Here is a 57,671-nt window from a genome sequence, read left to right as displayed (position 1 = left end):
TCCGGCTGACCATCGTGGGCCAGGAGCCGCCTCCGGAGGTCACGGCCCTTGAAGGGGTGCAGGGCGTTGAGGTGACCGGACGCGTCCCCGACGTGCGGCCATACCTCGCGGCGGCCGCGGTCGCCGTTGTGCCGTTGCGGCTGGGATCAGGCACACGGCTCAAGATTTTGGAAGCTATGGCGATGGCTAAGGCGGTTGTTTCGACGTCGCTCGGCGCCGAGGGTCTCGATGTCACGCCCGGACACGACATCGAGATCGCGGATACGCCCGCTGCGTTCGCGGAGAGGCTGATCGCCCTCTGTCGAGATCCGGCCCGACGCGGCCGGCTGGGAGCACACGCCAGGCACACGATCTCCGAAAAGTACGCGTGGCCAACCATCTCGGCGCGTCTGGAGAGCGTGTATCAGGAACTCATTGAAGATCGCAGACCGTCCCTCGCCGAGCGCGCCCCGGGCGCATGATCATATGAAGCTGCTCCTGCTCACTGAGTATTTTGCTCCTCATGCGGGGGGAACCGCGGTCTATTACTACGAGATTTGCCGGCGCCTTCGGAGTCTTGACGTGACGGTGGTGACACGCATGTCCCGTGGCGCCGTCGCCTTCGACCGCGGACTACCTTTCACGGTCATTCGCACGCCGTTTCTGCCGGTGCGAAAGATTCGCGTGATTGTCGAATGGTGGGCGCAGTTCCTGGTCGGATTGTGGCTGGTGCTAAGTCGCCGTGCGGACGTTGTGCACGCGGGGCAGGTGTATCCGGTCGGACTTGCGGCGTACGGAATCCATGTGATTACGGGGGTCCCGTATGCGGTGTACATCTTCGGCGAGGATATTACAATCGCGAGCCGGCATAGACTGAGGCGCGCGGCCGTCGCGCTGGTTCTGCGCCACGCTGCCGCTGTGTTCGTCATCAGCCGATTCAGCAGGGCGCAGGTCATCGGCCTCGGCGTGGAACGAGGCCGTATCCACCTAGCCCGCCCAGGCGTGGATGCCCAGCGGTTTCGTCCGGCGGACGCGGCGTCGTTCCGTAGCAGGTTTGACGGCGACGGCCGGTACGTGCTGTTGACGACAGGCCGTCTGATCCCCCGCAAGGGCCAAGACACTGTGATCGAGGTGCTGCCGCAGATCGCGGCGGCAGTGCCGAACGTGACCTATTGGATCGCCGGTGGCGGTTCGGTACGCCAACGGCAGAAACTGGAACGGCTCGCGGCCGCGGCCGGCGTGGCAGACCGGGTGAGATTTCTCGGCGAGGTCCCGGCGGACGACCTGCCCACTCTGTATGCTGCTTGCGACGTATTCGTCATGCTGAACCGAACGACTCCCGACGGAGACACTGAGGGATACGGGATGGTCTTCGTCGAGGCGGGAGCGTGCGGACGATCGGTCGTGGGGGGGCGCGCGGGAGGAGCCGGAGAGGCCATCCGGCACGGACGAACAGGATTTCTTGTTCCCGAGGGCGATGATGCCACCGCGGTGGCAACGCTCATCCGGTTGCTGCGCGACCCCCAATTACGGACGCGCCTTGGAGAGGCCGGCCGGCGCAGGGCGGTCTCGCGCCTCTCGTGGGATGGAACGGCCCGCCGCGTCGAGAGAGTGACCAAGGCGCTCGAACGGTCCCGCGTTCGCCCGGCCGTGGCCGTCGAGGAGAGGGTCACATAGTGGCCGTGCGCGTCGACCCGCCGGGGGCGGCGACCACGGCGGAGGCGATCGTCGGTTGGCTTGCCTCTCACCAACAGCCGGACGGGAACCTCTACGATCCCATCGCCCGAGGGGCCCTGCCCGCCGACCATTACGGAACAATGCTGTTCGCGGCGGCGTGCACGCTCGCGCGGGACCCGGGCGCGGTGGGTGATCACGCGGAGCGCGCCGTCCGGTATTTCCTGAGTCTGCCGCGGGTCGCCCGCGGCGCGCATGAGTTGAACAATCTCGGGCTGCTATGTGTACTTCGCCGCTGGCGAGAGTCCGATATTCAGCCTGAGCTCCAGCGTACGATCAGCGCATATCTCCGTCGCATGCCGTTCGAGTCTGTCACGTCCACCGCGACGAACAACTGGGAGGCGATGCGGGCGGTATGCCTCGCGCAGCGCAGCCACCTGCTGGGCTCCGCGGCCGACCTCCGCGCATCGCGCGAGTGCCTGTACGCGCGCGTCCTGCCGTTGCAGGGCTCGGACGGGCTGTTTGCGGACTATCCCGCCGTCGACGGGCCGGGCGGCCGGGCGACACCTCTTACCTACCACGCGAAGATTTGTGCGATGCTGGCGATGCTCCTACGAAGTCTAGAAGACGATGCCGCCAGGACGGCGCTCGCGCGCGGCGTGAACGCGCTGGCCGGCCTATGCGCTCCAAACGGCGAGACGACATACTTCGGTCGTGGATGCAACTCGTTGTACGGTTATGCGGCCGCGGTCTACGCGCTGTCGCATGCGCTTGCACTCGGTGTCATCGCGGACGAGGTGCGCGGCCCAGTGGCGGAGGCGGCCACGAGGATGGCGCAATTTCTCGCCGGTCTGCGGCTGGCGGACGGCAGAATGCGACTCTACCCGACCGCCCTGGATGCCGAACAGCGGGCGTGGGACGATTATGTGCACCGCCTGGACTACAATGCGTTTTGCGCGTTCATGCTGCTTCAGGCGCACGAGCGCTACGAGGTGCCCGGCGCGCCGCGGAATCCGGCGAGGCGTTTCGATGCTCCGGATGCCGGCCTGATCGTTCGAGATCGCGAAGGGGTCTTCGCGGCGTTCAGCACCCGCGGCCAGTTCAACACGGGATCGTACCTGTTCATGGACGCCCGGTATTCTGGGATGCAGCCGCTTACGCTGCAATGCGACGGGCGCACGATCGTCCCGCCTCCCCCCCACGACGCACGCGCGCCCACCGATCCACGGTGGAGCGGCTTCATGCCGGTCATCTCCGTTGCCGGCGAGACCTACGCGGTCCGCGTGTATGACGAGGTACGCGTAATCGACGACGACGACTTCGTCGCCCTGGTGGGGAGGGGGACGCCGATCACCTTGCGGATGGGCCTTCGGAGACGCCTGACCAAGGCCACCAGGGAAAAAGCCGGATGGCAGGGCCGGGCACTCGCCCGGTGGATTGCGCCTTTTGTCGTACGGTTGCCGGTTCGGATTCCACCCGCCTACGCGGCGGTGCCGGCATCTGACACCCGGGTGCGTCGGGCGATCATCTTGCTCCCGGGCTGCCGGTGTCTTTGTGTGGTTGACCGCGTGGACGGACGTTTCGATGCCGCGTGGAGCACGCTCCGGCTCCCCGGACGGTGTCGCCCCGGTGCGCCGGACACGGTTCATGGGGAGCCCGAAGGCCATGTCTGGGCCAAATGTCCCCCCGGGGACCTTGAGACGCGTCCGGTCTTCACGAGCAACGGACCGGCATGCGTGATCCGCGCGCCGCTCGCGCCGGGCACCGCGCGCGCTTCAGCGGTGTGCTTCGACCCCGGGGTCATCGTCGCGGCCGACTCGCGTGGGACGAACACCGTCCTCCTGACCGTGCAATTGGGACGCGTCACGCGTCGTCTTCGTGTGGACCTCGACGCGTTGCAGGTGGCCAATGCCTGAGCCGACCGTGTCCGTCATCATCCCCTCGCTGAAGGGCGGGGAGAGGGGCCCGCTCGTACGCGATGTCCAGGGACAAACCGTCCAGGCTCAGGAGGTGCAACTGGTCGTCGGCGTGTCTCCGAGCGGGCGCGCCCGGAATGTCGGCGCCCGCCGCGCGTCCGGAGACGTGCTGATCTTCCTCGACGATGATGTCCGGCTCGGCCACGAACGCGTCCTGGAGGCCATGGTTGCGCTGCTGGACGATGACGGCGTCGGCATGGTTGGGGCGGCGCAACTGCTGCCGGCGGACTCCACCGCGTTTCAGCGCGCCGCCGGGCGTCAGATTGCTCGCAGCCGTTCACCGGTTGTGTCTGTCGTCACCGACAGCGACATGGTCACCACGGCGTGTTGCGCGGTCCGCCGGTCCACTTTCTGGGAGCTGGGGGGATTCAATGAACAGATCCCGCGGGGGGTCGATCCGGAGATGCGGGCCCGCGTCCGTCGACGCGGCCTGCGTATCGTCGTCGCGCCTCGCGCATGGTTCTATCATCCCATGCCCGACGGTCTCTTGACGCTGTGCGGCGTGTTCTTTCGAAACGGCTGGCAGTCGGCGGAGGCCGCGAAGCAGATGCCGTCGGCGGCCCTCGATACACCCGACGGTCACGCGGGCGCGCCGGCGGTTGCGCGGAGCCCGGTGTATCGGTGGCGGCGCCACGCGGTGCGCGCCGTGTGTGACCTCGCACGACTTCGTTGGGTCGCCCTCGCGTCGCAGTTGGCGTACGCTGCCGGTTTTGCAGGTTATCATGCACGGTTGCGGCTCACCGGGGGATGGTCCGCGGCGGGTCTTGGGAAGGCGCCAAAGCCATGAGGCGTTGCCGCGGTCGCGGGAGTTTATGACAACGAAGGCCCTCCTGATCACAAACGATTTTCCGCCGGTGGTCGGGGGCGTGGCGCGCTGGTATGAGCGCATTTGTGCTGCGGTGCCGGCCGGCGGCGTCGTGGTGCTGGCTCCGAGAACTGCCGGAGATCACGGTTTCGACGTGTGCCAGCCGTATAAGATCGTGCGGCAGCGAGGTCCGACGAGCCGGCGCCTCCCGGCTCGGGTGGTCCAGCTGGCGATCCTCTTGGTGCGTGGCATCGCGACCGCCCGCCGCGAGCGGGTCGATGCGGTTCACATCGGGCAGCTGCACCTGGCGCCCATCGGCATTGTCGCACGGCTGCTCCAAGGACTCCCCTACGTGCTGTATCTTCATGGAGGCGAGATGGCGCGGTACATGCGCTTCGGCATGGTGCGGGCCGTGGTCCGGCGGGTTGTGCGCGGTGCCGCGCTCGTTGTCGTGAACAGCGAGTACACGCGCCGGTACTTCGAGGACCTGGCGATCACCAATCCCCGGACTGAAGCCTTGACGATGAGTGTGGAGACGGACCGATTCCGGCCCACGCTTGATGATGGGGGAGTACGGGCGCGGTACGGGCTCGACGGGCAACGCGTGATCCTGACCGTAAGCCGCCTGGACGATTATAAGGGGCACGACATGGTGATTCGGGCGCTCAACAAGGTGAAGCGGTCGTCGGGGCCGATCCGATACGTCATCGCCGGTCGCGGTCCGGAGGAAGCGCGGCTTCGGGCGCTCGCGGTCGACCTGGGATGCGGGGACGATGTCGTGTTTGCGGGACACGTGTCCGAGCAGGATCTGGCGCCTCTGTATGCGTCCTGCGATCTCTTCGTCATGCCGAGCCGGCCCTTGCCGTGTGGAGATTTCGAAGGGTTCGGCATCGTCTTCCTGGAGGCCGGCGCATGCGGGAAGCCGGTCATCGGCGGGCGGAGCGGCGGCGTCCCCGAGGCCGTCCTCGACGGGGTTACGGGTGTCCTCGTGAATCCGACGGATGTCGATGAACTCTCGGCGGCCATCACAAAGCTCCTTTCGGATCGAGAAGAGGCAACGCGGCTCGGCATGCAGGGACGGCGGCGGACCGAGCAACTGGCTTCCGCCTGGACCGCGGCGGTCGCGCGAATCTGGAGCCTCTGATGCCGCCGGACGCGCGAATCCCCGTTCTGCACGTGATCACACGGCTTGTGGTGGGGGGGGCACAGGAGAACACCCTGCTCACGGTGGAGCGCCTCGCGCGCGACCGCTACGCCGTGACCCTGGCCAGCGGGCCCACCAGCGGCCCGGAGGGAACCCTCGAGCATGGTCTTCCCCCCGGTGTGCCGTTCATACGGATTCCCGAGTTGGTCCGCGATCTCCATCCCATTCTCGACGTGCGGGCCTTGTGTCGCCTGTATGCGCTGATGCGCCGTGGTCGTTACAAGATCGTGCACACCCACACGACGAAGGCCGGTTTGCTGGGGCGCGTTGCCGCCCGACTCGCACGCGTGCCCATCGTCGTCCACACGCCTCACGGCCATGCCTTTCATGACTACTTGAACGCCACAGGCTCGACCGCGCTGATACAGGTCGAGCGGTGGTTGACGGGCTTCACCGACCGGGTTCTCTGCCTGACGGAGGCGGAGCGGCAGGACCACCTCCGTCTCCGCATCGGCCCGGCGGAGAAATTCGACGTGGTTCACAGCGGGATCGACATTGAGCGCTTCCGGCAGGCAGGTACGCCCGTTCCTCGAGAGACGGCGCGGGCGGCCCTTGGGCTTCCGGCAGACGGTTTCGTGGTGGGTTGTGTGGCGCGCCTGGCGCCGGTCAAGGGCGTGCAGCACCTGCTCGAAGCCGTCCCCGCCGTCCTCGCGGCCGTACAGAAGGCCACGTTCATTATCGTTGGAGACGGCCCCCTGCGCGCGCAGCTGGAGCGGCGCGCCTGCGCTCTGGGCATCGACGGGGGGGTGAGGTTTCTCGGCCTGCGGCGGGACATCCCGGACCTCATGTCGCTCTGCGACGTCATGGTGCTCCCCTCGTTGAACGAGGGGATGGGGAGGGCCGCGGTAGAAGCGCTTGCGGCCGGCCGTCCCGTGATTGGTTCGCGCGTGAGCGGCATCCAGGACATCGTCGCCGATGAGGAGACGGGTTTGCTCGTGCCTCCCGCCGACCCTCGGGCCCTCGCCGATGCGATCGTCCGCTGTTGCGCCGACCGGGCGCTCCTGAGCGCCATGGGTCAGCGTGCCGGACGCGGGGTAGAGCGGTTCGGTATCGTCCCTATGATCGCCGACATCGACAGCCTCTACGTACGGTTGCTGAACGAACGCACCGGCGGCCGCGCCGTGAACGACGGGCACGCGGCGTCGCCGAAGGGCGGAGAGTGCGCATGATTGTCGCAATTCATCAGCCCCATTATCTTCCGTGGCTGCGCTACATCGACAAGATCGCGCGTAGCGACGTATTTGTGCTGCTGGACGACGCGGCATACACGAAGAACGGCTGGCAGAATCGCAACAAGATCAAATGCGCGCAGGGGTGGATGTACCTGACGGTCCCGGTTGTCGACGCGTTCGGCAAACGGATCTCCGACGTCTGCATCAACAATCAGGAGCGGTGGCGGGAGAAGCATTGGATGGCGATCCGCACGAACTACGCGCGGGCGCCCTTCTTGCATCTCTATCAGCCGGCGCTGGCGGACATCTACGCTGCGCAGTGGCCGCGACTGGTCGACCTGAGCGAGCATGTACTCGCGTGGCTCGTGTCGGTGCTGGGGATCCGGACCCGAATCGTTCGGAGTTCGGACCTCGGCATTTCCGGCCGGGGCACGCAGCGGATTGTCGACATCTGTGCCGCGCTCGGAGCCACGACGTACTTGACCGGAGACTATGCGGCGGACAATCATCTCGACGCGCCGCTGTTTGAAGGGCGGGGCATCGAGGTGGGACTCCAGGGGTGGGAGTGCCGGACGTACCGCCAGCAGCACATGCGCCTCGGATTCGTGCCGGATCTCTCGATCATCGACCTGCTGTTCAATGAGGGCGAGGCGGCCCTGTCCATTCTGGCACGGTGCCGGCGTGAGGCTTCCGAGGCGGTGGCTTCGGGAAACGTCTGATGGTGGAGCGCGGCGGTGTGCGGAATCTGCGGATTCGCTAACCTGGACGGAGAGCCGGTGGACGATGGCGCGGGCCGGCGGATGATGGAGCTGCTGCGGCACCGCGGACCCGACGGAGACGGGACCCTCGTACGGTCCGCGCCGGGGGCGACGCGCCGTCCCTCCGTGTTCCTCGGTCATCGTCGCCTCAAGATCATCGACTTGTCCGACGCCGCCCGGCAACCGATGCCGAACGAGACGAAGACCGTGTGGGTCACCTTCAACGGCGAAATTTACAATTTTCGGGAGCTTCGGGCAGAGCTGCGTCAGTGCGGACATGAATTTCGGTCCGCGTCCGATACCGAGACCATCGTCCACGCGTATGAGCAGTTCGGAGACGACTTCATTCGCCACCTGGATGGGATGTTTGCGTTTGCGCTGTGGGACGAGCCGCGGGCAAGACTGGTACTGGCGCGCGACCGGTCCGGCAAGAAGCCGCTGTACTACATTGCGGACGGGGCACGGTTCACGTTCGCGCAGGAGATCAAGGCCTTGCTCGCCTGTCCCTGGGTTGAGCCGCATGTGGCGGCCGACCACATTCCAGAGTACCTGGTCTTCGGGTACGTACCGGGCCCTCGGACGATGTACCGTGGAGTCTATCAAGTTCCGCCCGGATCATACATGATCGTGGACGCGGCGGGCGTCAGCGGCCCGCGCCGCTATTGGGAACTCAAATTCTCAGACCGGGCCCCTGCGGGTATCCGCTCCGCGGCGGAGGCAGCGAGACGCGTCCGCGAGCTCCTGACGCAAGCGGTCGCCCGCCGAATGATCAGCGATGTCCCGCTGGGCGCGCTGTTGAGCGGCGGTTTGGATTCCTCGATTGTGGTAGGGATCATGTCGCAATTGACCCAGGAACCGGTTCGCACGTTTACCGCCGGTTTTCCAGGCGACCTTTCTTATGATGAGCAACCCTACGCCGAGGCGGCCGCGAAGAAGTTTCGCACCCGCCATACGGTGCTCGTGCTTCGTGGAGAGGTGGGTTCCCTCGTCGAGACGCTCCTCTGGCATCATGACCAGCCGTATGGCGATTACTCGGCCGTTCCCACGTATCTCGTCGCCCAGCTGGCACGACAGCACGTCACGGTCGCACTAAACGGAGACGGCGGGGACGAGGTGTTTGCGGGGTACGAGCGTTTCTTGGCCGCGATGCTCGCCGCGAAGATCCCTTCGGCGGTGGCCCCCCTGGGGCGGACGATCTCGCGCTGGCTCCCGAATGGCGATGGTTACTATAGCCCGCGTCGCCGGCTGGAGCGTTTCTTCTTCCAGGCGCACACCTCCGTTGAGGAGCGGTTCGCCGGGTGGATGTCTCTCTTTGATGCCCCGACGGTCGCGACGTTGATGGGTCCCGGCCCAGAGGCGGATCTGGCCGCGGAGCACTTATTCGGCAGCCTCCGTCAGCCGGACCAGCGACTCGCGACGCTTCCGTTGCTGCAACGGCTCCTTCATCTCAATTTCACGACGTATCTCCCGGACGATCTCCACGTGAAGATGGATCGGATGAGTATGGCGCACGGGCTGGAGACGCGGTCCCCGATGCTTGACACAGCCCTGGTCGAGTTCGTTGCGTCGCTCCCACCCGAGATGAAAATCCGCCGCGGGCAGCTGAAGTACATCTTGCGGCTGGCCTTTCGCGACATGCTGCCGCGCGAACTGCTTCGCCGGCGCAAGCACGGGTTCACCGCGCCGGTTGACCGCTGGTTTCGCCACGAGCTTCGGCCATATGCTGAGGAGACGTTGCTGGCACGCGACGCGCATGTGAACGACTATCTCAGAGCCGACGCCATACGGAGCCTCTACCGCGAGCATAAAGAAGAAAGGAAAAATAACGGGGATCGTTTGTGGGCGCTCCTCAACTTGGAAGTGTGGCTTCGAATGCTGCGGCGGGGAGATCTCCGACAGCGGATGACTCGGCCCGGACAGATCGCAGTGGACGCGGTTGGAGCGCAATAAGATAAGGAACGCCATGCGTATTAGTGTCGTCGTTCCCGCATACAACGCCCGCCGGACAATCGCGCGATGTGTGGATGCGTTGCTGCGACAGACGCGGCGGCCCGATTCGATTTACTTCGTGGACAACGGCTCCTCGGACGGCACGTACGAATGGCTTCAGGAACAGGCCGCGGCCGCTCCGTACATGCACGTCCGACGTGAGCAGACGCGTGGACAGGCCGCGGCGCGCAACGCGGCTCTGCGCCTGCTTGACGAGGGAATTGTCGCCTTTACGGACGCCGACTGCGTTCCGGAACCGGAATGGCTGGCCCAAATCGCCGAAGCTTACGCAAGCCCCGAGATCGCCGCAGTTTCTGGCGGCATCAGCGAATACGAGCCCCAAACGCTGATCGAGCGGTGCCTAGCCATAACGGCGTTTCCCCAGCCGGATCAGGCAACTACGATCACCGCGTATGGCCCGACGACGGTATTTTACACGGCCAATCTCTCCGTTCGGGTTGACGTGCTAAAGCGGTTCGGCCTGTTCGATGAATCAATGTCGACGGGTGAGGACCTGGATCTGTGCTGGCGAATTTTGCGGGGTGGGGGGGTGATCGTTGGAGCGCCCGCGGCCCGCGTTCGGCATATTCACCGGCCTACGCTGAGCGCCGCCCTGAAGCGCCAATTCTTCTATGGGGCGGGCAGACCCAGGCTGATGCGAAAGCATTTCCACGGCATCGCCAGCGTAATGATCGGACGGCATACCATGTCAGCGCGGGCACCGGTGACGATGTGCGTCAATCTGACGAGCCCCGAGAAGATTTCGATGGCGCTCATCGCGCTGAGCGTGCTCACGCCGTGGTCTCTCATTCCACTGTGTTTGTACTGGGCCCGTCTGATGCTGCTCATCAAACACGCCGCGCAGAAGCGAAAGATCACGGTGCGGTCGAATATCGAGCTTGCAATCTTTGCGGCAATCCATCTGTTGGAATTCTCTGCGTCGAGTGCCGGAAGTCTCCTCGCGTCGCGCCGGCATGGTGTGTTGTGCGCGTGACGCACCGACGGGCCCGCGATCGTTACGGCGCCGGGGTAGGCGGCGCGGACGATCCGGATCGTTGACAGGAATCGCTATTCCGGCAGGTAGTGTTTCAGCAGTGGAAAGACGTTTCGGACGAAGGCGGTTTCCCGTTCCACCGTGTCCTGAGCCTCGCCGGCGAACGCCGCGTTTACCCGCACCAGTGCCTCATCAGTCCTCCGCTGGGTGAGCGACGTCCACGCCAGCAGGCTTATGGCCTGAAGCTCCCTTGCCGCAACCACTCCGTGCATCTGATACCAATAGAGAACGACCTGGTGCTCATCTCCCTTTTCGATCAGGTTCCGATTGACAGTAATGGTGCGATCGGCGAGTCTGATCTGCTCGAGCCCGGAGCGTTTGATATACCAGCCGGCAGCAGGAAGACAGACGGCCGGAGAGTGGATGCGGGTCCCCGGGGGTTGAGAACTGTAATACGCGACATACAGCCCCAACGCATCTCCCGCGCGATCTTGGTAGGTTCGGACGAGATAGTCATCGGCGCGCAGCTCGGCGACGACATCCGGCGTGAAGAAACTCGACTGTCCGCGCCACCCGAGGACGTGCAGCGGGAAGTCCCGTAGAGGGGTGCGAACCGGGACGGCGGGAGCGTACTCGACGGCCCTCAGGACCACAGCGGCTACGGCGAGCGTGATCAGGGCAATGGCGAAGGCTCTTCGGTTCATGCCGGCGTCTTCGCGCTCGCAGTATCGACGCGCGTAATCATCCAGCCTGTGGCGACCATCAACGCGAATGCGAGCCCAAAGACCAACAATCCCGAAAACTCGTGATAGAAGCCCATCGCGGCCGCCAGCCCAAACGTCTGTGTCAGTACCCCCGTCAGTGTCACGCGCGCAGCGTTGGCCACAACCGCAATCGGGATGGCGGAGAGAACGAGGGTGAGTCGCCCCCGCCACGTCCGTTGGGTAAAGTACGCGAAAATGGTGGCAAGGGCGAGAAGCGCGATGAGCGACCGGATGCCACTACATGCTTCCACGACATCCAACCTGATCGTGGCGAGGTCGATGACGTTGCCCTCACGGAGCACGGGGACGTTGAGCACGTCGAGCACTCCCGTAGCGACCCGCGCGGCAAAGAGTTGAAGGGGGAGCGCGACTTTCGTCAAGACAGGGGCCGGAAGCGGGATCATGAACAGGAGGTAGGCGAAGGGGAAGGCGAGGATGCGCAGGACCTGCCCGCCGGCAAGGTAGAGCGTGAGACCGGCGAGCACGAGGATAAACGACAGGCGGACGGGGTACCCAAAGGTCGCCGCCTGGCCAAGAATGAGCAGGGCCACTGCGAGCAAGAGTAGCGCGTATCCCCACGCGGAGCCCTGTACACGGCACCGGGACAGCGCGTGCCTCCGCTCCCACACGAGGTACGCACTGATGAGAGGGATCACGAACCCGTGCGAGTAATTCTCGTCAGCGGCCCATTGTGAGGCGAGATCGGCGAACGCTTGACCGTAAAGGACGGCGATCACGGCTCCCAGCGCGGCGACCTGAAAGACAACAGCGAGGGGAACCCCCCCGATCAACTCTCGGCGCGGCCGCTCGGAAGCCGGTACGGCGGAACTGGAAACGGACAGCACTCCTCTTATCCCGTGCGGTGACGTCGCGGTGATCTCTCAGCAATGTTAAGGCAGGGGTTGTTTGCAGACCCTCGATCAAAAGGAGGAAACGGCTCCATCAATCGAATGAGGACCATCCAACCGGTCATCGTAGATAATCCGCGGCCGCTCGGCAAACATCACATTTCATCTTCAGACAGTTTGTAGACGTGCACCTCCATCGGCTCAAAATCCGCAATAATCCGATTTCCGGAAACCGTCATGGGGACGAATGCACTTGGCCCTTTCCGAGCTGTCAAGGTTCGATCGAACAAACGAGTTGCACTGCGAATAGGCCGGTCCAGGTGCAGGCTGGCGTGTCTCAGCGGCAACTCCGTACCTACCGTGTCGTTTTCCTGCATGTTAATTGCGACCACGTAGGTGTGGCCGTCTGGGCCGACCTTCTTGGCCGCATAGATGCCTTTGAAGAGATAGTCGAGATTGGGGCGATGAATGCCTCCGCCGGGCGCCCAGGGAGAAAATTGCGGGGTCGTGGGCACCCTTGCCCAATTCCCCGGTCCCAGGATCACGGACTCCAAGGACTTGATGTTCCCTACAATCTGCCATGTCCAATTCCAACTATCCAGGTATCCGGCAGGCAGGCCCGCGTCACCGCTGTTGGGGGCCAGCGAAGGATCGCGCGTGTTCGCGCCCCAGAGGACACTGAACGCCCGGCAGTTCATCGCAACCTGTAACCAAAAAAACCTATTGGCCTCGTTGAAGGAACGTATTGGTCCCGAGTGGGTGTATGACAGCAGTTCCTTCACTACGGTCGTCGAAACAGAGGGAACCCAGCCGAGTCCCGCGGGATGGCTCAGGACCTGCTGATTGAAGTAGTTCAGAACGTCCCAGAGCTTTTGCAACCCGATCCACGGGTATTGGTACGATAACACCATCTCGAGCATCGAAACCTGGTTCGCGTTCGGGTTGCACGCGAGCGTCCACGGCCCCGCGGCCACGAGCGTGGTAAAATTCACCCGCTTCGCAGGATCAATGGATCGAATGTAACTCTCAGCCTGCATGTAGGTATTGACGACTCCTTGCGGGTCTGAAGTGACGCTTGAATCCAATTCCAATTCTCCGTCGAGCATCCATGCAATGAGGTTCGGCTTAGAGGCGTACTTTGAGACGATCTGCGGAGCGCAAGAACTGGCCAGTGCTGCGGGCGTGTGCCACGCGCCTCGGCAATCGTTCCCCACTCCGAGGTCGCGGAGGCAATAACCGTGCCAGTAAATCCCGTGATTGGTCCAGAGAGGAGTATCGATGCCGAACCAGTTGCCGACAACGACGTTCAGCCCCGCCGCCGCCGCCTGCGCTAGTTTCGCGTCTGCCTGTTGCGTCGTATAGCCTGCTTGTCCCCAGGATGCATAGTCCAAAGTCTCCCCCTGGATAAGAAGAAACGGCTTGCCGTTGAGAGTGAAGTTGTTGTTCGAATCGATTCCTGTTGAGGTCACAGGTGGAGGAGTTCCCGCTGCGGCAGGTTCAGCATTGTCCAGCATGGCTAGGCTCAGCGCGGCGCCGCCGGCAAATCTGGCGGCCCGACGGACGAACTCGCGGCGGCTCAACGTTCGGTGTCTGGTGTCCTCAGCCCACTGGCTCAGAGTGTCTCGTCGCAGTTTCATCATGATTACGGCGCCGAAACGTATACGTGCACACCCATCGGCGCAAACGAGTCCGTAATTGTCCCTCCTGAGGACGCTACAGGCCCTGGCTCAAACAGCCTCTTAGCACCGTTCAGAGGAGCCGCGACGGAGAGCGTTCCACCGTTGACTGCCAACTCGGCACCGAAGCTGCTGGGAGCGCCGGCAAAGGCTACCGCGGTGTCATCGGTCCCGGCAAGAGGCGTGCTAGGTCCGGGGCTGGCGCCGGCCCCAGAGCCATTGCTCGCCCCTCCACTGCTCGTCGTGCTACCATTGGTCGCGCTAACAGGATTGCCAGCGGCCGGATTACCGGTCGCATTGGCACCTCCAGTGGTGCCGCCACCACTACTGCTCCCAGCACCACCGCCGCCACCGCCACTGCCTCCAGTGTCAGCACCGCCGCCACCGCTCCCTGTGGCACTATCACTGACCGCTGCCTTGTTGCCGGACTGGACCGGTTGGCTCGGGGCCGGATCCAGTGGGAGTATCCTTGCGATCGAAGGATGTACGTGGAGAGGCGGCTGGATGAATATCTCGATCGCGCGATCATCGCGGAACACGAGGCCTACGCCCTCAAAGGGATAAAGGACAGTGAGATAGGTACCCGCGGCGTCGAGGACCTCATTCTGGTCGCCAATGAGTTGAGTGGCTCTCGCGTGAGATACTCCCACTCGCAGATCTTGAATCGTCCGAAAGAGCGGACTGAGGGTGCCAATTCGTATGGCATTCCCCTTTCGGAAGTCCACAGTTATCGCCCAACGTGGGAACGTCAATGCCCCTGATTGCGTACGCTCCGAAGAGCCTAGGATGGCAGTGACTTGCTTTTCCGACATCCCCAAGCTCACGGGACCCAGCGCACTTCCTGGCGTTATCAATGTAGAAATCCCGCCACTGACCGCGGGCATCGCCATGACCGTGCTCAGAACATAAGCGGTCAATGCGGTTGCGGTTGAAGCTTTCCGTCGCCAACGCTTCGGTGCGCCTTTGTGGAAACTGCCGCGAAGATCGGATGCTCCGACGTCTGGCATCGGATCCCCCCTTCGGACTTTGGAGACAGACTGCCAGCCTTGGACCCAAACCGGGGTCCAGGCCTTCAAATTGTGCCCAATCCACGTATGTTTGACGACCCGGGAACGTCTCAAAGCGCGCACGGTCTCACAAAAGGGAACCGGGGGTTCTTTCTAAACACCCCCGGTTGGAGAGTTCCTTGACAGGGCTGGTTCGTTTGCCGCGGCCAAACCCTACCCGCCGAGACCCGCCAGCGTCCGACGGGCATCGTCAACTCCCCTGAAATCCTGCCTGATCGCGAGTGCCCGGCGTAACTCCTGCTTGGCCATCTCGCCATTGCCCGAACGGTAGTAGGCCAGGCCGAGGTGATAGTGAACGACCGGATCGTCCGCCAACTGCCGTGCGCCTCGCTGAAGGAGCGGCACGGCCTTCTGGACCGCGCCGGTCTTGTAGTACGCCCATCCGAGCGTATCAGCCACGTGGGGGTCGTTTGGCATGGCCAGCCACGCGGTCTGGGCGAGGGTCAGGGCCTGCTTGAGATCGCCGCCGTGCTCGATGTACGACCACGCCAGGTTGTTGGCCGCCGGACCGAAGCGCGGATCCTGCGCGAGCGCTTGCTTGTAGTACTCCCTCGACCGGTCCACGTTACCGAGTCTTTCGTACAGCATCCCCAGGATGGCATAGGCAGGGACGAAACGGGGGTTCAGACGGATTGCCTCTTCGTATTTGCCCGCCGCCATCTCGTACGCCTTGTTGTCGGCGTACAGGCTGCCGAGTGATAGATATGGTGCCAGCACGTTCGGCTCCGTTGAAATGGCCCGGTAGAAGGCCTCTTCCGCCCTTGTGCGGTCCCCCACGGTCTCGTAGACTTCGCCGCGTAACGTTTGCAGCAGCGCGCTCTTCGGCACCCGGGCGACCTGGGCCTCGACCCGCTGCACCGCGCGGGCCGGTTCCTTCTCTTGCAGATAGGTTACGGCCTCTTCTCTGAGGGCCTCGGCGGAATCAGGCTGAAGCGTAAGGGCGGTTTCGAACTCCCGGACGGCATCGTCGCCCCGGCCCGCCAGGCGGTAGGCGACGCCCAGCCTGACGTACGGTGCGGGGTTCCGTGGTGCAAGCGCGATCGCCTGCTGGTACGTCGCAAAGGCCTGGGGGAGGGCCTTCTGGTTCACATAGAATGCCCCCAAGAGCATGTGGGCAGCATAGCCCTTGGGGTCGGCCGTCACGTAGTCCTTGAGCTCAGCCTCAGCCGCCGTTGGATTTCCCGATTGCAACTCCAGATTCGCCAGCGTCACCCTTGCATCGGTGAGCCGAGGATCGAGTTTCAGACTTTCAAGAAGCTGCGCCCGTGCGGAGGCCGTATCGCCTTTGAGCAGATAGGCGTGGGCGAGGAGATCGTGCGCCAGCGGCACGCCGGGCTGGCCGCCCACCGCGGCCTCTAACTCCGTAATCGCCGGGTTCACGTCGCCGCGTACAAGGTGGATCTTCCCAAGAAGGAGGTGTGCCGCGGAATTCTGCGGATCGCGAGCCACGAGCTTGTCGACGGTGGCCTTCGCCTCATCAAGCCGGTTCTGGGACATCAGAAGGTCCGCGATCCGCAAATCGGGTACCGCGGACGATGGGGCGAGCGACTGAGCCTTCTGATATTGGCTCTCCGCGTCCGCAGGCTTCTGCCGGGACGCGTAGAGGTCGCCAAGCGCGAGATAGGGTTCCGCCCGCCGCGGGAACGCACGGACGGCATCCCTGAGTGCTTGTTCCGCGGCGTCCCACCGGGCGTGCCGCTCCAGAAACCCCGCCAGTGCCAGGCGCGGGTCGGGGTCCGAACCGAGGCGCACCCCCCGCGCATAGGCCTCTCCGGCTCCCGCATAGTCACCCTGGGCTTCGTCCAGCGATCCGAGCAGCACGTAGGCGTCCGCGAACTTTGGATCGACCCGGAGCGCTTCGTTCGCCTCGCGCCTTGCGGCGGTCAAGTCTTTCCGGCCCGCGAGGCTGCGGCCGAGCACCACATGCGCGTGCGCGTTGCTGGGCTCCCGCTTAAGAACCAACACCGCTTGATCGCCGGCCCCGATGTACCGGCCGGCGAGAATGAGAACCTCTCCCAATGCGAGGCGGGCGTCGGAGTTGGCCGGGTCCAGGTCGAGACTCTTCGTCAGCCCCTGATAAGCCGGCCCGATCTCGCCCGCGCGCAGGTACGCGAGACCGAGCTTGTAATACACCGGGGCTGAGCGTTGGGTGAACTGCAGCGCACTCCTGAAATCGAGAATCGCTTCCGGATAGCGTCCTGCCGCTAGCGCCGCGTTCCCGCGGGTCCAGTATCGCGCTTGACGCGCCGCAGGGGTGCGCTCCCGTGCGATTCCCCAGACCGCGCCTAGCAGCACGACGCAGGCCAGGATCAGCAATACGGGCCGTGTCTTCAACGTCCGCGACATCTTGGTGTAAACACTCTCCTCGCCGTCCGAATTCAAACAAGAAAGCCGTCGGATCTCCCCTCCGCGGCTCTCTTGAGTCGATAAAGTTGTTGATCTCTGGCTAAGCCGTACTCACGCGGGAATCGCCCGCCGCTCGCCGCTCTTCCTTCTGCGGTTGAACCTCATCCCTACGAGCCCCATCAGGCCCGTGCCGAATAGGAGCACGGATCCCGGCTCCGGCACGACACTCACCGCACCGGAGTACACGATGCCCGTCCCGTCCCCGTCAAGCTCGTGTACGTCGAAGAGCAAGACGTTCCCGCCCGGTATCAGGTCCCCGGCCGGAAGGGCGAGCGTGGTCAGCGAGGTGCACGTAATGCCGCTCACTACGCAATGGGTTCCCACTGGGCCGCCGGCGGTCGCGAGTGTTATGCCATTCAGTAACACTCCGGTCGTGTCGTCCGCCGCAATCAAGAGCGTTCCACCGGAGATTGGGCCCGCCGGAAGGATGAAGGTTTGGGTGAAGTTTATGACACCGCCCGTGCTGATAGTGGCACCTCCGATGGCGCCACCGTTACTGCCACACGAGATCCACGCGGAGCCGGCCGGAGCCGCGACCCACAAGGGATTGGGTGTGATCGTCGTGCTGGCACCCGTCGGGGTCGGGCAACCCGTGCCCGCGGTCTGAGTATAAGGCACACCCGCTCCGCTATTGATGGCCACGGTCGTAGCCTGCGCATTGGTTGCTCCCACCACGAGAAGCACTCCAGCCAAAAGTGCGATTCCCGCCAATTTCGTAATCATCGTTGCACTCCTTCGGCGCGGATTCTGCCTTTCACCCAAGAGGAAAGTAGCTCTTTGCTCCCGCCGACTCCTCCACTCCTTTGAACGATTTGACCCTATCACATGAACTACAACCCTTGCCAAGCCGTCAGCCCTTCCTACCTAGGCAACTACACCTTCCTACCTAGGCAACTACACCTTCCTAGGCAACTACACCTTACAAAAATGGCCCGCGGACGTCTCTCCTTCGTCAGAACGGAACTCGGTGTCCAGCGGATGAATCCGTAGCACGGGCCGTTCCGCCGAAACCGCCCGAGCCGTCAAGGGCAGATTCACACTTGAATTTAGAGACGTTTGAAGGAGGCTACACGAAATTTGGGCGGATCTCGTCCCAATGCTGGCCGTGCCGCCCTGAAGCTCGGCTAGGCGCGTTCACGCCGAAAGGTCCTGTTTCCACCGAAAGATGTGCATAAGGAAGCAGGATCGGTCGAGCGATAACGCCTTGATGTCCCTGAGAGCAGGGGGGGGTCGGATGAAACGCGCCGCTTTGGGCATCACAGCAGTTCTCTTGGTCGGAACGCTCATGACTGCGGCTCAAATCGGATCCGCGATCGGTGAGCCTCCTTCGAAGATTCTGGTCAGGCATCCGGTCCATGTTCGCGGCAATGCCACGACCGGCCCGAGCGGCTATTCACCGGCTCAAATCCGGCATGCGTACGGGATCGACCAGGTCTCGTACAGCGGTGCCGGCCAAATCATCGCAATCGTCGACGCCTACCAGTATCCCACGGCCGCGAGCGACCTCCAGACGTTTATCGCGACGTTCAACCTGCCTTCCATGTACGGTCTGCCGAATACGGCCTCTTGTACCGTGACCGCCGGGCCACACCCTTGCTTCCAGGTGATTCCGGAAGGTTCGACCGGCGGTGGGGGCAGTTACACTCCGCCTCCCAGTGGTGGCGGGGGAGGCGGGGGTGGTGGAGGCGGGGGTAACTGCCATGCGAAGAAGGGATGCAAGATCAGCGGCCAGACCGTCGATGCTACCTGGGCGCTCGAGCAAGCGTTGGACACGCAGTGGGCTCATGCCATCGCGCCCGGAGCGGATATCCTGCTTGTTGAAGCCAACAGCAGCTCGCTCTCCGACATGCTAAATTCCGACTCGACCGCCGTCCCCTACGGTGTCACGGTGGTCTCCATGAGCTGGGACACGCCGGAATTCTCCGGAGAATCAAGCCTCGATAGCTATTTTAGCAGCAATCCGGGGGTGGTGTTCGTCGCCGGGTCTGGCGATTCGGGCAGTGGGGTCGTGTGGCCCGCCGCCTCCCCCTACGTCGTGAGTGTTGGCGGGACGAGTCTCCCACTCGATAGTTACGGCAACCTCACGGGCCCCGAGACGGCCTGGAGCGGGTCGGGCGGAGGAATCAGCGCCTATGAAACGGAGCCTCAATATCAATCCAACTACTCCATCCCGGCAACGGGAGGTCATCGAGGCGTCCCCGACGTTTCCTTTGATGCCGATCCTTACACGGGAGTGCCGATCTATGATTCGACCGGCTACAATGGCCAATCCGGCTGGTTCCAAGTAGGCGGGACGAGCTTCAGCGCCCCCAGTTGGTCGGCCGTCATCGCGGTCCTGAACAGCGCGCGCAAGGCTATCGGGAAATCCTCTCTCGGTGGCAGCAACTCCAGTTACTCCCTCGCCTATGCGGCGGCACCTCCGACTTGGTACTCGATCGATTACCGCGACATCACGTCGGGAAGCAACGGGAGCTGCGGCGCCATCTGTACGGCGGGCCCGGGCTACAACTTCGTGACGGGACTTGGGACGTCGCTGGTCAAAGGGCTCACCCAATTCTTCCAGGCGTACTGATCAACGTCGCAGACGCTCGCGCGTCGAGGGAGGATCTCGCCAAGCAATAAGTCACGCCCGGCCAACGTGGCCGGGCGTGACCATCTTTGGTTAGCCGCTGTCGAAGGTGAGCTACGCCGGACGCCGGCGGCGAATCCAGCCTCCGAGTCCTCCGAGAGACACCAAACCAAAGCCGAGCATGGACAGCGAACTCGGCTCAGGCACTGTCGAGATGATGGTGGTGGTCGTGTTCCCGGCCGTAAAGAATGTGAACCCGGTAGTAAGATTACAAATGTGCGCGGCAGCCAACCAGCCATCGGTGTTTGGCGTGACATACGAGGCTGCGGTGGTTCCGCCGCTCAAGTTGATGGTGTCCGTGGTGCTGAAGTTTCCGGGGCCACACCCATCAAATTGGTCGAACGTCGTATTGATAATCCCGAAAGCGCTCACATTCGCGGCACCTTCGGAGGTGAGCGCGCCGCCGTTGCCGCTAAACGTCCCGAGAGTGATGCCGGTGTTTAGATTCAGATCAACGACGTTCGTGTCGATAAACGCAAATCCGGCGCTGGCGGTGAACGTGGCCGTCGCGGTGGTCGGCGTAAGGGTAGTGATGGTCACCGAGCCATCAGTGAGACCAATCGTTGTCGTATCCGCCGCCGCGGGCGACGCACCGATCCCCCAAAGAAAAACAACCCCGCCCAGAGCGAGCATAACGCCCAATAACCGACGCATCTTCATCGCCGCTCCTCCCTTAGGGGGGTCGAGCCGGTCGCCCGCCACCCGGTTGGACCTGTTCCAAACCACCGTCGATCCACAGTTGGAATAAGCCATCCGTCGATCCGCAATTAGAATAAGCCATCCGGGGATAATATTGCTCTCCCTCAAGAGGACATGATTTTTCGCTCAAGAGGACGAGCCGTCGGGGCGCCAACCGACCAATTGTATAGCACATAGGTTCGTTAGTATTCCGGCGCTAAACATATGGCGGTACGCGTCGAGGGAGCCGGACCCAGCATTAGAGCCTTGTCTCCATCGAACGATATTTCCCATTCCTCCTTTGTCAGGGGGGACCGTCCTGCTGTGCTCCTCTATACTTTCGTCAAAAGCGTAGACGTATCTGGATCGAGGTCGCTGAGATGACCGAATTTTGGGCCAAACAACGGGCTTTGGTCGTGGCCCCGCACCCGGATGACGAAGCGTACGGCTGCGCAGGCACGATGGCGAAAATCAAGGCGGCCGGCGGCGAAGTCTACGTCATCGTCGTGTCCGTCGGGGACCTGCAGCATTACAAGTCCGAAGCCTCGGCCGTCGCGGCCGAAACGCGGGAAGCCGAATTGCGTGCATCCATGGAACTCCTGAAGGTGGATGGATACGAAGTCCTGTTTCGGGATGCGAAGACGCACCTACGCCTTGATGCGATCCCACGCCGTGATCTCATCGCCCTCTTCGAGCGCGAGGCGCAATACGCCATCGACAAGTTGCGGCCGACCGCGCTCATCCTTCCCCATCCCTCATATAATCAGGACCACGAGGCGGTCTTCAAGGCAGGGTTCGCGGCGTGCCGCCCGCATCTCCGCAACGACAAGCCCTTCATCAACCTGGTGCTGGCATGTGACGCCGCCCAGTTGGGTTGGGGCGACGGGTTCCGTCCCGATCTCTACGTCGACATCTCCGAATACCTGCCTATCAAGCTGGATGCGCTGGCGTGTCACAAATCCCAGTTGCGGCAGCTTCCGGACCCCGGCAGTATCAAGAATGTTGAGTATCTCGCGCGCTTCCGGGGGGCGAATATTGCCGTGGATGCCGCCGAGGCCTTCGAGTGCCACCGCGTGGTTCTGTGATTCCCCATTCCCGGCCCATGATCGGGCCGGAGGACATCGACGCCGTCAGCGATGTCCTGCGGTCGGGACATCTGGCACAGGGCGCAAGGGTGGAGGAGTTTGAGGCGGCGGTCGCCGGCTTCCTGACCCGGCGCGGCGGCGTGGCGACCAGTTCCGGAACCGGTGCGCTGCACCTCGCCCTGCTCACCCTCGACATCGGGCCGGGAGACGAAGTGCTCCTGCCGTCCTACACCTGCGTGGCTCTGTTGCATGCCGTCCGCTACGTTGGTGCGACGCCGCGGCTTGTGGACATCGCCGCGGGCGAATACGGGATGTGCCCCCATGAGGCGCGCCGCCGGATGACTCCGCGCACCCGCGCGATCATCGTCCCGCACATGTTCGGAATGCCGGCCGACCTCGACGCGCTGGGCGGGCTCGGACTTCCGTTGATCGAGGATTGCGCCCAGACACTCGGCGCAACGTATCGCGGCCGGACTGTGGGCAGCGCGGGGACGATCACGGTCTGTTCCTTCTACGCGACAAAGGTCATCACCACCGGCGAGGGGGGCATGCTGCTCGCCGACTCCGAGGTGGTCCTAAGACGGGCACGTGACCTGCGCGACTATGACGGGCGCGGCGCGCTCCCCACGCGATTCAATTACAAGATGACCGACTTCCAGGCCGCGCTCGGATTGAGTCAACTGAAGCGGTTGGGGGAGTTTATCGCGCGGCGCAGGGCACTGGCCGCCCGGTACGCTGCCTCGTTCCGCGAGTACTCCCTCATACTCCCCGCCGACGCGCCGGAGCGGACGCACATCTTCTATCGATACGTCATCGGGGTGGACGACGCCCCGCGGTTGGCCGGCGCTCTTCGTGACCGCGGCGTCGAGTGCAAGACCCCGGTGCCTCGCCCGCTGCACCGGTACCTCGGGGAAGAAGGGTTCAGCCATACGGAGGCGGTGACGGCGAGGGCTCTCTCAATCCCCCTCTACCCGTCATTGACGGACCAGGACGCGGAGCGGCTCCTATTGGAAGTCACGGATGCACTCGCGAGAAGGGAGGACCGACGACGGCTAGTCTCCTCTTTGTCTTCCTGACCGCCCTCATCCTCTCGCTGCTCTTGACGCCGGTGTGCCGGTGGTTCGCCGTGCGGTTTGGCGCTCTAGACGCGCCATCCGGTCGCAAGATCCACCGACGCCCGACGCCGCTTCTCGGCGGGATAGCGGTATTCTTGGCCTTCGCGCTGGCGACTTTGATGTTCCTAAAGCCCATGCGCGGTGACCAGATGCTTCTGCTGCTCGCCGGCGCCGCGGCGTTCAGCCTGATCGGCTTGCTGGACGATCTCTACGACGTCGGGGCCCTGAAGCTCGGGGTGGAAGCCGCGGTGGTCGTGGCAATCGTCTGGCTCGGAGGGGTCAATGCGCGCCTCCCGTGGCCCTACGCGGGCGAAATTCTGGCTGTGCTGTGGATCCTGGGCGTGGCCAACGCCATAAACTGCCTCGACTGCGTGGACGGCGTTGCGGCGGGGACCGTAATGGTGGGTGCGCTCTTTGTGATTCCGCTTGCGCTCTTTTGGAATCACATCGGCGTCGCCATCGCGGCGGCCGCGCTCGCCGGCTCGGCCCTGGGGTTTCTGCGGTACAATTTTTCGCCCGCGCGCATCTTCTTGGGCGACGCGGGGAGTCTGGCAGTGGGATTCCTTGCCGCGGCGCTGCCTGCGGCGTTGATCCCGTCGCGCCTGCATCACGCCGCCTTGGTCACGTGGATCGCTCCGGTTCTGCTCATGGGAGTTCCCGTGGGCGACTTCCTGCTCGTCCACATTCGCAGGTATCTTCACGGTGCAACCGATCTGCGGCGTCTCGTGACTTCCACGGGAAGAGATCACCTGCCACACCGCCTGCTCGACGCCGGCCTGACAACCCGTCAAGTGGCGGTCCGGCTCTACGCAGCGACGGCGCTGATGGGAGCGAGTGCGGTGAGCCTGGTGCTGATTGGTCCGGTGGCCGCGGCGGTTCTTCTGATGGTTCCCGCGGCGGCACTCCTCACAACCGGCGCGGCGCGGTGGGTCACATGGGCGTTGGCCAGGTCGGCGTGACGCGGGGATGCGTTGGACCTGACGCCTCACATGGTCACGGGCGCCGCGGTCGGCGCCCGCGTGCGGCGCCCCGCGGCGATGCTCTCCTTGGCCTTCGCCAGCCATTACGTCCTCGACACCGTACCCCATTTCAACATTGGTTGGATCAACGGCCTCACGCTGAACGGCGCAATCGATCTCGGGTTGGGCCTGGTGCTCTGCGGTATTGTCGCGTGGAAGGTCCGAAGTTGGGCGCCGTTGGCGGGGGCGCTGGCGGCCGTGCTCCCCGACGCGCCGGGCCTGAAGGAGCCTCTCGAAGGGCCCACCTCGGCGCTGTTGCCGCACAGAACATGGGGACCACCGTGGGGCATCGTCGCAGAGGCGGTCGTTACCATTCTCGCCTTAACGTGGGCGGGAGTCCAAGGCATTCGCACTAGCGGGCGAATATCGTAGGGGGCAAGTAGCGCCGTGAGAGGTGCGACTGTCGAGCCCGTCCGGGGGGATGGTACCGAGCGCGCCCAGGAGGATATCAGCGACCTCCTCATTACCGTCACCACAATCGAAGGCCGCGTGCTCCGGCTGGTCCGGGAAGGTGACCGGGAAATCCCGGTCGAGGACCTCGCGAACGAATTGACGCTCCTGTCCCGCGACCTTCGCCGCTGCTACCGTCGGGCGCAGGATCTCTCAGAGCGACGGGACCTCGGCTTCAGGACCCAGCGGAAGCTCCGCCATCTCCAGCAACAGTGCATCTGGCTGTACCGCAAGGCCCACCAGGAGCGGGCATTTTTCCAGAAGCTCCAGCTCGAAGCCCGCCTGCGGCGGGTGATCTCGGAAGAGGCGTTCGGCTTGTACCAGCAGCTCCTCTGGGCGGACCATGAGGAGCGCCGGCTCGCTGCGTCCGAGGACTCCGCCGTGGCCGCCCTGCTGCTCGCAGAGCCGGCGGAGCCGTCACCCACGTAGTCGGACAGGAACCCTCATTTTGGGTCGCTCGGAGAATGCCGGCCGAGCGTCTGCCCCAGCCGTCGATTTAGTGCGGCGAGGATCGCCTTCACCACCGCATTCGGGAGATCGGGTGCGCGTGCGCTACCGACGAATCCGCGGGGCCCGTTCGACGGTCTCGACAGCACCGCCACGGCCACCTTCTCCTTCGCGGTGGGCACCTCGTGCAGCTCCTCCAACACGTAAATGTGCGTTTCTCCCGCGATCTGCCGGACCGCGTCGAGGGTCGCGCCGGCTACAAGGAAGAGCAGTGCCCGTCCGTGGACGTGCCCGCCGGCGCGTCCGATGCCCTCACGCACGCCCAGCCTCAACGTAACGGCGGCCGTGCCTCCCGTTTCATCGGTATCCACTTTCACATCCACGAGACGCAGGCGCGGTTCGGGGGGCCGGGTCGCCGCGGGCCTGCCGGCGGTTTCTGTCTCCGGAGCGTCCGGAGCCGTGCCCACTGCTCCCCGGAGGCGTGCCGGATCGCCGGCCCGTTTGGCGTCCTTGGCGGCGGTGGATGCCCGGCTTGCGAGCGTCACCAGATCGTCGACCGTCGCCGCGATGTGCGCCCGCTTCCGACCCTCCGCCCGGCGCCCGCCCGCGATCCCGACACTGACGGTGACGTGGCGGGCCGCCGCGCCCGCATTTACGGGGAGTACCACCACGTCCTGAATCCGCTGCATCAGGGTACGCGCATCGGCCTCGTGCCGGGTCGTCGCAACGGCAAACTCGTCGCCGCCGTACCGGCAGAGCAGATCCATCCCGGGGTCGACAAGGCCGCCGAGCAGCCGTGCCACCGTGCACAGTACATCGTCCCCTGCCACGTGCCCGAGCAACTTGTTGACGGCGCCGAAATTGTCCAGATCGATGAACAGAATGGTGATCTCATGCCCGCGTTCCAGCGCGGCCATCGCCCACGCCCGGAGGGCTGTTGAAGCCGGAAGGCCGGTCAACGGATCGGTTTGCTGCCCCTGCTGGCGGAGGATTGCCGTCGACGAGATCTGGCCGACGATCTTGTTCTCCTCAACCACCGGCAGGACTTCGACCCGTTGGCGTGTCATCAGCGCGTACGCTTGGACCAGCGGGAGCGCCGGGGTGACCGGGGTGAGGCCAGGGGTCATCACGTCCGCGACCGGCCGGTAGGGCGGCGCGGCGAGCAGTTGCGCCGGCATCACCATTCCCAGGACGCGGCCTTCCTCAAACACCGGAAGCGCCGCCAGATTGTGCCGGCCGATCAGCTTTGCGGCGGCCGCCGCGGTGTCGCGGCCGGTCACCGATACGGTGGTCGCCACCATCACGTCGGCGACGATGAGCAGCACGTCGTTCACGGGCACACCGGGACCGAGGCCACCCCCGCCGCGAGCGGGCATAGGTTTTCCCTAGCAAACGTCCCAATTCGCCTGTCAGTTTCCTATCCGTCGAACTGAGGATTTCCGGCGAGATCAAAGAGCGGACGGCGCCGAGTCGGTGCGTCTACTCCGTCGACCGGAGCGCTCAGTCGCGCTCCTCGGGGCGGCTGAAATACCGGATGATCTCGACGAGGATCTCATCCAGGCTCTTCGTGGGACGATATCCTAAAAGTGTCTTCAGTTTGCTGATGTCCGGGACCCGGTAGCGGGTATCCTCGAACCCCTGACCGTACACCTGTTCGTAGGGGACGTGGAGCGTCTCCACGGTCCGTCCGGCGAGACGCTGCACGCGTTCGGCCAGGTCATTGATCGCCACCGATTCCTCGCTCCCGATGTTGAACACCTCGCCGGCCGCGTTCGGATGGTTCATCAAACCGATCGTGGCGCGGACCGTATCTGACACCCAGGTGAAGCTGCGCACCTGACGTCCGTCGCCGTAGACGGTGAGCGCGCGGCCGGCGAGGACCTGCTGGACAAATCGGGGCACCACCATTCCGTACGCGCCGGTCTGTCGCGGCCCGACGGTGTTGAAGTAGCGGCCGATGACCACGTCCAGATCTTGCTCGATCCGGTACGCGCGGGCCAGGTATTCGTCGAGGGCCTTCGACGTCGCGTAACACCACCGGATGGATGAACCCAAAGTGATGTCGTCGGTCTCGCGGAACCGCCGGCCGTCGTCCCGGGTGTCCTTCCCGTACACTTCAGAGGTCGACGCGACGAAGACTTTGCGCCGGTGCCGCACCGCGGCGCTCAGCACCACCTCCGCCCCGGTCACATTGGTCGCGATCGCCTGCACGGGGTGTTCGAAGATCAGCTTCACGCCGACCGCCGCGCCGAGGTGATAAACGTGATCCGCCGCCGCGACGAGGGGGTCGACGGTTTCCCGGTCCAGGATCGAGCCCTGCACGAACTCGAAGCGGGGGTGGCCGAGCAGGTGCCGGATGTTCTCGAGGCATCCCGTGGAAAGGTTGTCCAGGCACGTGACGCGGTGACCTTCGGCAATGAGCGCGTCAGACAGGTGAGAACCGATGAAGCCGGCGCCTCCCGTCACCAGAGCGTGCATGAGTCCGTCAGTTCGGTCATGACCACCCGGCTCCCTCTGCGGATGCTTCATCGTGTCGTGAGGCCGCATTCTGTGGGACGACCTCGCAGACCGCGTTGTAATCGGGTTCGCCACAACTCGGATCGTAGTGCCCGATCCGGATCAGGGCGTTGGCTTCCGGCCAATGCACCTGCAAATTGCCCGGAGCGATGTGGGCGACGCGGATCTTGCCGCGCAACTCTCCCACGTCCGACTTCAAAAGTACCGGATCCCCCGGTCCCAACCCCAGGCGCCGCGCGTCCTCCGGCGCCATGATCACGTCGCCGCGGCCGGCGCCCGTCAGCGGGTCGTAGTCCTCCCACACCATGCTGTTGAACTGGTTGCCCCGCCGGGTACTCACATAGAACCGCTCCGCAGGGACGCTCCGCTCCGGCCAGTGCGGGATCATGAAACGCGCCCTCCCGTCCGGCGTGTTGAACCGGTAGCCGGCGCAGAGCTGCGGGCCGCCCCACTGCAGCTGATCGCCCTTCTGGTGGAGATGCTGGATCCCCTGATAGGAGGGGATGACACGCGCGATCTCGTCGCGAATCTGCGCCGTGCCGGCGAAGTGGATGTGCGACCGGCGCTCCGGGAACACGCGCTCGGCGATGAGCATGGGAATTTCCCACTCGGGTTTCGCCTGGCCGATCCGCCGCCCGGGAATCTCCGGGCTAAAGATGATGCGGCGCTCGGTCGTGGTCTCGGTCACGCCCCCGGGCGTCTCGTAGCGCGTGGCCCCCGGCAGGATCACGGAGACCTCGCCCGGTTCGAGGAGCATCATCGGATTGACGACGATGTCCTGGAAAATGCGGACCGGTACGCGCTCCAGCGCCTCCCGGACGTATCGCGGGTCTGGCATCGTCTCCAGAAAATTACCGCCCGCCGAGTAGAGGAGGTCGATCTTCCCGTCGTGGGCGGCGTGGATGGCGGCCGACGCGGGCAGGCCGGCCTTGCCCGGCGGGTCGAAGCCCCAGACCTCCTTCATTGCGGCCATGGCCGGCGGGTCGCCGACCGTCCGGCCCTGGCCGTACGTCGTTGGGACCGCGCCGACCTCGGCACCGCCCTGCACCCCGGAATGTCCGCGGATCGGATTGAGGCCGGTATGCGGACGGCCGATGCGCCCCATCGCCAACGCCAGGTTGCTGATGGCGAAGACGTTCTGCTGCCCGTGCTCATGCTGGGTGACGCCCATGGACCAAGTGGTGATCGATGTGTCGACGCTCGCGTACAGGTCGGCGAACCGCCGCATTTCCGCCGCCGTCGTGCCTGCGCCTCGCTCCAGCTGTTCCCACGAAAGAGCCCGCGCACGGGCCCGCAACTCGTCGAACCCCGCCGTGTACGACGCAATGAAGCGGTGATCGACCCGGTCCGTCTCAATCAGGTGCTTGAGCGCGCCGGTGAAGAACGCGGCGTCGCCCCCGTTGGTCACCTGAAAGAACTCGTCCATGATCCGCGTGCCGAACAGCGCGCTGTCCCACGACGAAGGGACCCAGTACCGGTCCAACCCTTCCTCGCGATAGGTGTTGACGACCACGACGCGTGTGCCCCGTTTCTTTGCCTCGTCGACGTACTTCATGGCCACCGGCTGATTGTTGGCGATGTTCGATCCAACCAGGATGAGCAGCCCGGTGCCGATCCAGTCGGCGTACGAGCACGTCGTCGCCCCGTATCCGATCGTCGCCCCGAGCCCCGAGGTGCTGGGCGCGTGGCAGACGCGGGCGGCGTTGTCGATGTTGTTCGTGCCGAGGAACCGCGCGGTCTTATTGAAGACGAAATACGTCTCGTTTGGCATGCCGCGCGACGTCAGGTAGAAGTACATGCGGTCGGGATCCTGTTGGGCCGTCGGGCGGATGCGGTCCGCGCAGAAGTCGAGCGCCTCGTCCCACGGCACGCGCCGGTAGCCCGGTTCTCCCCTCCGCCAGATCATCGGATAGGGAAGCCGGCCCAGCGTACGGAGCCCCCGGGAGGAACGCCGGCGCAGGGTCTCCGGATGTTCCAGCACCCGATGATCGACGGCCGGCATGGTATTCAAGCGCAGCATCTTCAAACGGACCGTGCAGAGGTGAATGCCCTCGATCGTCCAGTCGCGGAGCCCGACTGTGCCCAGGGAGCACCCGTCGCAGCACCCGTCGTTGAGGATGCGCCAGGCGTACCCGAGCTCATCGGCGTTTTCGCCCAGGACTTTGGCGATCTCCAGGTAGTGGTTGGGCTTGGTGTAGCCCAGTCCGATCGGAGACGGGCCTACGTAGCGCCGCGAGGTATTCCGGTTCCGCCTGGCGAGGAGCGTGCCCCCGGCGGCCAGGAGCGCGATCCCCCCGAGAATCCATGGCCACCGTCTGCTCGTGCGCATTGTCGTCTCCCTTCCTCGCGAGCCTCCAAGCGCAGGGCGATTCACACGAAGCCCGCCTGTTCCCGGGCCGACGAAACCACCCGACTCTTCTATTGTAGCGTTGCTCCGCGGGCAGGCGCGCCGAGGGCGCTAGGTGAACCCCTGCTCTGCAGGCAGGGGCTCGGCGGGGGCACGGCGAGGGAGGCGCGACCATGAAAGCGAAGGCCGCGGTGCTGTTCGAGGTCGGGAAGAAATTGGAGATCTGCGACGTCGAAGTCCAGGCGCCCAAAGCGGGAGAAGTGCTGGTCCGCATGGCGGCCGCGGGCGTCTGCCACAGCGATCTCCACGTCATGACCGGGCACTTGTTTGCGCCGCTGCCGGCGGTCCTCGGTCATGAGGGCGCGGGCGTCGTGGAGGAAATCGGCGCGGGCGTCGCGACCGTCCGGCCGGGCGATCACGTGATTCCCCTGTGGCGGCTGAGTTGCGGGGAGTGCGAGTACTGCACGGCCGGCCGCCCGGCGCTGTGTGCCGCCGGCACGGCGGTCCGGATGACAGGATATCTGCCCGACGGCACCACGCGTTTTGCGCTCGGCGGTACGGCACTCAAACACTTTGCGGGCGTGTCGAGCTTCTCGGAGTATTCCGTCATTCCGGAGAAGGCGCTGCTTCCAATTCCGCAAGACCTTGCGCTCGATCGGGCCGCGCTATTCGGCTGCGCTGTGATCACGGGCGTCGGCGCGGTCGTCAACGCCGCGCGGGTCCGCCCCGGGACCAGCGTCGCGGTCTTCGGCGCGGGCGGGATTGGGTTGAACGCGATTCAGGGGGCCGCCCTCGCAGGGGCAGTGCGGATCATTGCGGTCGACGTGCTGGCGCGCAAACTGGACTACGCGAGACAATTCGGCGCCACCGACGCCGTCGACGCCTCGGCCGAAGACCCGGTGAATCGAATCCGGTCGCTCACCGGCGGGCGTGGCGTTGACTATGCGTTCGAGGCGATCGGTCTCCCGAACGTGATGCGGCAGGCTTACGACTCACTTGCGAAGCGTGGGATCGCGGTCCTGATCGGGGTGACGCCGATGGCTGCGGAGGTCTCGGTGCCCGTCATGTCCCTCGTCTTCGAGGAGCGGGTCCTGACCGGGTCGGTGTACGGGTCCAGCCGCCCTCGGACCGACATCCCGAAACTGATCGATCTCTACCGCACCGGCAGGCTCAAACTCGACGAGCTGCTGACCCGAACGTATCCGTTCGTGCAGATCAATGAGGCCTATGCGGCGCTGGAGCGCGGCGAGGTGGCGCGCAGCGTGGTGACATTCTGACCGGCATGAAATACCGACTGCGTAGAGAAATCCGGCCTAAGCTACGCACCGTTGACGGTGACCATGGGCCAGACCATGGGCTCAGGGAAGGTTGCGGAGCCGATAGAATAGAATTTTCTTGACGATAAGCAATTGTCGCCTCCCGCATCGCCTGAGGGGGTGAGGAGAGCCCAACTCGCGAGGCTTTGAGAAGCATATCCCTTCGGACGCGATGAGCCGCAGCCTGTAGATGGTTGCCTGGGCTGCGAGGAGCGAATGGCGAACCCGGCCGGAGATGATGGGGACCGGGTTTTTTTGTTTGCGACGCCGACGATCCGGGAGGGGGACTGGATGATGAGGCTCATGTCATGGGGGATCGTGGTGCTGATCGGCGTGCTACTTGCTGCAACGCTCACACAATACCGGACGCTGCCGCCCGCAAAGTGTAGTCCGCACGACGACACCCACAACAAGCACTGCGTCCAGCCCGTTTAGCTTTGACATAGTCTTGACGGCCCCCCGCACGCCGGGTATATTGTGGCGGGGAAGTGGCGCCTCGACGAGTCCTCTCCGTCGAGGCGCCGGTCGTTTCGACGTGAGGCGGTAGAGGAGCATCGTGACCGATGAAGGTTGAGCTTCGGACGGAGCCGGCGAGCCGGGTCGTCCTCGAAATCGATGTGCCCGAAGACGCCGTCGCGCAGGCGATGGATCAGGCGTACGCCCAGTTGGTCCGCCGGGTCCAGGTGCCCGGGTTCCGGCGCGGCAAAGCCCCCCGGCCCATCCTCGAACGGCATGTCGGGACGGAGATGCTCCGCGACGAAGCGCTGCGGCAGCTCGTCCCGCGGCAGTACTCCGAGGCCGTGGCCCAGACCGGCGTGTCGCCGATCGCCCGGCCCTCGATCGAGGTGAAGGACGGGCCCGAGGGCAAGGGGGTGCACCTGACCGCCACGGTCGACGTGTACCCCACCGTCACGCTCCCCGACTACCGGAAGATTCGCGTGACGGCGCAGCACCGCGCGGTATCCGACGAGGATGTCGATCGGGCCATCGAGGATCTTCGCGCCCGGCACGGGCGCCTCGCGAGCGTCGCGGAACCGGCCCGCCGTGGAGACTTCGTCCTCCTCTCGGTCGTCACGGCTCCCGAAGGCCAGGGGCGGCTGCAGGCGGGCAAGGAGCTCCTCGTCGAGGTGGGGGGCGGATTGCTGCCGGAGGCCGTCGAGGCCGCGCTCGAGGGGGCGTCGCCGGGCGACGAACGGAGCGCGGAGATTCCCGGCGCCTCGGCGCCGGCGGTGGTCCGGGTCGCCGATGTCCGCCGCAAAGACCTCCCGCCGCTCGACGATGCGTTTGCCCGCACCGTTTCCGACCGGTCCACGCTCGCCGACCTGCGCGACGGGCTGCGCGCCAAGCTGCAGGGTGAGCGGGACGCGGATGACGCCCGCGCCCTTCGGGAGCGCGCCGTCGACGCCGTGCTCGCCGAAGCGAGGTTCGACGTGCCGGAAAGCCTCGTCGCACACGAAGTGGAGCACATCCTCGAAGACCTCGCGGACCGCCTCCAGAGGCGCGGCCTGACCCTGGAGTCGTACGCGCGCGCGCTCGACAAGGATGAAGGCGCGGTGCGCGCCGACATGCGGGAGGGCGCGGAGCGCCGCGTGCGGAGCCGGGTGTTGCTCGATGCCGTCGTCGAACGTGAGGCTTTGAGCGTGTCCGAGGAGGAGATGCGCGGGGAGGTCGAGAACCTCGCCGCCGAACTCAAACAGGACGTCGCGAAGGTGCAGGGCTGGCTGGCCGAGGGTGGCCGGCAGGAGGGCCTGCGGGAGAGCCTGCTGCGGCGCAAAGCGATGGCGTTTCTGGTCGACGCGGTTTCGGGAGCCAAGACACCCGCGGCGGCGGGCGCGGCGACCGAGCCGGTCCCCCCGAGTTCCCCGTGATGTCCGGCCACACCGCTCCCGGGACCGCCACCCCGGATCTCTCAACGGAGGACGCCTGATCCCGTGTATGTGCCCATGGTCGTCGAACAGACCGCCCGCGGCGAGCGGGCCTACGACATCTACTCGCGGCTGCTCAAGGAGCGCCTCATCTTCATCGGGGGCGAGATTGAAGACGAGATGGCGAACCTCATCATCGCGCAGCTGCTGTACCTGGATTACGAAGACCCGGAGAAGGAAATCCAGCTTTACGTGAACAGTCCCGGCGGCTCCGCGACGGCCGGCCTCGCGATCTACGACACGATGCAGTACCTGCACTGCCCCGTTTCGACGATCTGCGTCGGGCTGGCGGCCAGCGCGGGGGCGATCATCCTCGCCGGCGGAACGAAGGGCCGGCGGTTTGCCCTGCCGTACTCGCGGATGATGATTCACCAGCCGTGGGGCGGGGCGCAGGGATCGGTGTCCGATATCAGCATCCAGACCAAGGAGTTTCTCGCCATCCGCCAAATCTTGAACGAGGTCCTGGCGAAGCACACCGTCCAGCCCCTGGACCGCATCGAGAAGGACACGGAGCGGAACTTCTGGATGAGCGCGGGGGAAGCGAAGGAGTACGGGCTCGTCGACGACGTCATTCTGCCCCGGCAGCCGAGTCTGCCGGGACAGCAGGCAACGCTGCGGTAACCCAGCCGGGGGGAGACGGGGCATGTTCAAGGCGGGGGACGACCGGGACCGGACCAAGTGCTCCTTTTGCGGCAAGACCCAGGAGCAGGTCGGGACGCTCGTAGCCGGGCCTGGGGTCTATATCTGCGATGAGTGCATCGAGCTCTGCAACGAGATCATCGAAGAGAAGCTGGCCGGGCCGCAGCCGGCGGCGAAGCCGCGCGCGATTCCGAAGCCCCACGAGATCTACCAGACCCTGTGCCAGTACGTCATCGGCCAGGAGCGGGCGAAAAAGGCGCTGTCGGTCGCGGTCTACAACCACTACAAGCGCATCGCGTCGCACGGCAAGCGCGGCGGGGACGTCGAGCTGCAGAAGAGCAATATTCTCCTGATCGGGCCGACGGGGTGCGGGAAGACGCTGCTGGCCCAGACGCTGGCCCGAATCCTGGACGTCCCGTTCGCGATCGCCGACGCCACGTCGCTGACCGAGGCCGGCTACGTCGGCGAGGACGTCGAGAACATCCTCCTGCGGCTCATTCAGGCGGCGGACTACGACGTCAAGCGCGCCGAGCGCGGCATCGTCTACATCGACGAGGTCGACAAGATCGCGCGCAAGTCGGAGAATCCGTCGATCACCCGCGACGTCTCCGGCGAGGGCGTCCAGCAGGCGCTGCTCAAGATCCTCGAGGGGACGACCGCCAACGTCCCGCCGCAGGGCGGCCGGAAGCACCCCCACCAGGAGTTCATCCAGATCGACACGACCAACATCCTCTTCATCTGCGGCGGCGCCTTTGACGGCCTCGACCGGATCATCGAGACGCGCACCCGCGTCGCGAGCATCGGCTTCGGCGCCGAGATCCAGCCGAAGCGGGAGCACCGCGTGGGCGAGCTGCTCGCCCAGGTGATGCCGCAGGATCTGCTGCGCTACGGGCTGATCCCGGAGTTCATCGGCCGTCTGCCCGTGGTGACGCCGCTCGAGCCGCTCGCGGAGTCCGACCTCGTCACCATCCTGGTCGAGCCGCGGAACGCGCTCGTGCGCCAGTATCAGAAGATTCTCGAAATGGACGGCGTCGAGCTCGTCGTCACCGAGGACGCGCTCCGGGCCATCGCCCGCCACGCGATGACGCGCAACACCGGCGCCCGCGGCCTCCGGACGATCATCGAGGAGATCATGCTCGACATCATGTACGACATCCCGGAGCGCGGCGACGTCAAGCGCTGCGTGATTACCCGGGAGACCGTGGACAAACGGACCGAGCCGCTCCTGCTGACCGCGGCCGACCTCAAGAAACTGGCGAAGGAGAAACCCGCCTGAGCTCCCGCTTCGCGGGACGGAGTCCAGCGACGCGATCGAGACGGAGCCCCGCGGCTCCGTCTCCGTTTTTCCGGGGAATCTCCGGGGGCGGCCGGAGCGTATATCTGTAGAGAGTAGGGCAGTAAGCAGTACGAAGACAACCGATCAGATCAGGGCAGGCGTTGACATCGCGCTCCCCAGGAGGCATTGGATGTCCGAGCATACACCGGAGCAGAAACCGGAAAAAGCCAAACCTACCGCCCCCACGCCGGTCGCCCAGCCCCAGACGCCCGGCCCTCAGGAACCGATCGTGTTCCCGGAGGTCGTGGCACTGCTGCCGCTCAAGGGCACCGTGGTGCTGCCGGGCATGGTCGTGCCGCTCGGCGTCGGCCGTCCCAAGTCGCTGGCGGCGCTCGAGGCCGCGCTGACCGGGGACCGCATGATCCTGCTCGTCGCCCAGCGCAAGGACGACGAGGAGCAGCCGGAGCCGGACGGGCTCTTCCCCGTCGGGGCGGTGTGCCGCATCCTGCAGGTCGGGAAGCAGCCGGACGGCACGGTCCAGGTCGTGGTCGAGGGCCTCGTCCGCGGGACGATCACGGAATTCATCCAGGTAACACCGTTTTTCCAGGTCCGGATGGAAACCCGGCCCGATCCCACGGACAAACCGCTGGAGATCGAAGCGCTGATGCGCGGGGTGAGTTCGCAGTTCGAGCGGTACGCGCGCCTGTCGCGCTCCGTGCCGCCCGAAGCGTTCATGCTGGTCATGTCGACGGAAGAGCCGGGCCGGCTCGCGGATCTGGTCGCGCAGCACCTGCAGCTGCGGCTGGAGACGCGGCAGCGGGTGCTGGAGGCGCCGCCGCGGGACCGGCTGGAAATCCTGAGCGGGTCGCTGACCAAGGAAATCAACGTGCTCGAGCTGGAGCGCAAGATTCAGAATCGCGTGCGCAAGCAAATGGAGAAGAGCCAGCGCGAGTACTTCCTCAAGGAGCAGATGAAGGCCATCCAGCAGGAGCTGGGGGAGAAGGACGAGCGCACGGCGGAGGCGGACGAGTACCGGAAGAAGATCGAGGACGCGAAGCTGCCGGAGAAGGTCAAGGAGAAGGCGCTCGAGGAGCTCGGCCGGCTCGAGAAGATGCCGCCGATGGTCGCCGAAGCGGTCGTCGTCCGGACCTATCTTGACTGGATCCTCGCGCTGCCGTGGCAGACCCGGACCGACGACCGGCTCGACACCAAGGCGGCCCGCGGCATCCTGGATGAGGACCACTACGGCCTGGACAAGGCCAAGGACCGGGTCGTGGAGTATCTCGCGGTGCGCAAGCTGGCGCCCGAATCCAAGGCGCCGATCCTCTGCTTCGTCGGGCCGCCCGGCACGGGCAAGACGAGCCTCGGCAAGTCGATCGCGCGGGCCCTCGGCCGGAAGTTCGTGCGCATTTCGCTCGGCGGCGTGCGCGATGAGGCGGAGATCCGCGGGCACCGCCGGACGTACGTCGGCGCGCTCCCCGGCCGCATCATCCAGGGCATGCGCACCGTCGGCAGCCGCAACCCCGTGTTCATGCTGGACGAGATCGACAAGCTCGGCATGGACTTTCGCGGCGATCCTTCGGCGGCGCTGCTCGAGGCGCTGGACCCGGAGCAGAACAACGCGTTCAGCGACCACTACCTGGAGCTGCCGTTCGACCTGCGCGAAGTGATGTTCATCACGACGGCCAACATCCTGGACACCGTCCCGCCCGCCCTGCGGGACCGGCTCGAGGTGATACGCTTCTCGGGGTACATCGAGGAAGAGAAGCACCACATCGCCACCCAGTTCCTCCTGGCGAAGCAGCTCAAGGAGAACGGGCTCAAGCAGGAGCAGGTGGCGTTCACCGACGATGCCCTCAAGCTCATCATCCGCGAATACACGCGCGAAGCGGGGGTGCGCAATCTGGAGCGGGAGATCGCGACGATCTGCCGCAAGATCGCCCGCGAGGTCGCCGAGGCCGAGGTCACGAGCGAGAAGGTCACCGTGCAGAACGTCCACAAGTATCTCGGACCGCCGAAGTTCCGGTACGGCAGCGCGGGGCTGATCGACGAGGTCGGCGCGGCCACCGGCCTGGTCTACACCGAACAGGGCGGCGACATCATCACGGTCGAGGCCTCGCTGCTGCGCGGCGACGGCAAGCTGATCCTCACCGGCCAGCTCGGCGACGTGATGAAAGAATCCGCCCAGGCCGCGTTGAGCTACGTGCGGGCGCGCGCCCGGCGGCTCGGCGTCGACGACACCTTCGCCTCGCGCCACGATCTGCACATCCACGTGCCGGCGGGGGCGGTGCCGAAGGACGGGCCGTCGGCGGGAATCACGATGGCCGTCGCCCTGGCGTCGGCCGTGACCGGCCGGCCCGTGCGCAAGGACGTGGCGCTCACCGGCGAGATCACGCTGCGCGGCAAGGTGCTGCCGATCGGCGGGCTCAAGGAAAAGGTCGTCGCCGCCCACCGCGCCGGGATGAAAGTGGTCGTGATGCCGAAAGAAAACGAAAAAGACCTCCACGAGATCCCGGCGAACGTGCGCAAGAAGCTGCGGTTCGCGCTCGTGGAGCACATGGACGAGGTGCTCGACGAGGCCCTCGCGGAAGGGGTCGGGCTGCCGGTGCTGACGCCGCCGCCGGTCGTGCGCCGGCCGCCGTCGCAGCCGTCGATTCAGGCGTAGGGGGCCGCAGGGGGAAAAACGCAAACGGCGGGGCGTTCGTCCCGCCGCTTGCGTTTCGGGACGGAGGAGGCCGGATGCCGGCACCGATCATCGACGTCCAGGATCTGACCAAGCGGTTCGGCGCGATCGACGCCGTCCGGGGCGTGTCGTTTTCCGTCGCCCCGGGGGAGATCTTCGGCTTTCTCGGCCCAAACGGCGCGGGGAAGACGACGACGATCAAGATACTCGCGACGCTGCTGCGGCCGACGTCGGGCCGCGCGTCGCTCGCCGGCTACGACGTCGTCGCCCGCCCGGCGGACGTCCGCCGGGCCATGGGGATCGTCTTTCAGGACCCCAGTCTCGACAACCGGTTGACCGCGGAGCAGAATCTGCGGTTCCACGCGATGCTCTACGGTGTGCCGCCGGCCCAGGTGGAGGCCCGCATCGCCGCCGTCCTCGGGATGGTGGAACTCGCCGAACGCCGCCGCGCGCTCGTGGCGACGTATTCCGGCGGGATGAAGCGGCGCCTGGAGATCGCGCGCGGGCTGCTCCATCGGCCGAGGGTTCTGTTTCTCGACGAGCCGACGATCGGGCTCGACCTGCAGACCCGCAACCACATCTGGGAGTACGTGCTCGACCTGCGCCGCCGCGAGGGCGTCACCGTGTTCATGACGACCCACTACATCGAGGAGTCGGAACACTGCGACCGGATCGCCATCATCGACGACGGCCGCATCGTGGCGCTCGACACGCCCGAGGCGCTGCGGCGGCAGGTCGGCGGCGACGTGATCACGATCACGTCGCCGGACGCCCCGTCCCTCGCCCGCGAGATCGAGGCGCGGTTCGGCGGCGGCGCCCGCGCGGTCGACGGGCAGGTCGTCGTGGAGCAGGAGCGCGGGCCGGAGTTCGTGCCGCGGGTCGCCGCGGCGTTTCCGTCGCTCGTGACCGCGGTCGCCGTCACACGCCCGACGCTCGACGACGTGTTTCTGAAGCTCACCGGCCACGCGATCCGCGAGGAGTCGGCCTCCGCCATGGACCAGCTGCGGACGATGGCGCGGGCATGGGGCGGCCGCCGCCGATGAGGCGCGGGGAAGGTACCGCATGTTGAGTGTCGGCGCCCGCCCCACGCCGGCCGCGGCCGCCCCCGCCCGCTGGCGCCACGAGGTTCGGGCCGCGTACGCCATCTGGCTGCGGGAGTTGATCCGGTTCGTCTCGGAGCGGGCCCGGATCGTCGGCGCCCTGGGACAGCCGCTGATCTATCTCGCGATCATGGGCACCGGGTTCGGCGCCACGTTCCGGTCCGCGGCCGTGCCGCGCGGCTTTAGCTACCTGCAGTTCATGTATCCCGGCGTGCTCGGGATGACGGTGCTCTTCACCGCGATGTTTTCCGCGATCTCGATCATCTGGGACCGGGAGTTCGGGTTTCTGAAGGAAATCCTCGTCGCCCCGGTGGCGCGGTCGAGCATCGTGGCCGGCAAGGTGCTGGGCGGCGCGAGCGTCGCGACGCTGCAGGGACTGCTGCTGCTCGTCATCTCCCCGATCGTCGGCGTCCGGCTCGGTCCGGCGCAGATTCTCGGCACCGTGCTCATGATGTTCCTTGTCTCCGCGTCGCTCACCAGCCTCGGGCTGGTGAGCGCCTCCCGCATGGCGACGATGGAAGGCTTCCAGGTGGTGATGAACTTTCTCGTCCTCCCGCTGTGGCTGCTCTCGGGCGCGTTCTTCCCGCTGCGCGGGCTGCCGTTGTGGATGGCGGCCCTGACCCGGATCGACCCCCTGACGTACGCGGTCGATGCCCTCCGGGGCATGGTCTACGCGGGCTCGCCGCTCGCCCGCGCCCTGGTCGTCCAGCCGTACCGGCTCAACCTCGCGATCATCCTGGGGTTCCTCGTTGTGATGTTCGCCGCGGCGATCACGACGTTCCGGTCGCGGGAGGACTGAATGGTGTCCGCTGGAGTTCGACAGCCCGGAGCGGTGGTTCGACGGTCGCTTCGACCGCGTGGAACAACGGTCCGACCGACAGTTTCGCGCCGGCCGGGCGCACGATGCACGGCCGAAAATGGAGGTCTCCGTGAGAGAGGGCATCGCGAAACCCGTCCTGGATGCGATCGGCAACACCCCGCTCGTGGAGTTGCGGCACGTGGTGCGGCCCGGTGCCGCTCGCGTCGTCGCCAAACTCGAATCCGCGAATCCAACCGGCAGTATGAAGGACAGAATGGCGCGGGCGATGGTGGAGCGGGCGGCGGCGGACGGGCGCCTAGCGCCGGGCGGCACACTCGTCGAGTATACGGCCGGAACGACGGGGATCTCGCTTGCCTTTGTGTGCGCCGCGCTCGGGTACAAGACCCATTTTGTGTTCTCGGATGCGTTCAGCGATGAGAAGCGGCAGGCGATGCGCGCCTACGGCGCGGACATCACGGACGTGCGGAGCGACGGGGGGAAGATCACCGAAGATCTGATCAAGACGATGATCGCGACCGCCGGCGAAATCAGCCGCCGCCCGGGGCACTGGTGGGCCGACCAGCTCAATAACCATGATGGGGAGGCCGGCTACCATGCGCTGGGTGAGGAGGTGTGGCAGCAGACCGGCGGCCACGTGGATGCCTTCGTGCACGCGGTGAGCACGGCTCACTCGATTCACGGCAGCGCCCGTGCGCTGCGGCGCCACGAACGGCAGGTTACGGTGGTCGCGGTGGAACCCGCGGAGTCCGCGGTGCTGTCGGGAAAGCCCTCGGGATCCCACAAGATCGAAGGGATCGGCATCGGCTTCATCCCGCCGCTCTGGAAGCCGGACGAGGTGGACGAGATTGTGACGGTGACCACCGGCGAGGCAAAGGCGATGGCGCGGCGACTCGCCCGGGAGGAGGCGATCTTTGCCGGCTCCTCGAGCGGGGCAAATGTGGTCGCCTCCCTGCGTGTGGCGGAGCGGCTCGGCCCCCGCGCCACGGTCGCCACGATCATCGTCGATTCAGGCTTTCGTTACCTGACAACCGATGTGTTCCGGGCGTGAAGCCGCCGGTGATGCCCGGGTAGACGAGGTCAGTACCCGCGCGCGACGTCGATCACGTTGGCCAGCGGCTCGCCGCCGGCGTAGCGGCGGATGTTGTCGGCGAAGATCGCGGCGATCCGGTCGAAGAATCTCGGCGTGATCCCCGACACGTGAGGCGTGATGATGACGTTTGGAAACTCGTACAGCGGGTGATCGCCCGGCAGCGGCTCCACGTCGAACACGTCCAATCCCGCCCCGGCGATCCAGCCCTCGCGCAGCGCCCGGATCAGCGCCGCCTCCTGGACGATCGGTCCCCGCGAGACATTGATGAAGACGGCGCCCGGCTTCATCAGCCGGAACTCGCGCTCGCCCATGCGCCCCTTGGTCTCGGGCGTGAGGGGTAGCAGGGCCACGACGTAGTCGGCCTCCCGCAGGAGATCGTCGGTGCGCTCCGGCGGGAGGACCACGTCGACGTGCGGCACGGGTGCGGGCGTCCGCCTGGTGCCGATGACGCGCATGCCGAAAGCCGCGGCGCGCGCGGCGAGCGGCTTCCCGATCTGGCCGAGCCCGAGAATCCCGAGGACCTCGCCCTCGACGTCCTCACCGACGCCGCCGGGCCGGTCCCAGACGCGGCTGATCTGCCGCCGGATGTCGACGTGCAGGCGGCGCGCGAACGCGAGGATGAGCGCCATCACATGGCCCGGGAGCGCCCCGTGCGCGCCGACGGTCCGGGTCAGCACGATCCGTCCGTCGCGAATGCCCGGGAGCGTGACGAAGTGATCGACGCCGGCCGTAAAGGCGTGCACCCAGCGGAGCCGGCGGCCGTGTTCGAGCACGCCGGCCGGCAGCGCCCATCCCGCCGCGACGTCCGCGTCCGGCGCCTGCGCGACGGCCTCGTCCCGGCCGGCCGGCATCAGAATGCGCGCGCCCGGGGCCGCGGCTTCGGCCGACGCCCGGAACCGTTCTCTCGTCGCCGCCGGGACCAGCGCGTCGATCACCATCAAAATTGCGAGATCGGCGTGGCGCCTGCTCATGACGCCGGCAGCGCCCGCGCGGCCGGCCGGCCGGCCTGGGCCGCGCGGCGGCTCGCCAGGAGCGCGCCGTACGGCCCGGTGCCGGCCAGGGTACCGTTGCGCAGCACAATCGCCAGGCCGGACAACGGCGAAATTCGCTCCCCCGGCAGAAGAACACCCGCGAGGTTCAGCGGGTCGGCCGCGGCGATCACCACGTCGGCGGTCTCCTCCGGTTCCCGCCGGACCGCCCGCAGCGCTTCAACGGCGCCCGGCAGCGCATACTGCTCGCCGGCCACGCCGGCGACGAAGCGGCCGCCCCGCACCTCGCCCTGCGCCTCCCACCGCCGGTACACGTCGAGCAGCCGCCGCCACGGCGGCACCGCCCGCTCGCGCGCCAGCAGATCTCTGAACATGACGCCGTACCGGCGAAGGAGTTGACGGGCGACCGCGGCGTCGCGCTCGTCCGATTTCATCGCCGCATCGCCCGGCCGCCACACGGCCCAGCGGCCGGCCGGCAGACCGCGTCGGGGCGGCCGGGCGTGCGGCCCGGGACGGTTGACGTGGAGATACCGGCGGCGGCGGTTCGGGTCGCTTCGGTCGATGAGCTGACGCAACCCGGCAAATCCGTCGCCGCTGACGAGGCCCTTCGCCACGAGCTCCCACAGCGCGGACTCGGTCTCGGCCGGCAGCCGTCCCACGCCGCGCGCGATGTCGGGCAGGAACGACGCGCCCCGTTCGGACAGGTACTGGAAGACCTCGGCCGCCGCGCCCCGGAGCGGGACGGGCAGGCTGCCGGCACGGTGCTCGCCGTCCGGTTCGACGAAGGCTCCGAGGTCCTCGCGCAGCAGCAGCGAGATCGGCGCCGACCGCGACATGGCCCCGGCGGCTTCCGGGCCCTCCGGGTGTCCCGGGCTCAACCGCCCCCAGGTGACGAGGCCGCTCAGGCAGAGCGCATTGAGGTCCTCGGGATCGTAGAGCCGAACCCGGCCGGACAGGACATGCTGCTCCCACGCCCGGGCCGGGAGTTCGCACCCCTGCAGCATGCCGACGATCTCGGCGACGCCGTCCCGCCCGTGCAGCTGTGTTCCGGGTTGGAGATGCTGCCACCGCAGGAGAAACCGCATGAACACCGCCGGTGAGACCGCGTCGATTTCCCGGCGAAGCCGGCCCAGCGTGAGCCGGTGGATGCGCGCGAGCAGCCGGCGGTCGCACCACTCCTCCTCGGTCGTTCCGGGGGTGAAGCGGCCGCGGAGCACCACGCCGCTGCCTTCGAGCGCGGCCAGGGCCGCGTTCACCGTGGCGGCCGGCAATCCGAGTCTGGCGGCGAGCCCGGCCGCCGTAAACGGCCCCAGGCATTGGACCCAGCCGTGCACGATCAGGCGCGCGGCCTCCGACGGCTCGAGGTCGCCCGGCGCGGCCGGCAGCGGAGGCGGGGCGGGCTCGAATCGCACGCCGCCGAGCGCGCGGCCCACGTCCTCGACCCGGTCGCACGCGACGTAGGCCCGGCGGTCCCGGTCCGCAGGATCGCGCCAGACGGCGACCACGGCGCGCCGGTCCGCCACCAGCGCGCGCGCGTGCGCGTCCCAAGGACCGGCGTCTTCGAGGGGCAGGAGCCGCACCGTGAGCAGGTGGTCGTGCAGATCGTCGGCCGTGCGCACGTCCGGCTGCGCCTGCGCCGCGACGTCGGCGATCGCCGCCGCATCGAGCACCCCGGGGTCGCGCCCCGCGGAGCCGGGGGCGACGTGGCGCAGGGCCACCGCCCGGGCGCGCCGCTCCTCGAGCGGCGCGTCGTCGAGAAACGCATACGGGTTGGCGTTCAGGATCTCGTGCGAGATCGGCGACGGGGCCGGGGTTTCCACGGCCGCCGTGCGGATCGCTCCACCCTCGATCTCCGCCAGCACCGCGTCGAGCCCGCGGGTGTCCATGGCCTCGTCCAGGCAGTTGCCGATCGTCTCGTTGACCAGCGGGTGGTCGGGCGGTGTGATCGGCCCGGCGTGGTTGTCCTGGCACGCGACCTGGTCGGGGAACACGGCGGCCAGCAGGTCCTCCGCGCGCATGCGCTGGATCGGCATCGGAACGCGGCGGCCGCCCTGGTATCGCGGGACGGCGAGCGCCCGGGCGGCGTTCCAGCGCCACCGCGTCGTGAACAGCGGCGATGCGAGGACGGCCTGGATGATGTCGTCGCGCAGCGTCGCCCGCCGGACGAAGTGGAAGACGGTCTCGAGCGGAAAGCTGTGCTGCGGCCCCAAGGACAGCACGATGCCGTCGTCGGTGGCGGCGGCCTGGAGTTCGAAATCAAACGTCAGGCAGAACCGCTTGCGCAGGGCAAAGCCCCACGCCCGGTTGATGCGCGATCCGAACGGCGTGTGCAGGACCAGCTGCATGCCGCCGGCCTCGTCGAAGAAGCGTTCCGCGACGACCCGGCGCTGCGTCGGGACGCCGCCGAGGGCCGTGCGGGTCTCGGCGAGGTACTGCACCGCCTGCGCCGCGCCTTCGACGTCGAGGGCGGTTTCGCGCCGCAGCCAGGCCACGGCCGCGGCGGGATCCTCCAGGCGCTCCTCGATCTCCCGGCGAAGCGCCGACACCGCGGCAGAGAGTTCGCGGCTGCGTCCGGGCGATTCACCCAGCCAGAACGGCACCGAGGGCGGCGCGCCGTGCGCGTCCTCGACCCGCACGCGTCCCGCCTCCACCCGCCGGATGCGCCAGGAGGTGTTGCCGAGCAGGAAGACATCGCCGGCCATGCTCTCCACGGCGAAGTCCTCGTTGACCCGGCCGACCAAGGTACCTTCGGGATCGTGGATGACGTCGTAATCCGCCGTGTCCGGGATGGCGCCGCCGGAGGTGATGGCGGTGAGCCGCGCGCCGCGGCGGCCGCGAACCGTGCCGCGCGTCCGGTCCCGATGCAGATAGGCGGCGGCGCGTCCCCACCGCCGCGCGACGCCTTCCGCCAGCATGTCGACGACCTCGTCGAACTCCGGACGGCTCAGATCACGGTACGGGTAGGCGCGGCGGACGGCCGCGTAGAGGTCGTCCTCCCGCGCCTCCTCGACCGCGGCCATCGCGACCAACTGCTGGGCAAGCACGTCGAGTGGCTTCGCCGGCAGCACCGCGGTGTCGAGACCGCCGGCCCGGGCGGCGCGCACCGCGGCCGCGCATTGCAGCATCTCATCGCGCGTGAAGGGGAAGAGGATGCCGCGTGAGACGCCGCCCACGGTGTGCCCGGCGCGGCCCACCCGCTGGAGCAGCACCGCGATTGAAGACGGCGTTCCCAGGTGACAGACCAGGTCCACGTGGCCGATATCGATGCCGAGCTCGAGCGAGGCGGTGGCCACGACAATCCGCAGCTCGCCGGCTTTGAGGCGGCGCTCCACCTCGAGGCGCAGCCGCCGGGAGAGACTGCCGTGATGGGCGGCCACCAGTGACTCCCCGAGCCGCTGCCCGAGCTGGTGCGCCACCCGCTCGGCCAGCCGCCGCGTGTTCACGAACACGAGCGTCGTTCGGTTGGCCCGCGCCAGCGCGGCCAGCCGGTCGTAGACCGCATCCCGCACGTCGTTCGCGACGATCGGTCCGCGCGGCGGGCCCGGGACTTCGATGCACAGGTCCCAGGGCCGCCGGTGGCCCACGTCCACGACCGCGCACGGCGCCCCGGCGCCGGTGAGCAGCCGGCCGATTTCTTCGACCGGCTTCTGCGTCGCGCTCAGCCCGATGCGCTGGAGGCGGTGCCCGGCGAGCCGGTCGAGCCGTTCGAGCGACAGGGCCAGGTGCGCGCCGCGCTTGTCCTGTGCGACCGCGTGGATCTCGTCCACGATGACGGTCCGGGCCTTCGAGAGGAACGCCCGGCTGCCGTCCGCGGTGAGGAGAATGTACAGCGACTCGGGCGTCGTGATCAAGATGTGGGGCGGGCGGCGGGTCATTCGCACGCGGTCGCCCGGCGGCGTGTCTCCGGACCGGACGGCCACGCGGATCTCCGGTAGGACGACGCCAGCCGCGGCGGCGCGCTCGCGAAGCTCGGCGAGCGGTCCGACCAGATTGGCGTGAACGTCGTTGCCGAGCGCCTTGAGCGGCGAGACGTAGACGACGCTCGTCGCATCGCCCGCGCCGTCCCGCATGAGCGTGTTAATCGCCCAGAGAAACCCGGCCAGGGTCTTGCCGGATCCGGTCGGCGCCGCGATGAGGGTGTCCCGCCCGGAGGCAATCGCGGGCCACCCGGCAGCCTGCGCCGGGGTTGGCGATCCGAACCGGCCGGCGAACCAGCCGGCGATCTGCGGGTGGAAGAGATCGAGTGGCATGGGGCCTCTCACGATATGGTATAATATGCGCAATCGGAACGCGAGGACGGGGAGGAGTAGGTCGCCCGGGCGTCCAGAGCGAGGGGAGGGGGTGGTGAAAGCTCCCCGGGCCGGGCCAACCGAATGTCGCCCCTGAGCCACGGATCGCCGGCGGTATGCCGCCCACGATCCGTCGGGTGCGCCCGGGACAGCGCGTGGAGCCGCGGTCGCACGGCGTGACGCGAACGCGGGATGAAGGTGGTACCGCGGAGCGCCGCTTCGCCCTTTGGGTGAGGCGGCGTTTGTGTTGCGGCGCAGAACGGGAGGGCGATGCGGATGACGGACGGGCCACAGAGGGCAGGAGGCCGCGGAGCGGCCGGAAGTCCCGCGACAGACGGGGCAGGAGGCCGCGGAGCGGCCGGAAGTCCCGCGACAGACGGGACGGAATTGCCGAAGACGTACGATCCGGCGGCGACCGAAGAACGCTGGTACCGGACCTGGGACGCGCGCGGATATTTCCGTGCCGTTCCCGACGCGGCCCGCCGCCCCTACACGATCATGATGCCGCTCCCGAACGTGACCGGCGAGCTGCACATAGGGCACGCGCTCAACAACGGGGTCCAGGACTGCCTGGTCCGCTGGCAGCGCCTGCGCGGCCGGAACGCGCTGTATCAGCCCGGCACCGATCATGCCAGCATCGCGGTGCACGTGGTCATGGACCGCCGCCTGGCGCGCGAGGGTCTCACCCGGTTCGACCTCGGACGCGAGCGATTTCTTGAAGAGGCCTGGAAGTGGCGCGAGCAGATCGGCCAGACCATTCTCGGACAGATGCGGCGGCTGCTGCTCTCCTGTGATTGGGCGCGCACCACCTTCACGATGGATCCCGGGTACTCGAGGGCGGTGGCGGAGTGCTTCATCCGTTTGTTCCGCAAGGGCGTGATCTACAAAGGCAAGCGGATGATCAACTGGTGCCCCAAGGACCTGACCAGCATCTCGGACCTCGAAGTGGAGTACGCCGAGGAGCAGAGCACGCTCTACTACGTGCGGTATCCCGGCGCCCCCTCACGACCTGTCCCCCCGGGCGGGGGAGGACAGGCCGGCGGGAGCGAGGGTATTGTCATCGCCACGCAGCGGCCCGAGACGATCCTGGCCGACGTCGCCGTGGCGGTGCATCCCGAGGACGAACGTTACCGGCGGCTCGTCGGATCGACGGTCCTGGTACCGATCGTCAACCGCGAGGTGCCGGTGATCGCCGACCGCCGCGTCGAGCGCGACTTCGGGACCGGCGCGGTGAAGATCACGCCCGGTCACGACCCGCTCGACTACGAGATCGGCGCGGATCACCGCCTCCCGGTGCTGATCGCGTTCGACCCCCGCGGGCGGATCACCGACCTCGGCGGGCCGCGTTACGAGGGGCTCGATCGGACGGAGGCCCGCCGCCTGCTCGTGGAGGACCTCCGATCCGCGGGTCTCTTGATCCGCGAGGAGCCGTACGTCACGAACATCGGCCGGTGCGACCGCTGCAAGACCGTCATCGAACCGTACATTTCCGACCAGTGGTTCTGCCGGATGAAGGATCTCGCCGCCCCCGCCATTCAGGCCGTGCGCGACGGGCGTGTGCGGTTCCATCCCGAGCGATGGACGAAGTTCTTTCTCGACTGGATGGAGCAGATCCGGGATTGGAATATCAGCCGGCAGTTGTGGTGGGGACACCAGATCCCGATCTGGTACTGCGCCTGCGGCGAGATGATCGCGAGCGTCGACCGTCCGGCGACCTGTCCCAAGTGCGGCGGCGCCGCGTTCACCCGGGATCAGGACATCCTCGACACGTGGTTCAGCTCCGCCCTGTGGCCGATGGCGACGCTCGGCTGGCCCGGCGAGACGGCCGACCTCCAGTATTTCTATCCGACGAGCACCCTCGTCACGGCGCGCGACATCATCTTCCTGTGGGTGGCGCGCATGATCATGTTCGGGCTCGAGTTCCGCGCGGAGGTGCCGTTCCGGGACGTCTACATCAACCCGACCGTGCTCAACATCGAGGGCCGGCGGATGAGCAAGACGCTCGGCACCGGACTGGATCCGCTCGTGCTGATCGACCGGTACGGCGCCGACTCGCTCCGCTTCGCCCTCATCAACCGCTGCACCGGGGAGCAGGATCTGCGCTTCTCCGAAAAGATGGTCGAGGACACGCGGAACTTTGCGAACAAGATCTGGAACGCCGCGCGGCTCGTGCGCCTGCACCTCGCGGACCGGACGCCGGAGGCCGGCGCCCCGGAGCGCGATGCCGTCCGGCTTGCCCCCAACCGCTGGATTTTGGGACGCCTGGCGCGCACGGCGGGCGACGTGACGGCCGCGCTCGAATCGTTTGAATTCAGCGCGGCGTGCCGGCGGCTCTACGAGTTCGTCTGGAACGAGTTTTGCGACTGGTATCTGGAGATGGCCAAGGTCGACCTCGCCCACGCCGCCGCGGCGAACGAAACGCGGCACGTCATGAGCTGGGTGCTGGCGCAGACGATGGTGCTCCTGCATCCGGTCATGCCCGCGATCACCGAGGAAGTCTGGCAGGCGCTGCCGCACGATGGGGAGACGATCATGCGGGCGCCCTGGCCGGACGCTTCGCGTCTGTGGGCCGACGCGGCGGCCGACGCGGCGATGGCCGAGGTGATGGAGATCGCCGGCGCGATCCGGGCCCTGCGCGCCGAGATGGGGCTCTCCACGCAGTCCGTGGGCGTGTCCCTCCATTTCGGGCCGGGTGACCGCGATCGGATCGAGACCGTGCGGTCTTACCTCGCCCACCTGGTTCATCTCGATCCGATGCGTCTCGAAGTCCGCGGCATCGACGAGCATCCGCGGTTCGGCATTCCGGCGCCGTGCGGGGCGGGGCGGATCGAGCTTCATGTGGACAGCCCGGAGCTTCGCGCCAAGGCGCGGGAGCGCTTCGCGAAGCAGCTGGCGTCGTTGGATCGGGAGCAGAGCGGCGTGATGCGGCGCCTGGACGACCCGGCGTTCGCGGCCAAGGCGCCGACGGACATCGTCGCCGCCGACCGTGCGCGGGCCGCCGCGCTCACCGCGCGGCGCGAGACGCTGCGGCGATATCTGGCCGACCTCGCCCCATCCCCGCCCGCGTGAGCGCCCGCCGATGAGACCCGTCGACCCGGGGCTTCCGGCGGCGGCCGTTGCGCCGATGGCGGCCGGCCGCGCCGCCGCGGCGCGGCCGGTCCGGTGGCTCGGGTACGCGCTCACGGCCGGCGGGCTCGTGATTCTCGTCCTGTTCGCCGCGACCACGAACCTGGGCGCCGCCGCCCGCGCGCTGCACAACGTCCGGCCGGCGCTGTTCGCGCTCGCCATTCTCGCCGTGCTGGTGCAGATCGGCGTGCGGGCCGTGCGCTGGCGGTACATGATCCGGCGGCTGACCGACACCACGATCTCGGGGCGGTTCGCCGTGGTCTCGGTGGTCTGCGGCGTGGCGGCCGGCAGCATGACGCCGGGCCGGAGCTTCGAGCTTGCGAAGGCCGTCATGCTGCGCGACGCGTACGGCGTCGGGTTCGGGGCGTCGCTGTCGGCGATGGTGATCGAGCGGCTGCTCGACATGATCATGCTCGTCGTGGGCCTGTTGCTCGCCGCCCTGCTGCTGCCCCGGCAAACGGTGCTGGCCAACGCCGTCCTGCCGGTGCTGATCGCGGTCATCGTCCTCGGCGCCGCGCTTCTCGTCGGCGCCCCGCAGCGGGTGCGGACGTGCGCCGCCGTGCTGCTCCGCGCGGTGCCCGCCCTGGGCCTCCGCGGACGGGCGCAGAGTTTCGTGGACCTCCTGTGCGACAGCATCGCGGTATCGCGCCGCCGCCACACGCTCGGCGCCCTCGTCGCCCTGACCGCGGCGGCGATCGGGCTCGATCTCGCCCGCGTCGCGGCGGTCTTCTGGGCCCTGCGCCTGACGCTGCCTCCGCAAATTCTCGTCTTCTCGTACGTCGGGGCGATGATTCTGGGAATGGCATTTCTGGTCCCCGGCGGCGTCGGCGTGACGGAGGTGTCCCAGGCCGGACTCATCGGGCTGCTCGCCCCGCACGCGGCGCCCACCGCGATCGCGCGAAGCGGCGTGTTGATCGACCGGATGGTCTCCTACTACGCGGTGCTCGTCATCGGCGGCCTGTTGCTCGCGGCCTATCAGCGGTACCATCACATCATCCGGTGACACACCGGGCGGCAGGAAGGCGGTCGCGGGGCCCGCGAACAGGGGGAGTGCTGTGATGCCACGCCGCGGCATCTACGTGATCGTCCTGGCGATTTGCCTGTTCGCGGTCTCGGCCGCGGCCGGCTTCTTGATGGCCACCGGGACGCTCCGGCACTCGCCCGGCGGTGCGGCCGCGCCCGGCGGACCGGATCTCGCCGGACAGGCGCCGTCCGGTCCGGCGGCCCCGGCCGTCGGCGGCACGCCGGCCATCCCAGCTCCCGGCGGCTCGCCGACGATCCCGGCCGGAGGGGTCCCATCAACCGTACCTCCGGCCGGCACGGTGACCGTCATGCCGCCGCCTGCCAGCGTCGCGCCTCCGACGCCCGCCGGTTCCGCGGCACCGCCGGCCGGTTCGGCCGCCGGCGGCACAGGTGCGGCGCCGTCGGGCAGCGCGGCGACAGGCGGCTCGACCGCCCCGTCATCCGAGACGCCCGGCGCTCCCGTCATCGCCGGGCGGTTCCACGTCCAGGTGGGGGCCTTCGCCGAACGGCAGAATGCGGAGGCCTTGGCCCTCCGGATCCGCGCCCATGGCTATGCCGTGACCGTGGCGGCGGGACCACCCTACCGCGTGTGGGTCGGCGGCTATTTCGACGTGGCGACGGCCGAGCGGCTCGCCGCGAACCTCCTGCAGGACGGGTTCGCTTCCACGCTCGTACCCCGGTAGCGCCGGAGTGAGAGGAGGTCCTGCGTGTCCGAGGAGCCTGTTCAATTGACGATCGAGCGGGGGATCGCGCTGGCGACCCTCAACCGGCCGCAGGTGCTCAATGCCCTCAATCACGCGCTCATGGAGCGGTTGGCCACGACGCTCGAGGCCTGCGACCGCGACGCGGAGGTCCGCTGCATCGTCGTCTGGGGCGGCCCGCGCGTGTTCGCGGCGGGCGCCGACGTCCGGGAGATGGCGGGTGCCGCGATCGCGGACGTGATGCAGGCCTACCGTTTCGAGCAGTGGGCGCGCATCCGCCGCGTGGCGAAGCCGATCGTCGCCGCGGTGACGGGGTACGCGCTCGGCGGCGGCTGCGAGCTGGCGATGCTGTGCGACATCGTCATCGCCGCGGAAACGGCGCAGTTCGGACAACCCGAGATCCGCCTCGGCCTGATGCCGGGCGCCGGCGGCACGCAACGGCTGACCCGCGCGGTCGGGAAGTCACGCGCGATGGAACTCGTGCTTACGGGGCGCGCACTCGGGGCGCATGAGGCTCATGCCGCCGGTCTCGTGTCCCAGGTCGTGCCTGCCGAAGTGTGCCTCGACGAAGCGATGCGCCTGGCCGCGGAGATCGCCCGACAGGCGCCCGTCGCCGTCCGGCTGGCCAAGGAGGCCGTGCTGCAGGCGTTCGAAACCCCGCTCGAGGCCGGGCTGGCGTTCGAGCGCCGGTCCTTCCACGCGCTGTTTGGGACCGACGACATGCGCGAGGGCGTGCGGGCCTTTCTCGAAAAGCGGCGGCCGGAATTTCGGGGGACGTGAGCAGGCGCGGGCGGCGAGGCGGCGCGGTCGGGGCCCGCGATTCCCTCGCGGCCCTGGCACGCGACGTGGTGGCCTGCACGCGCTGTCCCCGGCTGCGGCGGCACTGCGAGCAGGTCGCGGCGGTGCGCAGGCGCCGGTTCGCCGCGTGGACCTATTGGGGGCGGCCGGTGCCGGGATTCGGCGACCCGAGGGCCGGCCTGGTCGTGATCGGCCTGGCGCCGGCCGCGCACGGCGCCAACCGCACGGGCCGGATGTTTACCGGAGACGGCTCCGGCGACTGGCTGATCCGGGCGATGCACCGCGCCGGCTTTGCGAACCGGCCGACGTCGGTGCGGCGTGGGGACGGACTGCGCCTGATAAACGCGTACCTCACCGCGCCCGTGCGCTGCGCGCCGCCGATGAACAAGCCCGCGCCCGCGGAGATCACGCGGTGTCTGCCCTTCCTCGAGCGTGAGCTCGCGCTGCTGCCGCGGGCGGAGGTCGTCGTCGCGCTCGGGCGGATCGGCTTCGACGTGTGCCGGCGGCTGTTCGCCGCCCGCGGAGCGGCGACGCGCGGTCTGCGCTTCGCGCACGCGGCCGTCTACGATCTGCGGCCGCGCGGGCCGGTGCTGATCGCGTCCTACCACCCGAGCCGGCAGAATACCAATACCGGCAGGCTCACGGAGCCCATGCTCAACGGCGTATTTCAGCAGGCGCGCCGCATGCTCGACGGCCGGGGAATCGCCGAGCCGGGCGCGCCGTTGATGCCTATCCACCGCCGACCGGCGCGTGTCGAGGGAGGAACAGACCGTGTATGAAACCGTGCTGACCGACGATCGGAATGGCGTGCGCGTCATCACGCTCAACCGGCCCGACGTCCTCAACGCCTTCGACGCCCGGCTGGGGGAGGAGCTGCTCGACGCCCTGGCCGCCGCCGACGCGGCGGCCGAGGTCCGCTGCCTGGTGGTGACCGGCGCCGGACGGGCGTTCTGCTCGGGGGCCGATCTGCGCGGCCACACGCCGGGCGAGACGTCGCTCGGCGCGCTGCTGCGCTCCCGCTACAACCGCATCATCACGCGCCTCAGAACGATCGAGAAGCCGGTGATCGCCGCGGTGAACGGGGTCGCGGCCGGCGCGGGCTGCAACCTGGCGCTCGCCGCCGATCTGCGGGTGGCGTCGGAGCGCGCCGGCTTCATCGAGGTGTTCACGCGCGTCGGGCTGATCCCCGATTCGGGCGGGACGTGGCTGTTGCCGCGCCTCGTCGGACTGGGGCGCGCCCTCGAGCTGATGTTTTTCGCGGAACCGGTGGACGCGGCGGCCGCCGAGCGCATCGGCCTCGTGAACCGGGTCGTCCCGCACGACGAGCTGATGCCGCGGACGCTCGAGTGGGCGCAGCGGCTCGCCCAAGGCCCGACGCGCGCCTACGGGCTGATCAAACGCGGCGTGGATCGCGCGCTGGCCCTGGATCTGCGGGGCGCGCTCGAGTACGAAGCGTATCTGCAAGAGATCGCCGGCCGGTCCGAGGACCACCGCGAAGGCGTCGCGGCGTTTCTGGCGAAGCGCGCTCCGTCCTATGCCGGGCGCTAGGCGGACCGGGGCGGATCGGGGAGGATGAGCGGCATGCGGGATGCGGTGATTCTGGACGCGGTCCGAAGCCCGATCGGGCGCTACGGGGGCGCGCTACGCGACGTGCGGCCGGACGACCTCGCCGCCCGCCTGATCCAGGCCGTCGTGCAGCGCAACGATCTCGATCCCGCGGCGATCGAGGACGTGGTCATGGGCTGCACCAATCAGGCGGGCGAGGACAACCGGAACGTCGCGCGCATGGCGGTCCTGCTGGCCGGGCTGCCGGAGACGGTGCCGGGACAGACCGTCAACAGGCTCTGCGGGTCCGGGATGCAGGCCGTGCACGCCGCCGCGCACGCGATCGCCGTCGGCGCCGGCGACGTCTACCTCGCCGGCGGCGTCGAAAGCATGACGCGGGCGCCGTTCGTCATGGCGAAGGCGGCCCACGCGTTCCCCCGGGGGACGCAGCTCTTGCAAGACACGACGATCGGCTGGCGGTTTCCCAATCCGCGGCTCGAAGAGCGGTTCCCGCTCTACAGCATGGGGGAGACCGCCGAGAACGTCGCGGAGCGGTACGGCATCTCGCGCGAGGAGCAGGATACGTTCGCCGTGGAGAGCCAGCAGCGGGCCGTGGACGCGCAGCGGGACGGCCGGTTTGCGGAGGAAATCGTGCCGATCACCGTGACCCCGCCGCGCGGCGGGCCGATGGTCGTCGAGAGCGACGAACATCCGCGTCCGGGCACGACGCTCGAGGCGCTGGCGTCGCTGCGGCCCGCGTTCCGGACCGGCGGCACGGTCACCGCCGGCAATTCCTCCGGCATCAACGACGGCGCCGCCTGTCTGCTCCTCGCGTCCGCCGAGTGGGCGGAGCAGCAGGGGCGGCGGCCGCTCGCACGAATCGGGGCCGGGGCCGTCGCCGCGGTCGATCCATCGTACATGGGCATCGGTCCGGTGCCGGCGACGCGCAAGGCGCTGCTGCGCGCGGGCCGGACGCTCGAGGAGATCGACCTCATCGAGCTCAACGAGGCGTTCGCCTCCCAGGTCCTGGCCTGCGTGCGGGATCTCGACATTGACCGCTCGCGCCTCAACCCGAACGGCGGCGCGATCGCCCTCGGTCACCCGATCGGAGCCAGCGGGGCGCGGATTCTTGTCACCCTGGTCCGCGAGATGGTGCGCCGGCACGCCCGTTGGGGACTCGCCACGATGTGCATCGGCGTCGGGCAGGGGATCGCGACCGTGGTCGAAGGACTCGCGTAGGGTCGAGGCGGCGGGCGTGCGCGCGCGGTCGATGCTCTTCACGCTCTTCGGCGACTACGTCCGCCACTACGGCGGCACGATCTGGATCGGCAGCCTGATCACCCTGATGGCCGAGTTGGGGTTCCACGCCTCCGCCGTTCGCGCGGCGGTGTCGCGCATGACCCGGCAGGGCTGGCTCGTCGCGATCCGCGCCGGCCGCGCGAGCTACTACGCCCTCACGCCCCGCGGCGACGCGCGGATCGAAGAAGCGGCGCGGCGGATTTTCAAGTTGCGCCCGGAGCGCTGGGACGGCCTGTGGCGGATTGTCGTCGTGCCCGCCCCCGGCGAGGGGGCAGGCCGGCGGGACCGCGCGGCGCTGCGGCGCGAACTGGGGTGGATGGGTCTCGTCCCGCTCGCGCGCGGCGTCTACGTCACGCCGAACAACCTCCTCGATCAGGTCCCGGCGCTGGCCGAACGTTACGGCCTCCGCGCGGCCGGCGAGACGTTCGAGGCCCGGCTGACCGGCCCCGCGGCACCGGCCGCGTTCGCCGCGCGTCACTGGGACCTGCCGGTCATCGACGCCGCCTACGCCGGGTTCGTGGCCGAGTGGCGTCCGCGCCTCCTCGACTGGCGCGCCGCGGCCGCGCGATCGGGCGGCGCGCTCGTGATCCCGGCGGGCGCGGCCTTTCGGGAGAAGACGCACCTCGTGCACGCATTCCGAAAGTTCCTCTTCGTCGACCCCGGCCTGCCGGCGGAGGTACTCCCCGAGCGCTGGACCGGCGTCGAAGCGCGCGGCGTCTTCTCCGCGGCGTACCATCTGCTGGCGGAGCCGGCGCTCGCCTTTTTCGAGGCCCAGTACCGGCCCGCGCCGGCCCACGAAGGGGACGTGCCGGAGGGCCGCCGCGCCGCCCGCCGCGATCCCTTCCGGCCCGATGCGCGCGAGGCCGATCTGCCTCACCTCGCGAACGGTCCGGCGCGATCTCCGTCCGGCTGACGTGCGACGGTGCCGGTGGTTTGACACTCCCGCGGTTTGACACTCCCCAGGGCCGCCGATATAATGAAACGCGGTCGCGAAGGCTTTTTTTGTTTGCGGCCGGCGCGCGAGCCCACCGCCGGCCCGGTGCCGCCGGCGGGAGGGATTTCACAGAGTGAAGCTTGGCAATCCGGTCCGGCTGACGGGCGTCGTGCTGATCGCCCTCGCCGCGTTTTTCATCGCGTTTCAGCCGATCCGGCTCAACGGCGCAGTGCCGATGCTGCAGCCGCCGGCCCCGCATCTCAACCTGGGGCTCGACCTGCAGGGCGGCAGCCATATCGTGTTGCAGGCCGAGCCGACGGCGCAGACGCCGGTCGGCAACGACGCGATGGACGGCGTCCTGCGGATCATCCGGAATCGGGTCGATCAGCTCGGCGTCGCGGAACCGGCGATCACGCGTCAGGGGTCGAATCGCATCCTGGTCGAGCTGCCGGGGATCCAGAACCCTCAGCGCGCCATCGACCTCATCGGCAAGACGGCCCTGCTCGAGTTCGTCGACACCGCGACCGTCTCGCTGCCGCAGGGCACGGAGTGGCAGGGGACGGACACCGCCGTGCTCCCCGATCGGACGACCCAGCACGTACCGAAGAAGGTGATCCTCACCGGCGCGGATCTGAGCGACGCACAGGTCCAGTTCGATCAGTACGGCCGCGCGGAGGTCGGGTTTACGTTCAAGAGCACCGCGGCCAAGACGTTCGAGAACTACACGACGAAGAACGTCGGCAGGTATCTCACGATCGTGCTCGACAACCGCGTCATCAGCTCCCCCGTGATCCAGTCGCCGATCCCGGGCGGCAAAGGCGTGATCCAGGGCGGGTTCACGCTCGAATCGGCGCGGGACCTCGCGGTTCTGCTCCGCGGCGGCGCGCTGCCGCTGCCCGTGCACGTCGTCGAGAACCGCACCGTGGGGCCGCTGCTGGGCCGTGACTCGATCGACCGCAGCCTGCACGCCGGGTACGTGGCGATCGTCATGGTGGCGCTGTTCATGGTTCTGTACTACCGTCTGTCCGGGTTCCTGGCGGACCTCGCCCTCGGCGTGTACACGCTGATTCTCTTCGCGCTCCTCACACTGCTCGGCGCGACCATCACGCTGCCGGGCATCGCGGGCTTCATTCTCTCGCTCGGCGTCGCGGTGGACGCGAACGTCATCATCTTCGAGAAGGTGAAGGAAGAGCTGCGCGGGCACAAGACGCTGCGCGCCGCGGTCGCGACCGGCTGGAGCCGGGCGGTGGTCACGATCTTCGACTCGAACACGACGACGCTGATCGGGGCGGCGGTCCTCCTGTGGCTCGGGACGGGCCCGGTGCGGGGATTCGCCGTGACGCTCATCCTCGGCATTCTGACGAGCATCTTCACCGCGATCGTCGTGACCCGGGTGTTCGTCGACGTGGTGCTCGAGACGAGCCTCGCGCGCTACATTCAAGCGCTGGCCTGGACCGGGCGGCCCCGGGACGTCCCCGCGGCCGCTCCCGTCGGCGGGCCGGCGGGCGGCGGGGAAGCGTAGCGCCGCGTATGGCGGACGCCGCAAGCATGACGGTGCGACCGGTCCGGGCCTTCGACATCATCGGACGGCGGCGGTGGTGGTACGCTCTGTCGCTCGCCGTGATCGTGCCGGGGCTGATCGCCCTCTACGTCCACCACGTCCACGACGGGCACGCCCTCAACTGGGGCGTCGACTTCACCGGGGGCAACGCCCTCGAGCTGCGGATCACCCAGCCGTTTACCGTGGGCGACGTCCGCGGCCTCCTCGGCCGGTTCGGGCTCGGCGACGCGGTGATTCAGAAGTCCGGCGATACGGAAGTCTTCATCCGCACGCGGCCGCTCTCGCAGGCGCAGATGAACGCGATCATCGACGCGGCCCGAGGCCAGTGGTCCTCGACCACCATGCTGCGCGAGGACACGGTCGGACCGGAGATCGGCGCGGAGCTGCGCAACGTCGCGATCCTCGGCGTCGCGATCGGCCTGGTGCTGCAGGTGATCTTCATCTCGATCCGCTTCCGCTCCGTGCGGTTCGCGATCGCCGCGGACATCGCGCTGCTCCACGATCTCCTGGTCGTCATCGGGGCGTTCGCGCTCACGCAGCGCGAGGTCAACTCGTCCTTCCTGGCGGTGCTGCTCACCGTCGCGGGGTACTCGATCAACGACACGATCGTCATCTTCGACCGGATCCGGGAGAACCTCGGCTTCCGGACGCGGGAGCCGTTCGAGCACCTCGTGAACCGCAGCGTGCTGGAGGCGCTCGTCCGGTCGATCAACACCGCCATGACGGCCGTGCTCGCGATCGGCGCGGTATATGTCTTCGGCGGTGAGACGATCCGCGACGTCGCCTTCGGCCTCGTCGTGAGCATCGTCACCGGCGGGTACTCGTCGATCTTCAACGCCAGCTGCATCCTCGTCGACTGGCACAACTGGGCGGACCGGCGCGCGGCGCCCGCGGGGGCGGCGGCGAAACGGATCGAGGCGCCGCGGGACGTGCGCGTCGCGGCGGACGGCGCGGGCCG

46 protein-coding genes and 1 riboswitch (1 of these 47 running past the window's edge) are annotated in these 57,671 nt (G+C 67.3%); of the genes, 35 read left to right on the top strand and 11 right to left on the bottom strand.

Annotation, left to right across the window (positions count from 1 at the left end; genetic code table 11):
* The 9 genes in view from VGZ23_13490 to VGZ23_13450 are tightly spaced (at most 25 nt apart) and all read left to right on the top strand, a layout consistent with a single transcriptional unit that may run on beyond the window.
* Positions 1-461: the final stretch of a glycosyltransferase gene (locus VGZ23_13490; GenBank protein HEV2358603.1), read on the top strand. It extends 766 nt beyond the left edge of the window; the window shows 461 of its 1,227 coding nt (coding positions 767-1,227); its start codon lies beyond the left edge, outside the window; its stop codon occupies positions 459-461.
* A gap of 4 nt (positions 462-465) precedes the next feature.
* Positions 466-1,656, top strand: coding sequence for a glycosyltransferase family 4 protein (locus tag VGZ23_13485; GenBank protein ID HEV2358602.1), 1,191 nt, complete (start codon positions 466-468; stop codon positions 1,654-1,656).
* Complete coding sequence (locus VGZ23_13480; protein HEV2358601.1) at positions 1,656-3,569, top strand: hypothetical protein; 1,914 nt, start codon at positions 1,656-1,658, stop codon at positions 3,567-3,569. The genes VGZ23_13485 and VGZ23_13480 overlap by 1 nt, the downstream gene beginning before the upstream one ends.
* A complete protein-coding gene (locus VGZ23_13475) occupies positions 3,562-4,416 on the top strand; it encodes a glycosyltransferase (GenBank protein HEV2358600.1) in 855 nt (284 codons plus the stop codon). The genes VGZ23_13480 and VGZ23_13475 overlap by 8 nt, the downstream gene beginning before the upstream one ends.
* 25 nt (positions 4,417-4,441) lie before the next feature.
* Positions 4,442-5,578 (top strand): glycosyltransferase family 4 protein, encoded by a 1,137-nt coding sequence (locus VGZ23_13470; GenBank protein HEV2358599.1) that lies wholly within the window; start codon positions 4,442-4,444, stop codon positions 5,576-5,578.
* Positions 5,578-6,807: a glycosyltransferase family 4 protein gene (locus tag VGZ23_13465; GenBank protein ID HEV2358598.1), complete on the top strand. Its 1,230-nt coding sequence runs from the start codon at positions 5,578-5,580 to the stop codon at positions 6,805-6,807. Before VGZ23_13470 ends, VGZ23_13465 begins: the two co-directional genes overlap by 1 nt.
* Complete coding sequence (locus VGZ23_13460) at positions 6,804-7,529, top strand: WbqC family protein (protein HEV2358597.1); 726 nt, start codon at positions 6,804-6,806, stop codon at positions 7,527-7,529. Before VGZ23_13465 ends, VGZ23_13460 begins: the two co-directional genes overlap by 4 nt.
* Before the next feature lie 15 nt (positions 7,530-7,544).
* On the top strand, positions 7,545-9,518 hold the full coding sequence (gene asnB, locus VGZ23_13455; protein HEV2358596.1) for an asparagine synthase (glutamine-hydrolyzing): 1,974 nt from the start codon (positions 7,545-7,547) through the stop codon (positions 9,516-9,518).
* Positions 9,519-9,531: 13 nt separating this feature from the next.
* On the top strand, positions 9,532-10,551 hold the full coding sequence (locus VGZ23_13450; GenBank protein ID HEV2358595.1) for a glycosyltransferase: 1,020 nt from the start codon (positions 9,532-9,534) through the stop codon (positions 10,549-10,551).
* A 74-nt stretch (positions 10,552-10,625) separates the two neighbouring features.
* Here the strand turns inward: VGZ23_13450 and VGZ23_13445 are convergent, their stop codons facing one another.
* The 5 genes from VGZ23_13445 to VGZ23_13425 all read right to left on the bottom strand — a co-directional run bounded on the left by VGZ23_13445 (position 10,626) and on the right by VGZ23_13425 (position 17,705).
* Positions 10,626-11,255, bottom strand: coding sequence for an EpsI family protein (locus tag VGZ23_13445; protein ID HEV2358594.1), 630 nt, complete (start codon positions 11,253-11,255; stop codon positions 10,626-10,628).
* Positions 11,252-12,106 carry an exosortase A gene (xrtA, locus tag VGZ23_13440; protein HEV2358593.1) on the bottom strand — a complete coding sequence of 285 codons (855 nt, stop codon included), beginning with the start codon at positions 12,104-12,106 and terminating at the stop codon, positions 11,252-11,254. The genes VGZ23_13445 and xrtA overlap by 4 nt, the downstream gene beginning before the upstream one ends.
* Positions 12,107-12,318: 212 nt before the next feature.
* Positions 12,319-13,743: a hypothetical protein gene (locus tag VGZ23_13435; protein ID HEV2358592.1), complete on the bottom strand. Its 1,425-nt coding sequence runs from the start codon at positions 13,741-13,743 to the stop codon at positions 12,319-12,321.
* A 1,316-nt stretch (positions 13,744-15,059) separates the two neighbouring features.
* Complete coding sequence (locus VGZ23_13430; GenBank protein ID HEV2358591.1) at positions 15,060-17,288, bottom strand: tetratricopeptide repeat protein; 2,229 nt, start codon at positions 17,286-17,288, stop codon at positions 15,060-15,062.
* Positions 17,289-17,363: 75 nt separating this feature from the next.
* On the bottom strand, positions 17,364-17,705 hold the full coding sequence (locus VGZ23_13425; GenBank protein HEV2358590.1) for a PEP-CTERM sorting domain-containing protein: 342 nt from the start codon (positions 17,703-17,705) through the stop codon (positions 17,364-17,366).
* Positions 17,706-17,793: 88 nt separating this feature from the next.
* Here VGZ23_13425 and VGZ23_13420 point away from each other — a divergent pair, with 88 nt between their 5' ends.
* Both VGZ23_13420 and VGZ23_13415 read left to right on the top strand, forming a co-directional pair.
* The gene (locus VGZ23_13420; protein HEV2358589.1) at positions 17,794-17,919 is read left to right on the top strand and encodes a hypothetical protein; all 126 of its coding nucleotides are present in this window, start codon (positions 17,794-17,796) and stop codon (positions 17,917-17,919) included.
* A gap of 627 nt (positions 17,920-18,546) precedes the next feature.
* Complete coding sequence (locus tag VGZ23_13415; protein HEV2358588.1) at positions 18,547-19,884, top strand: S53 family peptidase; 1,338 nt, start codon at positions 18,547-18,549, stop codon at positions 19,882-19,884.
* A 111-nt stretch (positions 19,885-19,995) separates the two neighbouring features.
* Here the strand turns inward: VGZ23_13415 and VGZ23_13410 are convergent, their stop codons facing one another.
* The gene (locus VGZ23_13410) at positions 19,996-20,601 is read right to left on the bottom strand and encodes a PEP-CTERM sorting domain-containing protein (protein ID HEV2358587.1); all 606 of its coding nucleotides are present in this window, start codon (positions 20,599-20,601) and stop codon (positions 19,996-19,998) included.
* Between the two features lie 398 nt (positions 20,602-20,999).
* Here VGZ23_13410 and VGZ23_13405 point away from each other — a divergent pair, with 398 nt between their 5' ends.
* The 5 genes from VGZ23_13405 (at position 21,000) to VGZ23_13385 (ending at position 24,717) form a co-directional block, all read left to right on the top strand.
* Complete coding sequence (locus tag VGZ23_13405; GenBank protein HEV2358586.1) at positions 21,000-21,704, top strand: PIG-L deacetylase family protein; 705 nt, start codon at positions 21,000-21,002, stop codon at positions 21,702-21,704.
* A 17-nt stretch (positions 21,705-21,721) separates the two neighbouring features.
* The gene (locus tag VGZ23_13400) at positions 21,722-22,780 is read left to right on the top strand and encodes a DegT/DnrJ/EryC1/StrS family aminotransferase (protein HEV2358585.1); all 1,059 of its coding nucleotides are present in this window, start codon (positions 21,722-21,724) and stop codon (positions 22,778-22,780) included.
* 188 nt (positions 22,781-22,968) lie between these two features.
* Positions 22,969-23,778: an MraY family glycosyltransferase gene (locus tag VGZ23_13395; GenBank protein ID HEV2358584.1), complete on the top strand. Its 810-nt coding sequence runs from the start codon at positions 22,969-22,971 to the stop codon at positions 23,776-23,778.
* Between the two features lie 12 nt (positions 23,779-23,790).
* On the top strand, positions 23,791-24,210 hold the full coding sequence (locus VGZ23_13390; GenBank protein ID HEV2358583.1) for a hypothetical protein: 420 nt from the start codon (positions 23,791-23,793) through the stop codon (positions 24,208-24,210).
* Positions 24,211-24,225: 15 nt separating this feature from the next.
* Entirely contained in the window at positions 24,226-24,717 is a 492-nt protein-coding gene (locus VGZ23_13385; protein ID HEV2358582.1) for a hypothetical protein, read from the top strand.
* A 14-nt stretch (positions 24,718-24,731) separates the two neighbouring features.
* Here the strand turns inward: VGZ23_13385 and VGZ23_13380 are convergent, their stop codons facing one another.
* The 3 genes from VGZ23_13380 to VGZ23_13370 form a co-directional block, all read right to left on the bottom strand.
* The gene (locus tag VGZ23_13380) at positions 24,732-26,069 is read right to left on the bottom strand and encodes a GGDEF domain-containing protein (GenBank protein ID HEV2358581.1); all 1,338 of its coding nucleotides are present in this window, start codon (positions 26,067-26,069) and stop codon (positions 24,732-24,734) included.
* Between the two features lie 166 nt (positions 26,070-26,235).
* On the bottom strand, positions 26,236-27,213 hold the full coding sequence (locus tag VGZ23_13375; protein HEV2358580.1) for a GDP-mannose 4,6-dehydratase: 978 nt from the start codon (positions 27,211-27,213) through the stop codon (positions 26,236-26,238).
* A 16-nt stretch (positions 27,214-27,229) separates the two neighbouring features.
* Positions 27,230-29,581: an FdhF/YdeP family oxidoreductase gene (locus VGZ23_13370; protein HEV2358579.1), complete on the bottom strand. Its 2,352-nt coding sequence runs from the start codon at positions 29,579-29,581 to the stop codon at positions 27,230-27,232.
* A gap of 191 nt (positions 29,582-29,772) precedes the next feature.
* On the opposite strand from VGZ23_13370, the gene VGZ23_13365 reads away from it, so the two are divergent.
* The 9 genes from VGZ23_13365 to VGZ23_13325 all read left to right on the top strand — a co-directional run bounded on the left by VGZ23_13365 (position 29,773) and on the right by VGZ23_13325 (position 40,406).
* A complete protein-coding gene (locus VGZ23_13365; GenBank protein ID HEV2358578.1) occupies positions 29,773-30,876 on the top strand; it encodes a Zn-dependent alcohol dehydrogenase in 1,104 nt (367 codons plus the stop codon).
* Positions 30,877-31,071: 195 nt separating this feature from the next.
* Positions 31,072-31,153, top strand: a riboswitch (cyclic di-GMP riboswitch).
* Between the two features lie 53 nt (positions 31,154-31,206).
* Complete coding sequence (locus VGZ23_13360) at positions 31,207-31,350, top strand: hypothetical protein (GenBank protein HEV2358577.1); 144 nt, start codon at positions 31,207-31,209, stop codon at positions 31,348-31,350.
* A 128-nt stretch (positions 31,351-31,478) separates the two neighbouring features.
* Entirely contained in the window at positions 31,479-32,783 is a 1,305-nt protein-coding gene (gene tig / locus VGZ23_13355) for a trigger factor (GenBank protein ID HEV2358576.1), read from the top strand.
* Positions 32,784-32,858: 75 nt separating this feature from the next.
* Positions 32,859-33,461, top strand: coding sequence for an ATP-dependent Clp protease proteolytic subunit (locus VGZ23_13350; protein HEV2358575.1), 603 nt, complete (start codon positions 32,859-32,861; stop codon positions 33,459-33,461).
* Positions 33,462-33,483: 22 nt separating this feature from the next.
* On the top strand, positions 33,484-34,755 hold the full coding sequence (gene clpX / locus VGZ23_13345; protein HEV2358574.1) for an ATP-dependent Clp protease ATP-binding subunit ClpX: 1,272 nt from the start codon (positions 33,484-33,486) through the stop codon (positions 34,753-34,755).
* 190 nt (positions 34,756-34,945) lie between these two features.
* Positions 34,946-37,420, top strand: coding sequence for an endopeptidase La (lon, locus tag VGZ23_13340; protein ID HEV2358573.1), 2,475 nt, complete (start codon positions 34,946-34,948; stop codon positions 37,418-37,420).
* 74 nt (positions 37,421-37,494) lie between these two features.
* Positions 37,495-38,481: an ATP-binding cassette domain-containing protein gene (locus tag VGZ23_13335; protein HEV2358572.1), complete on the top strand. Its 987-nt coding sequence runs from the start codon at positions 37,495-37,497 to the stop codon at positions 38,479-38,481.
* Between the two features lie 19 nt (positions 38,482-38,500).
* On the top strand, positions 38,501-39,337 hold the full coding sequence (locus VGZ23_13330) for an ABC transporter permease (GenBank protein ID HEV2358571.1): 837 nt from the start codon (positions 38,501-38,503) through the stop codon (positions 39,335-39,337).
* A 130-nt stretch (positions 39,338-39,467) separates the two neighbouring features.
* Positions 39,468-40,406 carry a cysteine synthase family protein gene (locus tag VGZ23_13325; GenBank protein ID HEV2358570.1) on the top strand — a complete coding sequence of 313 codons (939 nt, stop codon included), beginning with the start codon at positions 39,468-39,470 and terminating at the stop codon, positions 40,404-40,406.
* A gap of 29 nt (positions 40,407-40,435) precedes the next feature.
* Here VGZ23_13325 and VGZ23_13320 read toward each other — a convergent pair whose 3' ends face one another.
* Both VGZ23_13320 and VGZ23_13315 read right to left on the bottom strand, forming a co-directional pair.
* Positions 40,436-41,419: a D-2-hydroxyacid dehydrogenase gene (locus VGZ23_13320; protein ID HEV2358569.1), complete on the bottom strand. Its 984-nt coding sequence runs from the start codon at positions 41,417-41,419 to the stop codon at positions 40,436-40,438.
* Entirely contained in the window at positions 41,416-45,687 is a 4,272-nt protein-coding gene (locus VGZ23_13315; protein HEV2358568.1) for a DEAD/DEAH box helicase, read from the bottom strand. The genes VGZ23_13320 and VGZ23_13315 overlap by 4 nt, the downstream gene beginning before the upstream one ends.
* Positions 45,688-46,113: 426 nt before the next feature.
* On the opposite strand from VGZ23_13315, the gene VGZ23_13310 reads away from it, so the two are divergent.
* The 10 genes from VGZ23_13310 to secF all read left to right on the top strand — a co-directional run.
* The gene (locus tag VGZ23_13310; protein HEV2358567.1) at positions 46,114-48,795 is read left to right on the top strand and encodes a valine--tRNA ligase; all 2,682 of its coding nucleotides are present in this window, start codon (positions 46,114-46,116) and stop codon (positions 48,793-48,795) included.
* Positions 48,796-48,805: 10 nt separating this feature from the next.
* Complete coding sequence (locus VGZ23_13305) at positions 48,806-49,855, top strand: lysylphosphatidylglycerol synthase transmembrane domain-containing protein (GenBank protein HEV2358566.1); 1,050 nt, start codon at positions 48,806-48,808, stop codon at positions 49,853-49,855.
* 55 nt (positions 49,856-49,910) lie between these two features.
* Positions 49,911-50,558 (top strand): SPOR domain-containing protein, encoded by a 648-nt coding sequence (locus VGZ23_13300; protein HEV2358565.1) that lies wholly within the window; start codon positions 49,911-49,913, stop codon positions 50,556-50,558.
* A gap of 24 nt (positions 50,559-50,582) precedes the next feature.
* The gene (locus VGZ23_13295; protein HEV2358564.1) at positions 50,583-51,356 is read left to right on the top strand and encodes an enoyl-CoA hydratase-related protein; all 774 of its coding nucleotides are present in this window, start codon (positions 50,583-50,585) and stop codon (positions 51,354-51,356) included.
* Positions 51,353-52,153, top strand: coding sequence for a uracil-DNA glycosylase (locus VGZ23_13290; GenBank protein HEV2358563.1), 801 nt, complete (start codon positions 51,353-51,355; stop codon positions 52,151-52,153). Before VGZ23_13295 ends, VGZ23_13290 begins: the two co-directional genes overlap by 4 nt.
* Positions 52,146-52,922: an enoyl-CoA hydratase-related protein gene (locus VGZ23_13285; protein ID HEV2358562.1), complete on the top strand. Its 777-nt coding sequence runs from the start codon at positions 52,146-52,148 to the stop codon at positions 52,920-52,922. Before VGZ23_13290 ends, VGZ23_13285 begins: the two co-directional genes overlap by 8 nt.
* Positions 52,923-52,955: 33 nt before the next feature.
* Positions 52,956-54,158 (top strand): thiolase family protein, encoded by a 1,203-nt coding sequence (locus VGZ23_13280; GenBank protein ID HEV2358561.1) that lies wholly within the window; start codon positions 52,956-52,958, stop codon positions 54,156-54,158.
* 16 nt (positions 54,159-54,174) lie between these two features.
* Positions 54,175-55,131 carry a PaaX family transcriptional regulator C-terminal domain-containing protein gene (locus tag VGZ23_13275; GenBank protein HEV2358560.1) on the top strand — a complete coding sequence of 319 codons (957 nt, stop codon included), beginning with the start codon at positions 54,175-54,177 and terminating at the stop codon, positions 55,129-55,131.
* Positions 55,132-55,285: 154 nt separating this feature from the next.
* Positions 55,286-56,674 carry a protein translocase subunit SecD gene (secD, locus tag VGZ23_13270; protein ID HEV2358559.1) on the top strand — a complete coding sequence of 463 codons (1,389 nt, stop codon included), beginning with the start codon at positions 55,286-55,288 and terminating at the stop codon, positions 56,672-56,674.
* A 26-nt stretch (positions 56,675-56,700) separates the two neighbouring features.
* Positions 56,701-57,671: protein translocase subunit SecF (gene secF, locus VGZ23_13265; protein HEV2358558.1), on the top strand; the 971-nt coding region annotated here is incomplete at its 3' end.

It is taken from the genome of bacterium (assembly GCA_035945995.1).
Lineage (GTDB): Bacteria > Sysuimicrobiota > Sysuimicrobiia > Sysuimicrobiales > Segetimicrobiaceae > DASSJF01.
The sequence above is the reverse complement of the archived record's forward strand: the minus strand, read 5'-3'. Positions and strand labels throughout refer to the sequence as shown.

Bases quoted from the DNA above. Each gene is read 5' to 3' on its own strand.
- VGZ23_13465 (HEV2358598.1), top strand. From the start codon at position 5,578: ATGCCGCCGGACGCGCGAATCCCCGTTCTGCACGTGATCACACGGCTT.
- VGZ23_13370 (HEV2358579.1), bottom strand. From the start codon at position 29,581: ATGCGCACGAGCAGACGGTGGCCATGGATTCTCGGGGGGATCGCGCTC.
- VGZ23_13415 (HEV2358588.1), top strand. From the start codon at position 18,547: ATGAAACGCGCCGCTTTGGGCATCACAGCAGTTCTCTTGGTCGGAACG.
- VGZ23_13350 (HEV2358575.1), top strand. From the start codon at position 32,859: ATGGTCGTCGAACAGACCGCCCGCGGCGAGCGGGCCTACGACATCTAC.
- VGZ23_13470 (HEV2358599.1), top strand. From the start codon at position 4,442: ATGACAACGAAGGCCCTCCTGATCACAAACGATTTTCCGCCGGTGGTC.
- VGZ23_13315 (HEV2358568.1), bottom strand. From the start codon at position 45,687: ATGCCACTCGATCTCTTCCACCCGCAGATCGCCGGCTGGTTCGCCGGC.
- clpX (HEV2358574.1), top strand. From the start codon at position 33,484: ATGTTCAAGGCGGGGGACGACCGGGACCGGACCAAGTGCTCCTTTTGC.
- VGZ23_13395 (HEV2358584.1), top strand. From the start codon at position 22,969: ATGCTTCTGCTGCTCGCCGGCGCCGCGGCGTTCAGCCTGATCGGCTTG.
- VGZ23_13405 (HEV2358586.1), top strand. From the start codon at position 21,000: ATGACCGAATTTTGGGCCAAACAACGGGCTTTGGTCGTGGCCCCGCAC.
- VGZ23_13475 (HEV2358600.1), top strand. From the start codon at position 3,562: ATGCCTGAGCCGACCGTGTCCGTCATCATCCCCTCGCTGAAGGGCGGG.
- lon (HEV2358573.1), top strand. From the start codon at position 34,946: ATGTCCGAGCATACACCGGAGCAGAAACCGGAAAAAGCCAAACCTACC.
- VGZ23_13365 (HEV2358578.1), top strand. From the start codon at position 29,773: ATGAAAGCGAAGGCCGCGGTGCTGTTCGAGGTCGGGAAGAAATTGGAG.
- VGZ23_13400 (HEV2358585.1), top strand. From the start codon at position 21,722: ATGATCGGGCCGGAGGACATCGACGCCGTCAGCGATGTCCTGCGGTCG.
- VGZ23_13280 (HEV2358561.1), top strand. From the start codon at position 52,956: ATGCGGGATGCGGTGATTCTGGACGCGGTCCGAAGCCCGATCGGGCGC.
- VGZ23_13360 (HEV2358577.1), top strand. From the start codon at position 31,207: ATGATGAGGCTCATGTCATGGGGGATCGTGGTGCTGATCGGCGTGCTA.
- VGZ23_13300 (HEV2358565.1), top strand. From the start codon at position 49,911: ATGCCACGCCGCGGCATCTACGTGATCGTCCTGGCGATTTGCCTGTTC.
- VGZ23_13485 (HEV2358602.1), top strand. From the start codon at position 466: ATGAAGCTGCTCCTGCTCACTGAGTATTTTGCTCCTCATGCGGGGGGA.
- tig (HEV2358576.1), top strand. From the start codon at position 31,479: ATGAAGGTTGAGCTTCGGACGGAGCCGGCGAGCCGGGTCGTCCTCGAA.
- VGZ23_13420 (HEV2358589.1), top strand. From the start codon at position 17,794: ATGGCGCCACCGTTACTGCCACACGAGATCCACGCGGAGCCGGCCGGA.
- VGZ23_13450 (HEV2358595.1), top strand. From the start codon at position 9,532: ATGCGTATTAGTGTCGTCGTTCCCGCATACAACGCCCGCCGGACAATC.
- VGZ23_13320 (HEV2358569.1), bottom strand. From the start codon at position 41,419: ATGAGCAGGCGCCACGCCGATCTCGCAATTTTGATGGTGATCGACGCG.
- VGZ23_13375 (HEV2358580.1), bottom strand. From the start codon at position 27,213: ATGCACGCTCTGGTGACGGGAGGCGCCGGCTTCATCGGTTCTCACCTG.
- VGZ23_13410 (HEV2358587.1), bottom strand. From the start codon at position 20,601: ATGAAGATGCGTCGGTTATTGGGCGTTATGCTCGCTCTGGGCGGGGTT.
- VGZ23_13330 (HEV2358571.1), top strand. From the start codon at position 38,501: ATGTTGAGTGTCGGCGCCCGCCCCACGCCGGCCGCGGCCGCCCCCGCC.
- VGZ23_13335 (HEV2358572.1), top strand. From the start codon at position 37,495: ATGCCGGCACCGATCATCGACGTCCAGGATCTGACCAAGCGGTTCGGC.
- VGZ23_13460 (HEV2358597.1), top strand. From the start codon at position 6,804: ATGATTGTCGCAATTCATCAGCCCCATTATCTTCCGTGGCTGCGCTAC.
- VGZ23_13445 (HEV2358594.1), bottom strand. From the start codon at position 11,255: ATGAACCGAAGAGCCTTCGCCATTGCCCTGATCACGCTCGCCGTAGCC.
- VGZ23_13305 (HEV2358566.1), top strand. From the start codon at position 48,806: ATGAGACCCGTCGACCCGGGGCTTCCGGCGGCGGCCGTTGCGCCGATG.